This is a genomic window from Erysipelatoclostridium sp. AM42-17 (assembly GCF_003480255.1).
In the GTDB taxonomy this organism is placed as follows: Bacteria; Bacillota_I; Bacilli_A; order Erysipelotrichales; family Coprobacillaceae; genus Faecalibacillus.
In genome coordinates this window covers 1-57,671 of sequence record NZ_QUIN01000009.1, presented here as the reverse complement: position 1 = coordinate 57,671, position 57,671 = coordinate 1, and the positions used below count along the sequence as shown (strand labels likewise).

General features: G+C 29.3%; 64 protein-coding genes, 1 tRNA gene and 1 other annotated feature (1 of these 66 running past the window's edge). Of the genes, 46 read left to right on the top strand and 19 right to left on the bottom strand.

What is annotated here, in order from left to right; all coding sequences use genetic code 11:
* The 7 genes from DW911_RS05110 to hisC form a co-directional block, all read left to right on the top strand.
* Window positions 1–120: the final stretch of a hypothetical protein gene (locus tag DW911_RS05110; protein WP_118432812.1), read on the top strand. It extends 261 nt beyond the left edge of the window; 120 of the gene's 381 nt are visible here — the last part of the coding sequence; the start codon falls outside the window, past its left edge; the stop codon is at window positions 118–120.
* Between the two features lie 48 nt (window positions 121–168).
* The gene (locus tag DW911_RS05105) at window positions 169–357 is read left to right on the top strand and encodes a LiaI-LiaF-like domain-containing protein (protein ID WP_118432813.1); all 189 of its coding nucleotides are present in this window, start codon (window positions 169–171) and stop codon (window positions 355–357) included.
* An 81-nt stretch (window positions 358–438) separates the two neighbouring features.
* Window positions 439–1,959, top strand: coding sequence for a 2,3-bisphosphoglycerate-independent phosphoglycerate mutase (gene gpmI, locus DW911_RS05100; RefSeq protein ID WP_118607540.1), 1,521 nt, complete (start codon window positions 439–441; stop codon window positions 1,957–1,959).
* A complete protein-coding gene (locus tag DW911_RS05095) occupies window positions 1,959–2,474 on the top strand; it encodes a bacteriocin (RefSeq protein ID WP_118432815.1) in 516 nt (171 codons plus the stop codon). Before gpmI ends, DW911_RS05095 begins: the two co-directional genes overlap by 1 nt.
* Window positions 2,475–2,476: 2 nt before the next feature.
* On the top strand, window positions 2,477–3,289 hold the full coding sequence (locus DW911_RS05090) for a zinc ribbon domain-containing protein (protein WP_118432816.1): 813 nt from the start codon (window positions 2,477–2,479) through the stop codon (window positions 3,287–3,289).
* A gap of 65 nt (window positions 3,290–3,354) precedes the next feature.
* On the top strand, window positions 3,355–4,134 hold the full coding sequence (locus tag DW911_RS05085; RefSeq protein WP_158568193.1) for an HAD-IIB family hydrolase: 780 nt from the start codon (window positions 3,355–3,357) through the stop codon (window positions 4,132–4,134).
* An 11-nt stretch (window positions 4,135–4,145) separates the two neighbouring features.
* Window positions 4,146–5,201, top strand: coding sequence for a histidinol-phosphate transaminase (hisC, locus tag DW911_RS05080; RefSeq protein ID WP_118432818.1), 1,056 nt, complete (start codon window positions 4,146–4,148; stop codon window positions 5,199–5,201).
* 13 nt (window positions 5,202–5,214) lie between these two features.
* On the opposite strand, the gene DW911_RS05075 is transcribed toward hisC, so the two are convergent.
* The gene (locus DW911_RS05075; RefSeq protein WP_158568195.1) at window positions 5,215–5,940 is read right to left on the bottom strand and encodes a YaaA family protein; all 726 of its coding nucleotides are present in this window, start codon (window positions 5,938–5,940) and stop codon (window positions 5,215–5,217) included.
* A 65-nt stretch (window positions 5,941–6,005) separates the two neighbouring features.
* Between DW911_RS05075 and DW911_RS05070 the strand changes: the two genes are divergently transcribed.
* The gene (locus DW911_RS05070) at window positions 6,006–7,010 is read left to right on the top strand and encodes a nucleoid-associated protein (protein WP_118432820.1); all 1,005 of its coding nucleotides are present in this window, start codon (window positions 6,006–6,008) and stop codon (window positions 7,008–7,010) included.
* Window positions 7,011–7,027: 17 nt separating this feature from the next.
* Here the strand turns inward: DW911_RS05070 and DW911_RS05065 are convergent, their stop codons facing one another.
* The 3 genes from DW911_RS05065 to DW911_RS05055 all read right to left on the bottom strand — a co-directional run bounded on the left by DW911_RS05065 (window position 7,028) and on the right by DW911_RS05055 (window position 15,400).
* Complete coding sequence (locus DW911_RS05065; RefSeq protein ID WP_118607539.1) at window positions 7,028–10,618, bottom strand: UvrD-helicase domain-containing protein; 3,591 nt, start codon at window positions 10,616–10,618, stop codon at window positions 7,028–7,030.
* Window positions 10,605–13,388: a PD-(D/E)XK nuclease family protein gene (locus tag DW911_RS05060; protein ID WP_158575438.1), complete on the bottom strand. Its 2,784-nt coding sequence runs from the start codon at window positions 13,386–13,388 to the stop codon at window positions 10,605–10,607. The genes DW911_RS05065 and DW911_RS05060 overlap by 14 nt, the downstream gene beginning before the upstream one ends.
* 107 nt (window positions 13,389–13,495) lie before the next feature.
* A complete protein-coding gene (locus DW911_RS05055) occupies window positions 13,496–15,400 on the bottom strand; it encodes an NAD(+) synthase (RefSeq protein ID WP_118432823.1) in 1,905 nt (634 codons plus the stop codon).
* Between the two features lie 111 nt (window positions 15,401–15,511).
* On the opposite strand from DW911_RS05055, the gene DW911_RS05050 reads away from it, so the two are divergent.
* The 4 genes from DW911_RS05050 to DW911_RS05035 are packed head-to-tail and all read left to right on the top strand — an operon-like array spanning window position 15,512 to window position 18,240.
* On the top strand, window positions 15,512–16,039 hold the full coding sequence (locus DW911_RS05050) for a flavodoxin family protein (protein ID WP_118432824.1): 528 nt from the start codon (window positions 15,512–15,514) through the stop codon (window positions 16,037–16,039).
* Between the two features lie 33 nt (window positions 16,040–16,072).
* Window positions 16,073–16,573 carry a 2'-5' RNA ligase family protein gene (locus tag DW911_RS05045; RefSeq protein ID WP_118432825.1) on the top strand — a complete coding sequence of 167 codons (501 nt, stop codon included), beginning with the start codon at window positions 16,073–16,075 and terminating at the stop codon, window positions 16,571–16,573.
* Window positions 16,574–16,632: 59 nt separating this feature from the next.
* Entirely contained in the window at window positions 16,633–17,418 is a 786-nt protein-coding gene (locus tag DW911_RS05040) for a ZIP family metal transporter (protein WP_118432826.1), read from the top strand.
* 60 nt (window positions 17,419–17,478) lie between these two features.
* On the top strand, window positions 17,479–18,240 hold the full coding sequence (locus tag DW911_RS05035; protein WP_118607537.1) for a formate/nitrite transporter family protein: 762 nt from the start codon (window positions 17,479–17,481) through the stop codon (window positions 18,238–18,240).
* 34 nt (window positions 18,241–18,274) lie between these two features.
* On the opposite strand, the gene DW911_RS05030 is transcribed toward DW911_RS05035, so the two are convergent.
* The 3 genes from DW911_RS05030 to DW911_RS05020 are packed head-to-tail and all read right to left on the bottom strand — an operon-like array spanning window position 18,275 to window position 19,285.
* Window positions 18,275–18,622: a DUF6120 family protein gene (locus DW911_RS05030; protein WP_118607536.1), complete on the bottom strand. Its 348-nt coding sequence runs from the start codon at window positions 18,620–18,622 to the stop codon at window positions 18,275–18,277.
* A 17-nt stretch (window positions 18,623–18,639) separates the two neighbouring features.
* Entirely contained in the window at window positions 18,640–18,957 is a 318-nt protein-coding gene (locus DW911_RS05025) for a DUF6120 family protein (protein ID WP_118432829.1), read from the bottom strand.
* Complete coding sequence (locus DW911_RS05020) at window positions 18,947–19,285, bottom strand: PadR family transcriptional regulator (RefSeq protein ID WP_118432830.1); 339 nt, start codon at window positions 19,283–19,285, stop codon at window positions 18,947–18,949. Before DW911_RS05020 ends, DW911_RS05025 begins: the two co-directional genes overlap by 11 nt.
* 158 nt (window positions 19,286–19,443) lie before the next feature.
* Between DW911_RS05020 and DW911_RS05015 the strand changes: the two genes are divergently transcribed.
* From DW911_RS05015 to DW911_RS10985, 8 genes are all read left to right on the top strand, one after another.
* A complete protein-coding gene (locus DW911_RS05015) occupies window positions 19,444–19,845 on the top strand; it encodes a hypothetical protein (protein ID WP_118432831.1) in 402 nt (133 codons plus the stop codon).
* A gap of 17 nt (window positions 19,846–19,862) precedes the next feature.
* Window positions 19,863–20,255, top strand: a complete 393-nt coding sequence (locus DW911_RS05010) for a hypothetical protein (protein WP_118432832.1) — start codon at window positions 19,863–19,865, stop codon at window positions 20,253–20,255.
* 41 nt (window positions 20,256–20,296) lie between these two features.
* Entirely contained in the window at window positions 20,297–20,689 is a 393-nt protein-coding gene (locus DW911_RS05005; protein ID WP_118432833.1) for a hypothetical protein, read from the top strand.
* 60 nt (window positions 20,690–20,749) lie between these two features.
* Window positions 20,750–21,154 (top strand): hypothetical protein, encoded by a 405-nt coding sequence (locus tag DW911_RS05000; RefSeq protein WP_147358159.1) that lies wholly within the window; start codon window positions 20,750–20,752, stop codon window positions 21,152–21,154.
* 74 nt (window positions 21,155–21,228) lie between these two features.
* Complete coding sequence (locus tag DW911_RS04995; protein ID WP_118432835.1) at window positions 21,229–22,443, top strand: M20 metallopeptidase family protein; 1,215 nt, start codon at window positions 21,229–21,231, stop codon at window positions 22,441–22,443.
* Between the two features lie 108 nt (window positions 22,444–22,551).
* A complete protein-coding gene (locus DW911_RS04990; protein WP_118432836.1) occupies window positions 22,552–22,854 on the top strand; it encodes a metal-sensing transcriptional repressor in 303 nt (100 codons plus the stop codon).
* Window positions 22,855–22,864: 10 nt separating this feature from the next.
* Complete coding sequence (locus DW911_RS04985) at window positions 22,865–25,378, top strand: heavy metal translocating P-type ATPase (RefSeq protein WP_199669457.1); 2,514 nt, start codon at window positions 22,865–22,867, stop codon at window positions 25,376–25,378.
* Between the two features lie 3 nt (window positions 25,379–25,381).
* Window positions 25,382–25,636: a heavy-metal-associated domain-containing protein gene (locus DW911_RS10985; RefSeq protein WP_118432838.1), complete on the top strand. Its 255-nt coding sequence runs from the start codon at window positions 25,382–25,384 to the stop codon at window positions 25,634–25,636.
* A gap of 60 nt (window positions 25,637–25,696) precedes the next feature.
* Here the strand turns inward: DW911_RS10985 and chbG are convergent, their stop codons facing one another.
* Window positions 25,697–26,440 (bottom strand): chitin disaccharide deacetylase, encoded by a 744-nt coding sequence (chbG, locus tag DW911_RS04980; RefSeq protein WP_118432839.1) that lies wholly within the window; start codon window positions 26,438–26,440, stop codon window positions 25,697–25,699.
* 120 nt (window positions 26,441–26,560) lie between these two features.
* Here chbG and aroE point away from each other — a divergent pair, with 120 nt between their 5' ends.
* From aroE to DW911_RS04950, 6 genes are all read left to right on the top strand, one after another.
* On the top strand, window positions 26,561–27,424 hold the full coding sequence (aroE, locus tag DW911_RS04975) for a shikimate dehydrogenase (protein ID WP_233541852.1): 864 nt from the start codon (window positions 26,561–26,563) through the stop codon (window positions 27,422–27,424).
* Between the two features lies 1 nt (window position 27,425).
* Window positions 27,426–28,013, top strand: coding sequence for an RdgB/HAM1 family non-canonical purine NTP pyrophosphatase (gene rdgB, locus DW911_RS04970; protein WP_118432840.1), 588 nt, complete (start codon window positions 27,426–27,428; stop codon window positions 28,011–28,013).
* Window positions 28,013–28,522: a tRNA (cytidine(34)-2'-O)-methyltransferase gene (locus DW911_RS04965; protein WP_118607535.1), complete on the top strand. Its 510-nt coding sequence runs from the start codon at window positions 28,013–28,015 to the stop codon at window positions 28,520–28,522. Before rdgB ends, DW911_RS04965 begins: the two co-directional genes overlap by 1 nt.
* The gene (locus tag DW911_RS04960) at window positions 28,512–29,189 is read left to right on the top strand and encodes a TIGR01906 family membrane protein (RefSeq protein WP_118432842.1); all 678 of its coding nucleotides are present in this window, start codon (window positions 28,512–28,514) and stop codon (window positions 29,187–29,189) included. The genes DW911_RS04965 and DW911_RS04960 overlap by 11 nt, the downstream gene beginning before the upstream one ends.
* Window positions 29,174–29,734 carry a TetR/AcrR family transcriptional regulator C-terminal domain-containing protein gene (locus tag DW911_RS04955; RefSeq protein ID WP_118432843.1) on the top strand — a complete coding sequence of 187 codons (561 nt, stop codon included), beginning with the start codon at window positions 29,174–29,176 and terminating at the stop codon, window positions 29,732–29,734. Before DW911_RS04960 ends, DW911_RS04955 begins: the two co-directional genes overlap by 16 nt.
* 100 nt (window positions 29,735–29,834) lie before the next feature.
* The gene (locus DW911_RS04950; protein ID WP_118432844.1) at window positions 29,835–30,839 is read left to right on the top strand and encodes an aldo/keto reductase; all 1,005 of its coding nucleotides are present in this window, start codon (window positions 29,835–29,837) and stop codon (window positions 30,837–30,839) included.
* Between the two features lie 20 nt (window positions 30,840–30,859).
* Here the strand turns inward: DW911_RS04950 and DW911_RS04945 are convergent, their stop codons facing one another.
* The gene (locus tag DW911_RS04945; RefSeq protein WP_199589122.1) at window positions 30,860–31,198 is read right to left on the bottom strand and encodes a helix-turn-helix domain-containing protein; all 339 of its coding nucleotides are present in this window, start codon (window positions 31,196–31,198) and stop codon (window positions 30,860–30,862) included.
* 145 nt (window positions 31,199–31,343) lie between these two features.
* Here DW911_RS04945 and DW911_RS11240 point away from each other — a divergent pair, with 145 nt between their 5' ends.
* From DW911_RS11240 to DW911_RS04930, 4 genes are read left to right on the top strand one after another with little or no spacing between them, the layout of a single operon-like run.
* Window positions 31,344–31,475: a hypothetical protein gene (locus DW911_RS11240; protein ID WP_255415284.1), complete on the top strand. Its 132-nt coding sequence runs from the start codon at window positions 31,344–31,346 to the stop codon at window positions 31,473–31,475.
* A gap of 23 nt (window positions 31,476–31,498) precedes the next feature.
* Window positions 31,499–32,203, top strand: a complete 705-nt coding sequence (locus DW911_RS04940; RefSeq protein WP_118607534.1) for a LytR/AlgR family response regulator transcription factor — start codon at window positions 31,499–31,501, stop codon at window positions 32,201–32,203.
* Complete coding sequence (locus tag DW911_RS04935; protein ID WP_118607533.1) at window positions 32,190–33,386, top strand: hypothetical protein; 1,197 nt, start codon at window positions 32,190–32,192, stop codon at window positions 33,384–33,386. Before DW911_RS04940 ends, DW911_RS04935 begins: the two co-directional genes overlap by 14 nt.
* Window positions 33,379–33,873 (top strand): accessory gene regulator B family protein, encoded by a 495-nt coding sequence (locus DW911_RS04930; protein WP_118432848.1) that lies wholly within the window; start codon window positions 33,379–33,381, stop codon window positions 33,871–33,873. The genes DW911_RS04935 and DW911_RS04930 overlap by 8 nt, the downstream gene beginning before the upstream one ends.
* A gap of 12 nt (window positions 33,874–33,885) precedes the next feature.
* Here DW911_RS04930 and DW911_RS04925 read toward each other — a convergent pair whose 3' ends face one another.
* Both DW911_RS04925 and DW911_RS04920 read right to left on the bottom strand, forming a co-directional pair.
* Window positions 33,886–34,290: a Fur family transcriptional regulator gene (locus DW911_RS04925; RefSeq protein ID WP_118432849.1), complete on the bottom strand. Its 405-nt coding sequence runs from the start codon at window positions 34,288–34,290 to the stop codon at window positions 33,886–33,888.
* A 64-nt stretch (window positions 34,291–34,354) separates the two neighbouring features.
* A complete protein-coding gene (locus DW911_RS04920) occupies window positions 34,355–35,266 on the bottom strand; it encodes a hypothetical protein (protein ID WP_118432850.1) in 912 nt (303 codons plus the stop codon).
* Window positions 35,267–35,306: 40 nt separating this feature from the next.
* Here DW911_RS04920 and hflX point away from each other — a divergent pair, with 40 nt between their 5' ends.
* From hflX to cysK, 4 genes are all read left to right on the top strand, one after another.
* The gene (gene hflX, locus DW911_RS04915; RefSeq protein ID WP_118607532.1) at window positions 35,307–36,518 is read left to right on the top strand and encodes a GTPase HflX; all 1,212 of its coding nucleotides are present in this window, start codon (window positions 35,307–35,309) and stop codon (window positions 36,516–36,518) included.
* 11 nt (window positions 36,519–36,529) lie between these two features.
* A complete protein-coding gene (locus DW911_RS04910) occupies window positions 36,530–36,721 on the top strand; it encodes a hypothetical protein (protein ID WP_118432852.1) in 192 nt (63 codons plus the stop codon).
* Window positions 36,722–36,830: 109 nt separating this feature from the next.
* Window positions 36,831–37,265: an RrF2 family transcriptional regulator gene (locus DW911_RS04905; RefSeq protein WP_118434207.1), complete on the top strand. Its 435-nt coding sequence runs from the start codon at window positions 36,831–36,833 to the stop codon at window positions 37,263–37,265.
* A gap of 125 nt (window positions 37,266–37,390) precedes the next feature.
* A complete protein-coding gene (cysK, locus tag DW911_RS04900; RefSeq protein ID WP_118607531.1) occupies window positions 37,391–38,323 on the top strand; it encodes a cysteine synthase A in 933 nt (310 codons plus the stop codon).
* 25 nt (window positions 38,324–38,348) lie between these two features.
* On the opposite strand, the gene DW911_RS04895 is transcribed toward cysK, so the two are convergent.
* Complete coding sequence (locus DW911_RS04895) at window positions 38,349–39,833, bottom strand: DUF1846 domain-containing protein (RefSeq protein WP_118434090.1); 1,485 nt, start codon at window positions 39,831–39,833, stop codon at window positions 38,349–38,351.
* Between the two features lie 128 nt (window positions 39,834–39,961).
* On the opposite strand from DW911_RS04895, the gene argF reads away from it, so the two are divergent.
* From argF to DW911_RS04880, 3 genes are all read left to right on the top strand, one after another.
* Window positions 39,962–40,954 carry an ornithine carbamoyltransferase gene (gene argF, locus DW911_RS04890; RefSeq protein ID WP_118607530.1) on the top strand — a complete coding sequence of 331 codons (993 nt, stop codon included), beginning with the start codon at window positions 39,962–39,964 and terminating at the stop codon, window positions 40,952–40,954.
* Window positions 40,955–41,032: 78 nt separating this feature from the next.
* Entirely contained in the window at window positions 41,033–41,788 is a 756-nt protein-coding gene (locus DW911_RS04885) for a metallophosphoesterase (protein WP_118607529.1), read from the top strand.
* Complete coding sequence (locus DW911_RS04880) at window positions 41,785–42,600, top strand: MurR/RpiR family transcriptional regulator (RefSeq protein WP_118434087.1); 816 nt, start codon at window positions 41,785–41,787, stop codon at window positions 42,598–42,600. The genes DW911_RS04885 and DW911_RS04880 overlap by 4 nt, the downstream gene beginning before the upstream one ends.
* A gap of 133 nt (window positions 42,601–42,733) precedes the next feature.
* Here DW911_RS04880 and argH read toward each other — a convergent pair whose 3' ends face one another.
* Window positions 42,734–44,110, bottom strand: coding sequence for an argininosuccinate lyase (argH, locus tag DW911_RS04875; RefSeq protein WP_118434086.1), 1,377 nt, complete (start codon window positions 44,108–44,110; stop codon window positions 42,734–42,736).
* Window positions 44,111–44,150: 40 nt separating this feature from the next.
* Entirely contained in the window at window positions 44,151–45,362 is a 1,212-nt protein-coding gene (locus tag DW911_RS04870) for an argininosuccinate synthase (RefSeq protein ID WP_118434085.1), read from the bottom strand.
* A 216-nt stretch (window positions 45,363–45,578) separates the two neighbouring features.
* Window positions 45,579–45,788, top strand: a binding site (T-box leader).
* 41 nt (window positions 45,789–45,829) lie between these two features.
* On the opposite strand from DW911_RS04870, the gene argC reads away from it, so the two are divergent.
* The 3 genes from argC to argB are packed head-to-tail and all read left to right on the top strand — an operon-like array spanning window position 45,830 to window position 48,981.
* Window positions 45,830–46,867 carry an N-acetyl-gamma-glutamyl-phosphate reductase gene (gene argC / locus DW911_RS04865; protein WP_118434084.1) on the top strand — a complete coding sequence of 346 codons (1,038 nt, stop codon included), beginning with the start codon at window positions 45,830–45,832 and terminating at the stop codon, window positions 46,865–46,867.
* Window positions 46,868–46,878: 11 nt separating this feature from the next.
* On the top strand, window positions 46,879–48,102 hold the full coding sequence (argJ, locus tag DW911_RS04860) for a bifunctional ornithine acetyltransferase/N-acetylglutamate synthase (protein ID WP_118607528.1): 1,224 nt from the start codon (window positions 46,879–46,881) through the stop codon (window positions 48,100–48,102).
* Between the two features lie 9 nt (window positions 48,103–48,111).
* Window positions 48,112–48,981 carry an acetylglutamate kinase gene (gene argB, locus DW911_RS04855; protein WP_118434082.1) on the top strand — a complete coding sequence of 290 codons (870 nt, stop codon included), beginning with the start codon at window positions 48,112–48,114 and terminating at the stop codon, window positions 48,979–48,981.
* Window positions 48,982–49,000: 19 nt separating this feature from the next.
* Here the strand turns inward: argB and DW911_RS04850 are convergent, their stop codons facing one another.
* The 3 genes from DW911_RS04850 to DW911_RS04840 all read right to left on the bottom strand — a co-directional run bounded on the left by DW911_RS04850 (window position 49,001) and on the right by DW911_RS04840 (window position 52,583).
* Complete coding sequence (locus DW911_RS04850; RefSeq protein ID WP_233541886.1) at window positions 49,001–49,783, bottom strand: metallophosphoesterase; 783 nt, start codon at window positions 49,781–49,783, stop codon at window positions 49,001–49,003.
* Window positions 49,784–49,809: 26 nt separating this feature from the next.
* Window positions 49,810–51,567 carry a ribonuclease J1 gene (rnjA, locus tag DW911_RS04845; RefSeq protein WP_118434080.1) on the bottom strand — a complete coding sequence of 586 codons (1,758 nt, stop codon included), beginning with the start codon at window positions 51,565–51,567 and terminating at the stop codon, window positions 49,810–49,812.
* 158 nt (window positions 51,568–51,725) lie between these two features.
* Complete coding sequence (locus tag DW911_RS04840; RefSeq protein WP_118434079.1) at window positions 51,726–52,583, bottom strand: DegV family protein; 858 nt, start codon at window positions 52,581–52,583, stop codon at window positions 51,726–51,728.
* Between the two features lie 141 nt (window positions 52,584–52,724).
* Between DW911_RS04840 and trxA the strand changes: the two genes are divergently transcribed.
* Complete coding sequence (trxA, locus tag DW911_RS04835; RefSeq protein WP_118434078.1) at window positions 52,725–53,030, top strand: thioredoxin; 306 nt, start codon at window positions 52,725–52,727, stop codon at window positions 53,028–53,030.
* A 63-nt stretch (window positions 53,031–53,093) separates the two neighbouring features.
* A complete protein-coding gene (locus DW911_RS04830; protein ID WP_118434077.1) occupies window positions 53,094–53,699 on the top strand; it encodes a hypothetical protein in 606 nt (201 codons plus the stop codon).
* A 34-nt stretch (window positions 53,700–53,733) separates the two neighbouring features.
* On the opposite strand, the gene DW911_RS04825 is transcribed toward DW911_RS04830, so the two are convergent.
* On the bottom strand, window positions 53,734–54,069 hold the full coding sequence (locus DW911_RS04825; protein ID WP_118434076.1) for a hypothetical protein: 336 nt from the start codon (window positions 54,067–54,069) through the stop codon (window positions 53,734–53,736).
* Between the two features lie 98 nt (window positions 54,070–54,167).
* Between DW911_RS04825 and DW911_RS04820 the strand changes: the two genes are divergently transcribed.
* Both DW911_RS04820 and DW911_RS04815 read left to right on the top strand, forming a co-directional pair.
* Window positions 54,168–54,770, top strand: a complete 603-nt coding sequence (locus DW911_RS04820; RefSeq protein ID WP_158568248.1) for an HAD-IA family hydrolase — start codon at window positions 54,168–54,170, stop codon at window positions 54,768–54,770.
* A gap of 119 nt (window positions 54,771–54,889) precedes the next feature.
* Window positions 54,890–56,356, top strand: coding sequence for a L,D-transpeptidase family protein (locus tag DW911_RS04815; RefSeq protein WP_118434074.1), 1,467 nt, complete (start codon window positions 54,890–54,892; stop codon window positions 56,354–56,356).
* Between the two features lie 81 nt (window positions 56,357–56,437).
* On the opposite strand, the gene DW911_RS04810 is transcribed toward DW911_RS04815, so the two are convergent.
* On the bottom strand, window positions 56,438–56,641 hold the full coding sequence (locus DW911_RS04810; RefSeq protein ID WP_118434073.1) for a cold-shock protein: 204 nt from the start codon (window positions 56,639–56,641) through the stop codon (window positions 56,438–56,440).
* Window positions 56,642–56,973: 332 nt separating this feature from the next.
* Between DW911_RS04810 and DW911_RS04805 the strand changes: the two genes are divergently transcribed.
* Window positions 56,974–57,049: transfer RNA gene (locus tag DW911_RS04805), tRNA-His, on the top strand.
* A gap of 116 nt (window positions 57,050–57,165) precedes the next feature.
* Window positions 57,166–57,621, top strand: coding sequence for a GNAT family N-acetyltransferase (locus tag DW911_RS04800; RefSeq protein WP_118434072.1), 456 nt, complete (start codon window positions 57,166–57,168; stop codon window positions 57,619–57,621).
* Window positions 57,622–57,671: the final 50 nt, after the last annotated feature.

The following is a 57,671-nucleotide window of genomic DNA, read 5'->3' as shown; positions in this document are numbered from 1 at the left end:
ATTATTCACTCTAATCGTTTTGAATTTGATGATCAAGATATTATTTATGTTTATTCACAAAAGGGTAAAGAAGAAGTTTCGTTAAAAGGACTATTATTATTTGCTAGAAGTGTCTTATAATGACACTTTTTTTGTTGGGTTAAATTTAAAATAAAAGAGGTGATTGAAATGAATATAAAGAAGAATACAGGAATAGTTTTAATATTATTGGGTATTGTTTTAACGATGGATAGAACTAATGATTTCAAAGGAATTGTGTCGATGATTGCGTATTATATGAAAGAATACTGGCCTTTTATTTTAACTTTTATTGGTATTTATTTATTAAGTGCACCAAAAAAATCAAAAAGGAAATAATCTTATGATTAATACATCAAATAAATTGAAAATAAGTGATAAAAATGATAATATGATGAAGAAAAAATGGAGGAATAAATTATGAAAAAAAGACCAATTGTGTTATGTATCTTAGATGGTTATGGATTATCATCAAGAGTAGAAGGAAATGCAGTTAAACTTGCTAATACACCAAATATAGATGATTTAATGGCGTTATATCCAACAACAACAATCCATGCAAGTGGAATGCCAGTAGGACTTCCTGATGGACAAATGGGAAACAGTGAAGTAGGACATTTAAATATCGGTGCAGGTAGAGTTGTTTATCAATCTTTAACTTTAATTAATAAAGCAATTCAAGAAAAAACTTTCTTTGAAAATGAAAAATTCTTAAAAGCGATTCAACATGCTAAAGATAATAATTCTAAGTTACATATTTGGGGATTATTATCAAATGGTGGGGTTCACTCATCAAATGAACATATCTATGGTTTATTACAATTAGCTAAAGAACAAGGTTTACAAAAAGTATATGTTCATGCTTTTCTAGATGGTAGAGATGTTGCTCCTGATAGTGGTATTGATTTTGTAAAAGAATTACAAGCTAAAATGGAAGAAATTGGCGTAGGTGAAATTGCTTCTATTTCAGGTAGATATTATGCAATGGACCGTGATAAGAGATTTGAACGTGTTGCTTTAGCTTATGATGTAATCGTATCTCATAAAGGTGAATCTTTTGAATGTCCAGTTCAATATGTAAAAGATTCATATGCTAAAGATACTTTAGATGAATTTGTTATTCCTGGTTATAATAAAAACGTAGATGGTACAGTAGATGATAATGATGCTGTCATCTTTGCTAACTTTAGACCAGATAGAGCTATTCAATTAGCAACAGTTCTTACAAATCCATCATTCTATGAAGCTTATACTCCAGAAAAACAAGTTAAAAATATTGAATTTGTTTGTATGATGAAATATGCTGATAGTGTTAATGGTGAAGTTGCTTTTGTATCACCAGAATTAACAAATACATTAGGAGATTATTTAGCTGAAAAAGGATTAAAACAATTACGTATTGCTGAAACTGAAAAATATGCTCATGTTACTTTCTTCTTTGATGGTGGAGTTGATAAAGAAATCGAAGGAGCAACTCGTGTGTTAGTTAATTCACCTAAGGTGGCAACATATGATTTACAACCAGAAATGTCTGCTTATGAAGTAAAAGACAAATTAATTGCTGAATTAGATAAAGATATTCATGATGTTGTAATTGTTAACTTTGCTAACTGTGATATGGTTGGACATACTGGTATTATTCCAGCAGCTATCAATGCAGTAAGTGTTGTTGATGAATGTGTTGGTGAAGTATATGAAAAAGTTCTTGAATTAGGTGGAACAATGTTAATTACTGCTGATCATGGTAATGCAGAAGAAGAATTAGATGAAGAAGGAAATCCATATACAGCACATACTACAAATGATGTACCATTAATTGTAACTAATTCTCATTTAGAATTAAAAGATGGTGGTAAATTAGGTGACTTAGCACCAACAATGTTACAATTATTAGGATTACCTATTCCAAGTGAAATGGACGGAGAATCATTAATTAAATAATGAAAAAGTTCATATTCATTACATGTTTATTGCTTATAATAAGTGGGTGTAGTCATACTACATCCACTCATACTATTGTACAGGATTCTTCTTTAAGTGGAATTCATGATATTTCTTATCAAGAACTTAATAAAAAAATGAAAGAAAAAGATACGTTTGTTTTATATATTGGTCGTCCTGATTGTCAGGATTGTCAAGAATTTAGTCCTATCATTGAACAATACCTTCAAAAACATCCTGGTGTATATCTTTATTATTTCAATACTAAAGCATATCGAGATCAGGCTAATCAGTCAAAAGAAGGTAAACAGTTTTATAATCAGTTAAGAAAGAAACTTGATTTTAGTTGGACACCAACATTAAAGTTTATTGTTAATGGAAAAAATGAAACAACTTATACTTATTTAGATGAAGAGTATTACTCGCTAGATTCAAATAAACAAAAACAAGAAAAAGAGAAATACAAACAACAATTTTATAAGTGGATGAATAAGATATTTATAGAAGGAGATTAATAATGAAACAATGTCCAAATTGTCATAAAGATATACCTGATGATGCCAAAGTATGCCCTTATTGCGGGATGCCTCAAAGAGGATATCAACCAATGAAACGTAGAAAATATAATAAAAATAGATCAAGAATTGCTTTGATGTTACTTGCATTCTTCTTTATTTTTTCACCACTTATTGCTTTTTCTTTTTTTATCGATAATGATCTTATTTCGTCATCATCTGATAATCAAAACGTGACAGTAGGAACTTATGAAGAAAAATTAAGAGATCCTGTTACCCATCGTTATGAATCACTAGCGGCATTTAAAAAACATGTAACCAATAGTAGTCAGTATATAAGTGTATTAGAAGATAAAGAAAGTCAATTAAAAACTCTTTATCCTCAAAATGAAATAGATAAAGATTATTTGTTTGATATTACTAAAGGCAATAATGTTTATGTATCTGCTAGTTATGAAATAAAGGATGGTCAAAACAAAATTATGATTGATTATAATTATGATTTAACAAACCAAAATGAGTGTGAAATCACTTATCAAGTCGATCATCTTACTTTAGATCAAATCAAACAATTTGATTTAGATTCTGTAAAAAAATTAGTTTATATTTTTGATCAAAATAAAAATTCAAAATTAATGGACAGAAGCCAAAAAGAATTTATTTCTCTATTAGATAAAAGTGATCTAACAAAACAAATTTCTCATTATGGATTAGGAAATGTTAAAGAATCAGGGAAAAAGTCTTGTTCATTTAGAATATTTAATCAAAATGATCAGTATCGTTTAAAATTTGGATACAAAACACAAATAAAATAAGTCATAGTAATGACTTATTTTTTTGTTGTGATATAATTTTGATAAATCTAAATAAGGAGATGTTTATGAAAAAAATATTATTTTGTGATATGGATGGAACAATTATTGAAAATAACTTGCCAATCCATCATCTGGATATAGAAATGATTCATGAATTAAGAAAACAGGGTTATTATTTTGCTTTTTGTACAGGAAGAAACTTAGAAGAGGCGAAAATAGCCAGTCATCATTTTGAATATGATTTTATGGTATTAAATAATGGGGCGATGATAGTTGATCAAGATGATCATGTTCTTTATCATAAACAAATTAAAAATCAAGATGCTAAAGAAATTCTTGATTACTGCATGATGCATTATCCACATTTGCAGTATTCATTTTACAATGGACAACAAACATTTAATTATTATCAAGGTAAAACTTATGTTCATAATCTTCAAGGAACAGTTGAAACAAAAGAATATCAATTCATTAATGAGTTAAATAAAATGAAAGATGATTTCGATATTTTTTGTGCTTTTAATCCAGATGAAACAACAAATGATATTTTAGAAATTCAAGATTATATCAGTCGAAATTATCAAGATATTCAAGGAACACAAAATGTCATTTATTTAGATGTGACTGTTGCTCATTGCAGTAAAGGTACTGGAATACAGGCACTATGTCAAATTTTAAATGAGGAATTACAAACATATTGTATCGGGGACTCATTTAATGACCAAAGTATGTTTAAAGTAGCTGATTATGCTTATACTTTTAATCGAGTAACAGATGAGATAAAAAAAGAAACGGACAAACAAGTAGATTATGTTTATGAAGTTATTCAAGATATGTTGAAATAGGGGGATGAAATATGAGTTGGCAAGATAAATTAAGAGCAGTTGAGCCATATGTTGCAGGGGAGCAACCAAAAATTGTAAATATGATAAAGTTGAATACGAATGAAAATCCGTATGGACCAACACCAAAAATAAAAGAGGTATTAAACCAATTAGACATAGATAAATTAAAATTATATCCTAATAGTGATGCGGATGATTTAAAAAGTGCATTAGCAAAATATCATGGATTAAATGAAGATGAGGTTTTTTTAGGAAATGGATCAGATGAAGTATTAGCTTTGACTTTTTTAACTTTTTTTAATGGTAAAGATCCCATTTTATTTCCTAATATTACTTACTCATTTTATCCAGTATATTGTGATCTTTATCAAATGTCATATAAAGAATTAGCTTTGAATGAAGATTTCACAATGAACATTCAAGATTTTATGCAACCTAATTCAGGGATTATTTTTCCCAATCCAAATGCACCAACTGGTTTATTAGTAGATTTAGATTTTATTGAAACTATATTAAAGAATAATAAAGAGAGTATCGTTGTTGTAGATGAAGCCTATATTGATTTTGGTGGTGTAAGTTGTGTACCACTTATTCATCAATATGATAACTTAGTTGTTATTCAGACCTTTTCTAAATCTCGTTCACTGGCAGGAAGCCGTATAGGGGTGGCTTTAGGAAACAAAGAAGCAATTTCTCATTTATATGATGTGAAAAATTCATTTAATTCTTATCCAGTAGATTATGTAACACAGCAGGTTGCCTTAGCGAGTGTGTTAGATAGCCAAGATATGAAAGAAAAATGTAAAAAAGTAATAAATACACGTGAAAGAACAAAAGCTGCTTTGAAGGAACTAGGATTTATTGTTCCTGATAGTTATTCAAACTTTGTTTTTGTTAAACATCCAGAAGTCGATGGGAAAACATTGTTTTTAGCTTTAAGAAAAGAAGGAATCATTGTTCGTCATTGGGATAAAGAAAATATTAATCAGTATCTACGTATTACAATTGGAACAGATGAACAAATGGATCGTTTACTTGCATTTTTAAAAGATTACTTAAAAAGATAAATTCAGACTGAATTTATCTTTTTATATATTTCATTTGGAGTTGTCTTTGAAAAACAAAATGTTGAGAAGTAGATAACTGATCATTATATTGATAATCATCAATAATGATTGTTTTAATTTGTTCAACATCTCTAACTTGATGACGAATGAGATAATCAAGCATTTGACCTCTTGCTTTTTTTAAGTATGTTGCTCGTCTTTTGATTGTATCACCAGAAACTTCTTGAAAGTCGATAGTGATCATACGAGGATGTTCAATCATCTTTTCATATTCTTTGGTACTTAATGAAATAATCATATCTTCATCTTTAAGATAATGTTGGATATCTTGATGCCAATAGTCATATAAATTAATATGATGGGGATGATGAGAGATTTCTAAACGATGCTTTTCTATTTGATCTTGTGGTCTTAATAAGCCATAAACTGGAGAATTAATGAGAAGATGATGATTAAGATATTGGATTTGTTGATTATTATATTGATCAAGATGTAATTGTTTATATACTAAACCATCAAATAAATTTAATGCAGCATAAGACTTCTCTTCTTTTAAATCTTTGTATAATTGTTTGCTTTGTTGAAATGATATTTTTAATAAATCGTGTAATTGTGTTTCATTCATACTTTTTAAAATAGATAATAATTTTTGGCTTTTATCGTTAAAAATAGGAATTTGTTTATTTAACGGATGTTGTTGTACTTTTAATTTTTTTGCGTCTGCAATTATTATTTTCATTGAAATCACCATTTCCATTATATCTTATCTTTTTAAATTATGATATACTTAATCCGGTGATAAAAATGAGTACAACAATAATAGATAAAATTCTTATACATATGTTAGATATGGAACATAGTCAAGTCATTTATTCAGATACCTATATTGATTTAGTTGAAGGAACAACTGAATACTATGATAAAAAATTAGAAAAATGTTTAACAAATACAACAATTAAACAATTAGTAGTCGGAAATGAACATCATTTATTACAGGCTGCAAGAAACATGATTATTGATGATGAACAATTTATGGCAGAATCTAGAAAGATTGCTCAAGATTTGTTTATGGTATGTAAAAATGTGGAAGAAATGCCTAATTCAAATTTAATGTTTATTGAATGTAAAGTTGATGGTGAAAAAATGATTATTATCATTAAACTTAACTATAAAGTTACACCAGTGAGTGTTATTGAAGAGGTTGATGGTAAGCAAATGATCAAATTTGTTAATAGACAATTATTGCCACCCAAAACAACAAATGTGGATGAAGCAATTTTAATTAATGTTGATCAAAGCACTGTATCTATGATAGAAAAAAGATTTCAAATAGATGGCAAACCTGGTTATTATTTAAATGAACAGTATATTAAGGGAGAACCTTTATTATCTGATAAACAAAAATTAAGTATCGTTAATAAAGTTGTTAAAAAGGTAGATAGTGAATATAACGTATTTGAAGGTGATCCGGTTGCATTAGTAAAAAAAGAGATGATTGATTTAGTTATGGATCATCAACCTATTAAACCTTTAGCGTTAGCTAAAAAAGTTATGGGTGATGACTATAATGCTAGTGAAGAAGTAGAAACGATTATGAAAGATTTAGGTATTCAAGAAGAAGATGAAATCGTTAATGTTCCTATTTCTATGGATCGTATGTCTCGTTGTAAATTAGTATTAGATAATGATCGTGTCGTTGAACTTAATGTAGAAGATTATTTAAATCATGAAAATATTGTAACTGAAACTGATATGACAGGAACAACAACGATTACATTAAATAATATTCGTGATATTAAAATAAAATAGTAACCAGAAAATGGTTACTATAAGATAATATATCGATTAATTGCAAGATAGTAAACAATGGCTTGAATATTAGCTTGAGGGAAAACTCGAGCTAATATTTTTTTATAATAATTCATTTGTTGAACATGTAATGATTTTAAAGTTTGTTCATCGCAGTTTTGAATCACGCGATCAGTCTTATAATCAATAATATAGATATTGTTATTGTGAACACAAATAACATCAAATATACCATGAATAATTTGTCCATTTTCATCTTTCATTGAAAAAGCTTTTTCTTTATAAAGATGGTCACTTTGATTCATAAGTTGGTAAACATCACTACAAATAAAATCATGAATATGATCTTTATATTGTTCAATAAGTTGGCAAGCTTGTTCATCAAACTCATCTCGTTGATATATTTGGTTGAGTTCTTGATTAAGATTATTGATATTTAAAGGTAATAATTCTAAAACACGGTGAATAATTGTTCCTCGATCTGTTGCCTTGAAAGAAGAAGTTTCTTCATTTCTTTCAGGATAAATGCGATTGCCGTCATCAATAATTTGGGTAACAGCACAGGTTTTATCTAACTCATTTTGATTATGATAAACAAATTCACAGTTATTTTCATAAATCACTTGATGATGTGATAGAACTTGTTGATGAGGGTAAATATATTCATCAATTGTGCGACAATCAATGATTGAAGTATGAAATTTTGCGTGACGTGTATTCATCGCAACTTGTGTTTCTTGATAAAGATTCATTTTTGAAGCATTATGCATGACTTCATCTAAAGGATAAGCGTTTTTAATTTTATCATCAAAAAGAGAGAGGTCCATACATTGATGAATGAAATCAGGATGGCGCATAATGGCTAACATAACCCAATTTAGCATTTGATCTGACTTTCTAAGATGTGCTGGTAATAAATGCTTAGAAGCATCTAGAGCATAATCAATAATCTGATTTTGCCATTTTTCAATCATATGAATGTCTTTTAAACCACCAGTAAGAATCAATTTTTGGGAAGCACGAGTTAATGCTACATAAAGAATACGCATTTCCTCATTAATTGTTTCATTATCTAATGTTGTTTGAAAGATGCCTTTTAATGGATGACGATATTCTGTTAAAACATTTTCAAAGTCATGTAATTGTAATGTTTTGTGTGGTTTTAAAATAAGACCAAGACTTTTATCTTGAATTAAATTAGCTTTACTATCAGAAAAGTTAAATTGGTGATTAAGCTGATTGACAATGACAATAGGAAATTCTAATCCTTTTGATTGATGAATGGTCATAAAAGTTACAGCCTGATCATCCTGTGAAATTGTTGCTGGTTTGTAATCAATATTAAGAGTTATCGTTTGATTGATTTTTTGAACAATTTGATAAAGTGATAATTGCTGATCAGCTTTGAGCATTTCAACTAATAATTCAATGTTTGCTAATCGTTGTTTACCATTATATAAAGAACTAACAAAAATAGAATAGTTACTGTCATCTAAGAACTTTTGTAATACTTTATGCGTTGGTTGTTGTTTTGCATAATCTAATAAAGAGTGGAAATAGTTTAAAAACTGAATTACAGTTTCATCTTGTGATTCAAGAAGAGATTCATACATTGATTTTTTTTCTTGAATATGTTGATAAAGAAAATCTTCATCAAAATGACTAAAAGCATAATTTCCTTTAAGTAATGATATAAAAGCAATATCATCTAAAGGATTATCAAGGGCTTTTAAGAAATGAACACAATCAATGATTTCGTTACTTTCAAAGAACCCTTTGGTAAGGACAATTAAATTAGGAACCCCTTTAGCGTCAAATACTTTTTTATAAGTAATGAAGTTTGCGACATTTCTCATTAATACAACAATATCTTGATATTGAGCTGGTCTTTTTTCATTAAAGAAATCTAATTCAAGATGACCAACCATATCATGTATCTTTTTAGCAATCATCTTTGCTTCATATTCAATCATATCCACTTTTTCTTCAGGTTTTAATACTAACATAATATCTGTATCAAACCTTTTTTCATGATCAAGACGAGTAAGGGCTTGATTGAGTTTTTCATCACTATCACATTTTTCTTTTCTTAAAAAGTCATAATTTAATTTAGCGTGAGGATCATGATCATATTCTAATCCACCATAACGGGTATCCATAATTGCGTTAAAAATATAATTGATGCTATCTAAAACGATTTTGTTGGAACGATAATTGAATTTTAAATCTATTCTTTGATTGTTGTCACTTACACCATAATTCATGTATTTTTCATTAAAAATATCAAGATCTGCTTTTCTAAAACGATAGATAGACTGTTTCATATCCCCAACCATAAAACGATTAATTTCTGGCAAATGACAACGAGAAATTAAAAGAATCAGGTTTTCTTGAATTTCATTAGTATCTTGATATTCATCAATCATGATTTCATTAAATTGTTGGTAAAGAGTTTCACTTACACCATTATCTTCACTTAATAATTGAAGAGTGTATTGTTCAAGATCATTAAAATCTAAATAAGATAAAGACTTTTTATAATTTTGATAGGTTTCTTGGAATTGTTTTAAATAGTCCAGATAGATATCTAGATGTTTTAAAGTGAGACTTAATACTTCACTTAATTCTTCAATAGAAGCAGGCATACATTTTTCATAAGCACTTGAAAAAGTTGTTTTAGCTTTAGAAAGTAACGATTTATAAGTCTCTTTAATATGATCATCAACATCTTTAAATACAGCATTACGATGTCTATCCACTTTAACATTGATATTAAAGTAATCATCTTGTTCAAGTTTATTTTTAATTGAATCATAATATTGTTGTAATACATCATGAACAGATGGTAATTTATTTGTTGCTTCTTGATAAAAACCAAGACCATAGGTCTGACAAAAATCTTCTAGTTGTAAGTAGTATTGGTATCCTTCTTGATAAGCATTATTTAAGATATCATAGAGGGGCTGTTTAAAGGGAGTATCATCAATTGTTTGATGATGAATAACTTGATCATATAACTTATCTTTTACTTGGCTTAAATATTGGTCAAAGTGATAAATATTATGAGATAGATTATCAAGTTTAAAGATGATTTCTTTAAATTCATCAAAACGATATCCAGCAAAGTTTTCTTGATAAAATTGTTTAAATTGTGGCTCTTGGACCCATTGATCTAAACATTGATTAAGAATCTTTTCTTTAATAAGAGTAGGATTTTCAAGAATGTCAAACTGTACGTCAAGATGAATCGTATAGCCATATTGACTTAACAAATCACTACAAAATGAATGAAAGTTAGTAATATAAGCATCATTTAATAGCGTTTTTTGTTTTTCTAAGTGCTTTTTTAATTTTTCATCATCAACAACTTGAATTCTTTGATCTAAACTTTCTATTAATCTTTGTTTCATTTCTAAGGCAGCAGCCTTAGTAAAGGTTAAAACAAGTAAAGAATCAACATTGAAATGATCATCTTCGATTAAAGACATCATCCGATTGACTAATATTTTTGTTTTACCAGAACCAGCAGGTGCCGAAACAAGTATCGAACTGCCACGACTATAAACAGCTAAATTCTGTTCATCATTTAAACTTTTATCTTTCTTCATTGTTTTCTCCTTGTTCAATCATGTGGTTTTCATTATAAAATATATCATAATTACATAATGGGCGATAATGACAAAAACGACATGGATTAATATGTTGATCTATTGCGGGTTGGTCACTTCTTGTTGGATAAATGGAAATATCACCGGATATCATTTGATCATATAAATCTTGAATATGTTTTGCAATATCACGCAATATATCACTTAAATCTTCTTGAGATATGAGTTTTGCATTTTGATAAGGACTGCCATCTTTTTTTAGTTTAACTTTAATAATATCACTTTCATTATCCATATCACGATCAATATCTTGATAAATTTCATTTAAACAATAACCGTCCATTTGATAGAGTTTAAAGAAATTCTCTGGTTTTTCTTTCTCTAAAATAGAAAGTTCACTTTTTAGAATTCTTTTTTTAGTATTGAAATATAAAACAGCTCCCTTATCATATTGTTTATTTTTAGATAAAATATCTAAATAAATAAGCATTTGCATATTAAATCCTAATTTAGCCAATTCTAAGTTTAATTCTTTATTAGATGATTTATAATCAATAACTTTAATATAATTTTGATAAAAATCAACACGATCTATAAATCCCTTTAATTCAATATCATCTATTTTTTCATAAACTTTTTGTTCACAAGTTTGTAAAGAAAATAAACCTCTAGCCATTTGTTTATTCAAAACAATAATTGTATTATACAAATCATCTTCAATTAATTGTAAGATAAACTGATTTTGAGGAAGTTTATACTTTGGTAATTCGTGATCATGAAGATATTCATGAATAGTATGTGAGATATCTGTTTTTAGATTTGAAAAATCAACAGCTTGATTATCATTAAAGTAATGATGATTCTTTTCTAAAACGTAGTGTACAAGAGTTCCAATTTCATTACTTTGAATAGAAGAATCAACAAATGGATCAACCTTTAAAATATATTGAACATAATATTTGTAAGGACACTGATTGTAAACTTCTAGTTTACTGGCTGATAATGGATTAGGATTAATATGAGTCAGTAATGGGTTGACTTGATGATGATTTTGTTTATAGAAAAGTAACTGTTGGTTTAAGGTAACCATTTGCTTATCTTCTTCACCTAGTAAATAATAATCTTGTTTTAAAGCAGGATGAAGAAGTTGATGTTTTTTGAATGTTCTTACTGATAACAATTTTTTTACTTTTTTAATAAGTGATGAGACAACAAGCTCATTTCCTGTTAAATCACGTAAGGCATAACTTAAAATGATTCGTTGATGGTGATTTGAAAACAAGTGTTGTAAAGCACATTGTTGGTGATGAAGTTGATCATAAGTTGTAGGGTAATTTAAAGCTGAAGCTTCATGATTTAATAATAATTCAGTATTTTTAAATTCTTGAGGAACAATCGTTTCATTAAGACCAAGACAATAGATATATTGGACATTTAAGAGTTCACTATAAGGTTGTTGATAATTTAAAATATAAAGACTATCTATTTTTTCTTTATGATAAGCCGTTTGTAAAGAGAATAATTCTTTTAATAAATTTAAATATTCATTTAAAGTGATATCATCTTCATTAGTTAAATCTAATTTTGTGATTAAAGTGATGACATCTTCAGTATGAATAAAATGATTCTGAATAAATTCTATGAGTTGTTTAGAAAGCTTACAAACGGTATGAGCGTTTATACAAAGCAAATCTTGTTTTAAATGGATGTAGTTTTCATCATTGATAAAACCTTGGGTATACTGTATCTTTTTTATTCTGGCTATGTATTGGATATCTTGGAAAGAAGATAAATACATAGAACTGATGGCGTCAAGTAGATATTGCTCATCATGATTGATTAAATAATTTAAGAGCATTAAAACCACTTGAAAAGGACGATTTTCTACTTTTTCTTTTTGATTATAGGCAAAGTGAAAACGATCAAGAATGAGTGTTAAATGTTCGTAATAATCATCATTAGGAATATAAATTGCAAAGTCACTTAAATGATGATGAGAAAGTAATTGATTGATATCAAAGACGACTTGTTTAACTTCTTCTTGAATAGAAGAAGCACATAAAATTTCATAAGGATTCGCTAATTCTTTTTTTATTTGTAAAGAATCAAATAAGTGATTAACTAAATATGATGTATAATCTTCACCTTGATGACCTACAGTGTCATCATAGATAAAAACATGTCCATAATTATCTAGTTTATTGATGATTTGTAAAGCTTTAGGATAAGAAAAATTTCTAGTTAGAAAGTAGTAATAATGATGACATGATGAGTCAATCAATGATGTAATAAAATCATGTTCTAAAAAGTGAACTTGATCAAATTGATGATATAAATGAAATAATGTTTTAATTTTATTTTTTGATAAATCAGGTAGGTTTTCGTTTGTTTCTTGAATATTGTATAAATAAAAATTGGTAAAGACGTTAAGAATTTGTTTTGCAGTTAAAACTTGATTTTGACTATGATGAAATAAAGAAGAAGGATCTTCTTTATTAAGTTTCATGATTTCTAAAATATTATCAAGATTACTTTTTTTATGAAAAGTTTGATGATATTGTTCAAGAATGATATTGAAAAACTGTTGAATTGTTATAACTTCAATATTAAAAAGAGCATCCGTTTTCTTTAGAAATATTTCTTCTATGTATTTTTGATCATCAACAATGACATAGTGAAGTTCAAAAGGATGTTCTTGACTACTTGTGATGCAATCATCAATAATTTGATTGATCATACTTGAATAATGATTTGATTGATATGTATACATAAGGTCACCTCGATTATATTTTATCATAGATAGGGTTTAATAATGATAGAAAAGAGATAATGAAAGGATAAAAAGAGGCTTTCAAATAAAAAAGGCGTGAACACGCCTTAAATTTTTTCTATTTCATTAAGCCATATTTGAACACTTGCATCACTAGGCATACGCCAATCTCCACGAGGAGAAAGGGCAACAGATCCTACTTTAGGTCCATCAGGAATACAGCTACGTTTGAATTGTTGAGTGAAAAAGCGCCAATAGAATAAACGCAACCATTTTTTAATAGTCTCTTTATCATACTTATCTTTAAATGCAAGTTTTGTTTTACGGTAAAGTTTTTTAGGTTCATCACCAAAACGGACCATATGATAAATAAAGAAATCATGTAGTTCATAAGGACCCACTATATCTTCAGTTTTTTGTACAATCTTATCATCTTCTTGCGGTAATAATTCAGGCGATACGGGTGTATCTAAAACATCTTGAAGAATTTTTTCTAAAGGTTGTCCTTTATAAAGAGAAGAGACATAATCTACAAGATAACGAACTAAAGTCTTAGGAACGGAAACATTAACAGCATACATGGACATATGATCACCATTATAAGTAGACCAACCTAAAGCGACTTCGCTTAAATCCCCAGTTCCAATAACTAAGCCACCGATTTGATTGGCTTTGTTCATTAAAATTTCTGTTCTTTCTCTTGCTTGAACATTTTCATAAGTAACATCATGAACATTTTCATCTTGATGAATATTCTTGAATTGTAATTTGACAACTTCAGCAATATTCACAGTTTCACTTGTTACACCTAATTCTTCCATCAAGCCTAAAGCATTATTCTTGGTTCTTGAAGTTGTTCCAAAACAAGGCATGGTAATGGCATAAATATTCTTTTTATCATAACCTAATTTTTCAAAAGCCATAACACAAACAAGTAAAGCCAAAGTTGAATCTAAGCCACCAGAAATACCAATAACAACTTTACTAATATGAGTTGCTTTTAATCTTTGCATGAGACCTCGTGTTTGTATTTCAAAGACTTCTTTACATCTTTGTTCTCTCAATTTTAAATCATGAGGAACAAATGGATGAGGATCATAATATTTATTAAGTTGTAAATCGACAGGTTCTAAATCAAAATATAAATGATCATATTCATATGATGATTTAAAAGTATTCATTTTTCTTCTTTCGCTGCATAGTTTACCTAAATCAATATCACCATAAATGATAGATTCATCAAAACCTTGACTCTCATTTAAAATACTTCCGTTTTCAACAATCATATGATGACCACTAAAAACAACATCAGTTGTACTTTCACCAGAACCAGCATTAGTATAAACATAACCACAAATGAGTTTAGCTGATTGAACACTGACAAGCTGACGACGATAATCTTTTTTAGTTGTGAGTTCATTACTTGCAGAAGGATTTAAAATGAGGGTTGCCCCATTTAGCGCTAACTGTTGACTTGGTGCGTCAGGTAACCATAAATCTTCACATATTTCTATCCCTAAAGAAAGTTCAGAAATTTGATTACAATCTAAAACAACCTTACGACCAAATAAAACAGGTTGATTAAATAATTCAATTTCTAAATTATCTTCAAAACATGGTTCAAAACGTCTTCCTTCATAAAATTCTTGATAATTAGGAATGTGTGTTTTAGGAACTAATGCCAGTAATTGACCATTATTGATGATAGCCGCAACATTATATAAACTATTTTGATAAAAGAATGGTAAACCAACTACCACAATCTGTTGGTAACCTTGAGTATATTTAACGATTTCTTCTAACTGATTTAAACATTCATTTAATAAACGATTTTGTAAAAATAAATCTTCAATTGTATATCCTGATAAACATAATTCAGGGAAAACAACAATTTTAGCGTTTTCTTGACGTGTGATATCAATACGTTTTTTTATTTCTTGACTATTATAGATAACATCTGCAATTCTTGTTTCAAAAGAAGCACAGGCTACTCTTATATATCCATCTAACATAATAAACCTCCATTTTTCTCTATTATACCAATAATTACTTGATTTTAAAGATGAAATCAAAAAAATACATGCTAGAATAAGGAGGAAGGGAACGTGAAAAGGAGGTAAGTTATGAATATTGTTATGATTAATGGGAGTGCCAGAAAAGGAAATACTTTAACAGCCATCAATGTTTTTAAAAAAGGATTAGCCAACTGTCATGAAATAGATATAATCAATCCTGATCAATTAAATATTGCTCCATGTAAGGGATGTGGAGCATGTCAGTGCCATCAAGGATGTGTTGATCAAGATGATACAAATTCAACAATTAATAAAATTGTAGCAGCTGATATGATTGTATTTGCTTCACCAGTTTACTGGTGGGGGATATCAGCTCAGTTAAAACTTATTATTGATAAATGTTATTGTCGCGGTTTACAGCTTAAAGGAAAAAAAGTAGGTGTGATTATTGTAGGAGGTTCACCCACTGATAACATCCAATATCAACTCATTAAACAACAATTTCAATGTATGGCGCAATATTTATCATGGAATGTGTTGTTTCATCAATCATACTTTGCAAATAGTCGAGATGATTTATCAAATAATAAACAAGCACTTAGTGAATTAGAAAAATTAGGACAACAACTTGACTAACTATGCCAGTTAGTCTTTTTTAAGGAGATGTATATGTATCATTTATCTTTGTATTTTGATGAAAAAACAACCAAACAATTACAAACATATCAAATTCATTTATCACAATCATTAAAACCTACGGTTCATCTAACTTTAATACGTTTTGATAGTCATCATCTTGATTGGATAATCCAAGAATTAGATAATTTATTAAAGGAATATCGTATTTTTGAACTATATTTTGTTTCTTTGGGTTCTTTACAAGCAAAGCATCTTTTTATTCAACCAGTTTATCATGCTTCACTCCATGATTTAATGAAAAAAATAGATTTGATTATCAAATGTGACCCATCCGTTCATCTTTCTTCTTATTATCAATTTTTAAATTGGTTACCACATGTAACCATTGCCAGAAACCAAAATAGACAACAAATAACACAAAACTTTTCTTTATTAAACCAACAATTTAAACCATTCAAAGGAAAAGTAACCCAAATACGGTTGACGCATTTACAACCTTATCAAGAAATAAAAGTCTGGAATTTACGATAATGAGCATATGATTATACAAATCTTTGTAGATTTGTATAATAAATTCAAGGAGGAAGAAAATGAAACCTATTTTATATGCATTGTTAGGAACAATGTTTACATTTATGTGTACAACAATAGGAAGTGCTTTGGTTTATCTCTTTAAAGGAGAAGTCAAACTATCTTATCAACAACTATTTTTAGGCTTTGCAGCAGGAGTGATGATTGCGGCTTCGGTGTGGTCGTTGCTTATTCCTTCAAAAGACATGGCTCAATCTTTAGGTCAAATAGAATGGCTAGTTTTAAGTGGGGGCTTTATTACAGGAGCAATATTTTTATTATTGTTAGATCATATTATACCTCATCAACATTTAGGGGAAGATCAACCAGAAGGACTTCATGCGATGCTTGGTAAAAATACAATGCTTGTTTTAGCCGTCACGCTTCATAATATTCCTGAAGGAATGGCAGTAGGACTTACTTTTGCGATTGCTTGTCAAACTGGATCTATTTCACTGGCTTCGGCATTAGCGTTAGCTTTAGGAATAGGGTTGCAGAATTTACCAGAAGGGGCTGCTATTTCATTACCTTTAAAACAAGAAGGAATGTCTAATCATAAAGCATTTATAATGGGAAGTTTATCTGGAATTGTAGAACCGATTGCGGGAACTTTAACAGCCATGTCAATTCAACTGATGCAAACGGTTTTACCATTTTTATTATCATTTGCTGCAGGAGCAATGATGTATGTGGTAGTTGAAGAATTAATTCCTGAAGCTCAACTTGGAAAACATAGTCATATAGGGACTTTTGGTGTTTTAAGTGGTTTTGTTATTATGATGTTAATGGATATATTTTTATCATAAGGAAGATTGCAATTATTTTATGATTTGTTATAATAGGTCCGTTATGGATGGGAGGATATTATGACTGATTTTCAAAAGTTGCATACGGCGGCAATAGGTAAATATGAAATGTGTAAAAATGATCCATTTCGCTTTTTTATGAGAAGTATTGTAGCTGGATTATATTTGGGACTAGCAACAATTCTATCTTATACGTTAGCTGTTTTATTAATTGAGCATCATGTTATTGCAGCAAAGATTGCTTTTGCAGGTGCTTTTGGAATTGGGTTAGTTATTATTGTTTTATTAGGATCGGAATTATTTACAGGAAACTGTTTTACTTCGATGTTTTCTGTATATCATGGAGATTTAAAATTTGTTGATATTATTCCTATGTGGATTATTTGCTATGTGGGTAACTTTGTCGGTATTGCTTTAGTTTGTTTTTTATTTATTAAAAGTGGTGTCAATCATGATGCTATGAATCAATATCTTGCTAATGTGGTAAGTGGTAAATTAAATTTTGATTGGTTACAATTATTAATTAAAGGTATTCTTTGTAATTTTATTGTTTGTGCAGCAGCTTTTGTTGGAATGAAATTAAAAGAAGAAATCGCTAAAACAATTATTATGATGATTATTGTTATGACATTTGTTTTACCGGGATTTGAACATAGTATTGCAAATATGGGAACATTTTCAATGGCATTTACAGCACTAGGAACAAGTATTTCTTGGGCAGGTGTTTGGTTACATATGGTATTATCTACTTTAGGTAATATTATTGGGGGAAGTATCATGTTAGCTTTACCAATTTATTTAATGAATAGACCTGAAAAATAAAAATGACTGTTTACAGTTTGATGTAAACAGTCATTTATTTTATAATCATGGATTCAACGGTATGATTATATTGAGAGGATTGGTAATCTGTATAGAGATAATATCTTAAATAAACGGTTATTAAGAAAAATAAAGTTATCAAAATAAATGCTAAAAACTTTTTAATATTTACTTTTTTTATTATATAAGCACTATCAATTGACTCATAATAAGATATGACAATATCCAGAGGCTTTCCAAAATGAGAAACTAATTCTTGATAATTCAAATATTGATATTCTTGTATTTGTCTTTTCAGTGCTTTAAGGAAAAGGGCTTCTTTTCTTCCATATAAGGGAAATAATTTTTTTACTTCTCGGTAATATTTTTTACTATCTTTCATATAAATACCTTCTTCCTTTATAGAGGAGTAACTTTCAATAATAGATATATTTGATATAGAACAAGAATAATCATAAGGATAACTAAAACAAAAGAACCTATTTTTATATAATGTTGAATATTAATTTGTTGAAGAAGATAATCTGGGTCTACTGTTTTATAGTATGAAACAATAATGTCAACTGGGTTACCGAATTCACTTACCAATTCATTGTATGTATAATTATCATATTCGTTAATTTGTTCCTTAAGGTGATTTAAATAAATCATTTCTCTTTTACCGTTTAAAGGGAATGTTTTTTTAATATCACGAAAATATCTTTCATTATCTTTCATAATGTTTAGTACCATGAACTATTAAATCAATATTTTGAACTAAAGAATCATACTCTGCCGTAATTGATTTTAAATAGTCTTTTCCTTTTTCTTCAAGATGATAATATACACGTGCTTTATTTCCGACTAAAACAGTGTTGCTGGAAATATATTCTTCTTCTAACAATTTATAAATAATGGGATACATTGTTCCATGTTTAGGAACAATCGTTTCGTGGGTTCTAGAAGAAATTTCTTTTATAATTTCATAAGCATATTTATCTTTTTCCTTTAGCACACTTAATAATAGAAGATCTAATTTAAATAGAAAATTAGTATTTTTAGCCATTTTTGTTGCTCCTAATTAGTTTATTTCATTATTTATTATACTTAACACAGTTTAAATAAACAATAGGTCGAAAAAAATACTATATTTATTGACATATATAATGCTAATGGTACAATATAGATAAAGAAGGTACCTTTTTAAAATAGGGAGGATTGATTATGGGAAAATCAAAATTAATTAAAATTTCGGTTACATTTTTATGTTTGTTTTTATTTAATTGTTTTACAACAAATGAAGTTTACGCATTTGGAAATGAAAAGATAGACACGTATTCTGTAGAAACATATACTCGCAATGTAACCATTGGGTTAGGTATTTATGGAAGTGTTGATGCACAAGTAGATATTAGACATAATATTACTACAGGAAAAAGCTATGTTTTATCTGTTAAGCATGAAGATAAATATTCTTATAAATATAAACTTAATATTTCAACAATATCAGTAACAACTAACCCTAAAGTTGGTAGTTATTTTTCTGGATCTATCAGACTATCTGTGATATTGAAATATAAAGTATCAGGTAATGTACATACAGAGACAAGATATATTCAATTATAAAAGAGGAGATGATAACAATGTGTAAGACGAAAAAATTTTTAATTATTATAATAATGCTTATATTTTGTGTGAATAGTCAAAGTGTTTTTGCTTCAGATAAAAGTGATTTAAAAATTGAACCATTTGCTGTAGAAAAATATACAAAAAAAGTGAATTTGAGTTGCGGTAGATATGGGTATGTAACAGCAACAGTTGTTATCTCTCATAATTTAACGACTCAACAATTCCGTGTAGATAAAGCCACTTATACTGAACATTTTAACACAGGGTTTGTAGGCGCAATGACTCGAAATTTTAAAACAAATCCATCAGTGGGTTCAATAATTACAGGTAAGGCAATAAAAGTTCAAATTAATTATTTTGTTATAGGGGTTTGTAGTGAAACTGTCAGCGGATATATATATTTATAACTATGATATTACAATTTTATAGTAGAAGGTGGTTATTGTTTATGAAAAAACATTTAGATCAATCAATTATTATTATTTTTATTGTTTGTTATATTTTATATCGTGCATTATGCGTTATGGGTTCAAATTATGGTCCATATTGGTCATTTCCGTTAAGTTATGGTTCAATTTGTAACTTAGCAATGATCGTTTATGCAGTATTGTATGGATTAATGCTTCTTTATAGTATAATCATTATTATAAAAGTAAAGAAAAAAGAAGTTATTAAGATGAAGGCGAATACGATAATATTATTGGTATTATTTGTCATTGATGCTATTTTATATTTCTTTGATTTTTCATTAATGATTATTTCTTCACCTGCAATACACTTTTTGATTTTAGATGTGATTATATATGGGTTACTTACCTTGATGAATAAAAGTATTGAATAATATTTTAAAAAGAAAGAAGCGATACAAATGCAAAGATATAATGAGATTTATTTAATTTATATGAGTTACATATTAGAAATTCTAGTTGATTTTTTATCTTCGTTATATCAATTATACTTAAAAGCTAATCCTGCACCTCTTGATATAAATGGTAATGTCGTGTATGGCGGAGAGCAATTTTTAATGTATGCCTATTATCTTATTAATTTTTCATTTTTTATTTTAGCTGCTTACTATGTTTTTTTACTGATAAAAAAATATAAGTATCGTATCCACATCAATATTTTAAAGAATTTATTTTTATTAGCGGGTATATTTATATTAGATCTCATTTTGTATTTTGGTGATTTGAATCCATTGATAATGTGTTCCTATGCTTTTAAATTCATGATTATATGTTTTATTGCAGTTATCGTGATGGGAATTTTACAAATTATAAGAAATAAAACAACTGTTTCATTATAGAAGAAGTTAATCTTCTTCTTTTTGTTTTATATAAGAAATTAATGGATTATAATAATAAAGAAAGAAGGGTTTATATGAATGCAAAAACAATATTAGATGAAGTTAAACAATTAAAAGATGAAATAATACAAAATAGACGATATCTGCATTTACATCCAGGTATTGGCTTTGATATTAAAGAGACTATTCAATATGTTGAAAAGAAGTTAACTGAGATGAATTATGAAGTTCATCACTGTGGTAAAGCAGGATTATATGTCATGGTAGGAACAGGTAAACCTACATTTTTAATTAGAGGTGATATGGATGCTTTACCAATTAAAGAAGAAAGTGGATTAGATTTTGCTTCAACAAATGGATATATGCATGCCTGTGGTCATGATATGCATACAGCTATGATGTTGGGTGCTGCAAAAATATTAAAACAGCATGAAAGCGAATTAAAAGGTACTGTGAAGTTAATGTTTCAACCAGCCGAAGAAATATTTGAAGGATCAAAAGATATGATTGATCATGGTATTTTAGAAGATGTTGATCAAGCCATGATGATGCATGTTATGGCTAATTTTCCTTTACCAGAAGGAAGTGTCGTCGTTTCAGCACCGGGGGTATCAGCACCGGCAGCAGATTATTTTGAAATAGAGATTCAAGGTAAAGGGTGTCATGGTTCTATGCCTAATATGGGAGTGGATCCTATTAATATTGCTGCTCATGTTATTGTTGCTTTACAAGAAATTAATGCCAGAGAATTATCTTTATCAAATGATGCTGTTGTAACAATAGGTAGTATTCATGCTGGAAAGGCTCAAAATGCCATTGCTGATATGGCTAAACTTGGGGGAACAATTCGTACATACGATGAACAAACACGTACTTTTATTAAACAAAGGATGCAAGAAATTGTATCAGGCGTCGCTCAGACTTTTAGAGGAGAAGGAAAAGTAATTTTTGGAAGTGGTTGTCCGACATTGGTTAATGATGAACAATTATCTTTAGATACGACAAAATACGCAGAAGAATTACTTGGTAAAGAAAAGGCATGGAGTGTAGCTAAACTTCAAGAGATGACAAAAAGTCCAGCATCGAAAAGTACCGGATCTGAAGATTTTGCTTATGTAAGTCAAGAGGTACCTTCAATTATGGTTGCCCTTGCTGCTGGTATGCCAGATAAAGGATACGGTTATCCGCAACATCATCCACGAGTTAAATTTGATGAAGAGGCATTAGTCAATGGTTGTGCCCTTTATGCTTATACACCAATGCGTTGGTTAGAAGAACATTGTAAATAAGGAATTGACTTGTATTCATTTACAAGTCTTTTTATTTGACATATACCCTAATAGGGTATATATTGTTATTGTGAAATACCCTATAAGGGTATATAAGGAGAGGCTAAAATGGAAAAGAATGAATGTACATGTCACAAAAATACGAAAAGAGATGAAGAACAAATTAAGAAATTAATACATCGTTTAAATCGTATCGAAGGTCAAATTCGGGGAATAAAAGGAATGATTGAAGCAGATGCTTATTGTAAAGATATCCTTGTTCAATCATCAGCTGTATCTGCAGCAATGAATGCTTTTAACCGTGAATTATTGGCAAGTCATATTCATACATGTGTCGTAAGAGACATTAGGAAAGGTAATGATGAGGTTGTAGATGAACTGGTATCATTGCTTCAAAAATTAATGAAGTAGGAGGAATTTTATGGAACATTATGCTATAACGGGTATGTCATGTGCAGCCTGCAGTAATCGTGTTGAAAAAGCGGTAAGCAAAGTATCTGGTGTAACGTCATGTTCAGTAAGTTTGCTGACAAATGCGATGTCAGTTGAAGGAACGGCATCATCAAAAGAAATTATTAAGGCAGTGAAGGAAGCTGGATATGGTGCTAAACTACAAGGACAGAAAGATGAAAAAGAAGATGATTTATTAGAGGATCATGAAACACCGGCATTAAAGAAAAGATTGATAGCGTCATTGTTCTTTTTAATTATTTTAATGTATTTTTCAATGGGACATATGATGTGGGGATGGCCATTACCATCGTGGTTTAATGATAATCATATAGCTATGGGTATTGTTCAAATGTTACTGGCTGGAATTATTATGGTTATTAACCAAAAATTTTTTATTAGTGGTTTTAAAAGTTTATGGCATCGCTCACCTAATATGGATACATTAGTTGCTCTTGGATCAATGGCATCATTTGTTTGGAGTGTTTATGCACTTTTAATGATGACAAGAGCACAAGTCGATGGACAACATGCTGTTGTAATGAAATATATGATGGAGTTTTATTTTGAATCAGCAGCTATGATTTTAACCTTGATTACAGTTGGTAAAATGTTAGAAGCACGTTCAAAAGGAAAAACAACGAATGCATTAAAGGGATTAATGAATCTAGCTCCTAAAAAAGCGGTGATTCTAAAGGATAATCAAGAAGTAACGGTAGCTATTGATCAAGTGTTAGTAGGCGATATCTTTGTTGTTCGCCCAGGAGAAAGTATTCCTGTTGATGGTGTGATTATTGAAGGAAACAGTGCTTTAGATGCATCGGCATTGACAGGAGAAAGTATTCCGGTGGATAAGACTGTTGGTGATCAAGTTTCATCAGCTTCTATTAATCAATCAGGATTTTTAAAATGTCGTGCTACGAGAGTTGGTCAAGATACGACTTTATCGCAAATTATCAAAATGGTATCAGATGTAGCGACAAGTAAAGCACCGATTGCAAAAGTTGCTGATCAAGTTTCTGGTGTTTTTGTACCAGTTGTAATTGGAATAGCAGTTGTTACCTTTATTATATGGATTTTAGCAAAAGGTGATTTTTCATATGCTCTTGCACGCAGTATCTCAGTTCTTGTGATTAGTTGTCCTTGTGCTTTAGGACTTGCTACACCGGTTGCTATTATGGTAGGAAATGGTGTTGGCGCAAAACATGGTATTTTATTTAAGAGTGCTGAATCTTTAGAAGAAACAGGAAGAGTACAAATTGTGGCTTTAGATAAAACCGGAACGATTACAAAGGGTCAACCTAAAGTAGTGAAAATAGAAACAGTAGGTGAATATGATCAACAACGATTTATTAAAGAAGCTGTTTCTTTAGAAAGTAAAAGTGAACATCCTTTAGCTAGAGCGATTATTGAATATGCTAAAGAAAAAGGTATTCAAGATGAAGAGGTCAGTAATTTTGAAGCTTTACCAGGTCATGGATTAAAAGCTCAATATTATGGAAAAGAATTAGTAGGAGGAAGTCTTACATTTATTGAACAACTTGTCAGTATTCCTCAAGAATTTATAGATTTAGCAATGAAAGAAGCTGATTTAGGAAGAACGCCTTTATTATTTGCATTAGATCATCATTTTATTGGAATGATCAGTGTTGCAGATGTAATTAAAGAAGAGAGTCCTCAAGCAATTAAAGAATTACATCAAATGGGTATTCAAGTCATCATGATTACAGGTGATAATGAAAAAACAGCAAAAGCAATTGCTAAACAAGTCGGCGTTGATGAAGTCATTGCTGGTGTTTTACCAGATGGTAAAGTAGCAGCGATTCAAAAATTAAAATCACTAGGAAAAGTGGCAATGGTTGGAGACGGTTTAAACGATGCGCCAGCTTTAACTCAAGCGCATATCGGAATTGCGATTGGAGCAGGAAGTGATGTAGCTATTGATGCAGCAGAAGTTGTTTTAATGAATAGTCGTTTAAGTGATGTTTCAGCAGCGATTCGTTTAAGTAGGGCTACTTTAAGAAATATTCATGAAAACTTATTTTGGGCTTTTATCTACAATATTATAGGTATTCCTTTAGCGGCAGGAATTTGGATTCCAATTTTTGGTTGGACACTTAATCCTATGTTTGGTGCCCTTGCTATGAGTTTATCAAGCTTTTCTGTGGTTTCTAATGCTTTAAGATTAAATTTTGTTAAAGTATATGATACAAAACATGATAGAAAAATAAAACATGCAGTAAGTTTAGTTCAACAAGAAACATCTTTAGTTAAAGAAATTGAAATAAAAGGAATGATGTGTACTCATTGTCAAGGACGTGTTCAAAATGCGTTAGAAGCATTAAAAGAAGTTAAGCAGGCTGATGTTGATTATCAAACAGGTAAAGCTATTATTTATGTAAATGAAGATATTGAAAATCAAGTCTTGATAGATTGTATTAGTCAAGCTGGTTATAAAGTAAAAAAGATAAAGAAAAGAGGGTAAAAAATGATTAAAACAACAGTAGAAGTTAAAGGTATGATGTGTGGTATGTGCGAAAGTCATATTAATGATGCAATTAGAAAGGTATTTGATGTCAAGAAAGTTTCTTCTTCTCATCGTAAAGGGATAACAGAAATTATTTCTAATGAAGCATTAGATGAAGATAAATTAAAGGCAACAATTGATCAAACAGGTTATACGGCTTTATCAATTAAAAATGAGCCTTATGAAAAGAAAGGATTTTCCTTATTTAAAAGATAAAAATGGAGAAAATTTGAAGTGAACCGAAAAAGTTTGACAACTTAGGAGGTTCACTTCAAATTATTCTCCATTTTTTATTTGAGTATAGTTTATTAATTCAATATGATTTTTATGTAAATAGTCTTTAATTTCTGGAAGACAAAGTAATTCAAGTTCCTTTGTTCTTAAAATGTTATAACTAGATTGACTATAAATAGTCCAATCCATAAAGGCTGGATGACACATAATTTCAAATATTTCATCATCATAATTAAAAATTTGATAGAGCATATCTTTGGTTACACTCTCACCATAAAAATCTTCACTGAAACGAGCAAAAGGATAATCATTGATAAGCGGTTTGTCCTGACGCATTGGTAAATGATATTCATCAGCAAGTCTTTTGGTAACTTCTATGCATTGTGGTAACAAATGGACATGATGATGAGAATCAAGATGGGTTGGTAATTTTCCGGTCATTGAGATAAATTTTTCAATTTGTGCTTTCCATTCTTGATAAAGTTCATCTTGATCTGGATGAGGTTCGTAGTCATCGTAAGCACCTCTTTTTTTGAAATAGCCATTTTCATCGGTAAAACTTAAGCCCGTTTTTAAAACAGGTTTACCAATTGTGATGGTTAAATGAAGACCAATTCCCAGCTGAGGATATTGTTTAGCCATTTCTAATGACTGACTAGCAAAAGGCATATTAATAAGACAAGTTGTTGAAGTTAAAATGCCATCACGATGTGCTTTTAAAATACCGAGTGTTTGACCTTCACTTAGGCCAAAGTCGTCGCCATTAACAATTAATTTTTTTATCATACTTTCATCTCCTTGTAACTCTATTATACATAAAATAATACTAAACCGTTACTTTTTTATTGGTGGAATGAAAGGAATGCTATATAATAAACACAAGGTAATAACGAGGAGATGAATTGATTGGAAAAACTAGAAAATAAAATAACAGGATATACTGGTCTTTATGGGATTGTTGCTAATCCTATTAAGCATTCATTTTCACCTATGATGCATAATACAGCATTTCAAGCATTAGGGATTGATGATGTTTATTTAGCTTTTGAAGTAAGTGAAGACCACCTGGATGATTATATTACAAGTGTAAAGACATTAGGAATTAAAGGTTTTAATGTTTCAATGCCTTATAAACTTAAAATTATGAAGTATTTAGATGAGATAACGGACGAAGCCAAATTATGCCAAGCTGTTAATACAGTAAAAAATGAAAATGGTAAATTAATTGGTCATATTAGTGATGGTAAAGGCTTTGTCATGGCTTGTCATGAAAAAGGATGGCAGGTTGAAAATCAAAAAATTGTTGTTCTAGGAGCTGGGGGAGCAGCCTGTGCTATCATTGTTTCACTTGCTCTAGCAAAGGCAAAAGAAATTGTTGTTTATAATCGTAGTGATAAACCATTTATTAGAGAATTAAATGATAAATTGCCTTGTCCTGTAAAATTAAAATTATTAAGTGATGAACAAGGATTAAAAGAGGATTTAAAAGATGCCTATTTATTAGTACAAACAACAAATGTAGGTATGCATCCTTATGAAGAAGGATGTCTAATTAAAAATGAAAATGATTTACCTGAAGGATTAAAAGTAGCTGACATTATTTATAATCCTAAGGAAACAAAGTTATTACAAATGGCTAAACATCGTCATTTAGAATATATGAACGGAGAAGGAATGATTTTATATCAAGGAGCTGTTTCTTTTGAATTTTGGACACATCAAAAGATGCCCATTCTCCCAGTAAAAAAAGCATTAAAGATGGAGGAGTAAAATGAAAGAATTAATTGTATCTTCTACTAATGAAGGAAAAATTAAAGAAATAAGAGCAATGTTAAAAGATTTAGGAATAGAAGTGAAATCATTAAAGGATGTTTATGAAACAGTTCCTGAAATAGAAGAAAATGGAAAAACATTTAAAGAAAATGCTTTAATTAAAGCAAAATATGTTGCTGATGAATTAAATAAAGTCGTTTTAGCGGATGATAGTGGATTAGAAGTTGATGCTTTAGATAAAAAGCCAGGTATTTATTCTGCTCGATTTTTAGGACATGATACAAGTTATGATATTAAAAACCAGTATATTATTGATGCGGTTAAAGGTAAAGATCGTACAGCACGCTTTGTATGTGCAATGGCTTTAGTTATTCCTGGACGTGATCCCATTTTAATTGAAGAAACATTTGAAGGAGAAATCAATGATTGTATTGATGGTGAAAATGGTTTTGGTTATGATCCTATATTCTATTATCCACCATGTAAGAAAACAAGTGCAGCGATGTCACCAGAAGAAAAAAATAAATATTCACATCGTGGTAAAGCACTTAGAAAATTATATAAAATTTTAAAGGAGGAGTTATAATGAATCATATTGTTTTAGTTCATCCTGCTATCCCTCAAAATACCGGAAATATTATGCGTACATGTGTTGCAACCAATACTTCTCTTCATATCATTAAACCGATGTCATTTGACTTAGATGATAAGAAAATGAAAAGAGCAGGATTAGATTATATTAAAGATTTAGATTTACATGTTTATGAATCATATGAAGAATTTGAAAAACAAAATCCAGGTGAATATCATTTCTTTACACGTTATTCACATCTTTGTTATACTGATCAAGATTTTAGTGACGATCAAAAAGAACATTACTTATTTTTTGGTCATGAACATGACGGGATTCCTAAGGAAATCTTAACGAAGCATTTAGATCGTTGTTTAAGAATACCAATGAGTGATAAAGTAAGAAGTCTTAACTTATCTAATTGTGCAGCTATTTGTATTTATGAAGTATTAAGACAACAAAATTATCCTCAATTAAGTAAAGTAGAAGTTCAAAAGGGAGAAGATTTTTTATATGAGCTATAGTAAGAAAGACATCATAACCAGTCTTTCTTTATCTTTATTTATTATTAGTTTTGCTATTGTTGTTGCTGTTTTTATGCCAATTATCTATCATTTAGATATTCATTATTTAAAGATTGATCAAACTACGCATTTAACAAAGCAACAGTTACAGTTAAATTATCAACAGCTAATACATTACCAATCTATTTTTTATCAAGGACCTTTAAGAATGAATGATTTTATTATATCTCATCATTCTGTTATTCATTTTCAAGAAGTAAAAAAAATATTTGAAATCATTCAAATCATTTGTTTAGGTAGTGGAATAACATCTTTGATTTTAGTCATTTATCAATGTTATCATCATGAATATCGTTTTTTTAAATTAACTGCTATGATTTCAATTATCTTACCAGTATCTATTGGTGTTCTAGCAAGTATTGATTTTGATGATTTATTTATTCTATTTCATAAAATGGCTTTTAAAAATCAATACTGGATATTTGATCCTAAAATAGACCCGGTTATTAATATGTTACCAGAAGCATTTTTTTATCATGAATTTATTTTAATTGTTATCATTATTTTTGTACTAGCTGGTGTATGTTATGGTTTGTTTAGTTATAAAAGAAAACAAATCTTATGTTATAATACAAAAAAGGATGTGGGAGCATGGCCATCAATGTAAAAAAGATTTTAGCTGATGAATTACTAGAACTTATTAATAAACAAAACTTACAAACAATCACAATCAAACAGCTACTAGATGCAACGGGGATTAGTAGGCAAACATTTTATAATCATTTCATTGATAAAAATGATTTAATTCAATATATTTATAATACACGAATTGTTCCAGGTTTTGACATTTCTAAGCCAGAAATATCTTTTTATGATTCTTTATTAGAAACATTAGAAAATATGAAGACATACCATGTATTTATGAAACAAGCTTGTATGATGGAAGGACAAAATTGTTTAAAAGATTATATTTTTGAACATTGTGAACAATTTGATTTACAATATCATCGACATCTCTACGGTAAAGATTTACCTGAACCCCTTGTTTTTGCGACAATATATCATGCACATGCTTCAAGTAGTATGACTTTATCGTGGATTTTATCAGATATGCCTGTTTCAACAAAAGAGATAGCAAAATTAATTGTTAATATGCGTAGTTTAGGTATGGATCAATTGTTTGGTGAAAATAAAAATCCTTATAAAGATTGATGATTCAATCTTTTTTTATAACTAAAAAGCATAGGGAATGATAATGATTAGGTATTAGATATTTTATTTATATATTTTATAATGAAATAGAGGTGATAGTATGAAATATACAACATTAGGAAATACAGGAATTAAAGTATCTCAACTATGTTTGGGATGTATGAGTTTTGGTCAAGCAGGTACGATGCATGATTGGACTTTGGATGAAAAAGAGACTGAAAAAATGGTAAAGCATGCGCTTGATTTAGGTATTAATTTCTTTGATACGGCAAATACATACTCTAAAGGAACGAGCGAAGAGTATTTAGGGAAGGCTTTTAAAAATTTAGGAGTAAAAAGAGAAGATGTGGTCATTGCTTCAAAGGTTTATTTTAATGAAGGTCGATTATCAAAAGAGGCTATTAAAAGAGAAATTGAAGGAACATTAAAAAGATTACAAACCGACTACTTAGATTTATATATTATTCATCGTTTTGACTACGATACACCAATAGAAGAAACAATGGAAGCATTACATGAATTAGTAGAAGCAGGAAAAGTAAGAGCTATTGGGGCATCAGCTATGTATGGTTATCAATTTTATAATATGCAATTAGTAGCTAGAGACCATCACTGGACACCTTTTTCAACAATGGAAAATCACTACAATTTATTATATCGTGAGGATGAAAGAGAACTCATTCCTATTTGTGAACAAATGAATGTCTCTTTAATGCCCTATAGTCCATTAGCTGGTGGACATTTGGCAAGAAGTACATGGGAGTCCAGTACGCTAAGAGGACAAACTGATCGTGTTGTTCATGGAAAATATGATCGCTATGAAAAATATGATATTGAAATAGTGAAAAGAGTAAATGAATTAGCACAAAAATATCATTGTAAGATGTCGCAAATTGCATTAGCTTGGCAATGGGCAAAAGGGGTGGCTTCACCTATTATAGGTGCAACTCAATCTCATTATATAGATGATGCTGTTCATGCATTAGATATTCAACTTACCAATGAAGATATAAAATATTTAGAAGAAATGTATGTTCCTCACCATATTGTAGGAGCTATTAGTGAAAATCCACCTCAAGGTACCGTGTTATTAGATAAAAAGTGATAAGACATATTTTTGTCTTATCACTTTTTGTTTGTGTTATCTTGTGATGTTTTTTGTTCTTTCATTGCTTGATATACTTCTTCTTGATCTTTTATTTGTTGGATAATCATTTTATGAACTGGAGAATAGTCAGTAATATCAATGATTTCTCTATTTGATGAAGAACTATCATATGTTAATTTGATAGAGAAAAAATCAAGCAATCTTTTTACATTTTTATTAGACGTATTTAAATCATAATTATTTTCTATTCTAGAAATTGTTGATTTCGGAATATTGAGTGCTTGAGATAACTCAACAATACTTAATCCACGTTCTTTTCTCTTTTGTTTTAAAAGTTCATTCAACTTCTTATCCACAATTATCACCATTTATATGTTATCAATCATTTGTTCCAATAAATGGGAATTAAAATGCTTTCTAGGAACAATGATGGTTGTTGAAGAAAAATAATACGTTCTGTGTTGAAATTTGTATAAATTAGTTTTATAGGAGGTGGGGATTATGTTAAAATGTTTAGTGAGAAAATATTTTTCATTCATTAAAGGTGTAGCTTTTGTTAGTGCTTCATCTATGTCTTATTTAGGATATTATGAACATGAATGTCCAAAACAATTAGAACATTTAAAAAAATAAGTGATTTACGGGGAGGATAAATAATGAATGTCTTGATTTTAGAGGATTCATTAGAATTTATTGATAGATTAAAAGAAATTGTTTTAAAAGGACAACTGGGAACATTTTTAAAACTATCAATAGAAGCCTATAATGATAATTTTCAAAGTATTGATTTTTCTCGTAATTACGGGCTGATTTTTATCGATATTCATTTAAATGAATATGATGGAATGAAATTAGCTGATGAATTAAAGCAGCGCTATCCAGATACTGCTTTAGTTTTTGTTACTGCAGATGATAGTTTAGTATTTCAATCTCTTACCGTTCAACCTTTCTTCTTTATTAGAAAAGAATGTTTCGATGAGGATTATGAATTGTTTGAAAAAATGTTTGTTAAACATTATAACGATCATTATATGATTGCCTTTACTACACGTAGTAAAAAAGTAAATTTACGATTGAAGGATATTGTTTATATTGAAGTTGTTGGACATAAGCTTAATATTAAAACAATTATCGGGGAAACTTATACAATATCTAAATCAATGCAAGACATAAAAAAGGAAATCAAATCAAATAAGCTAGTTCAAATTCATCGCTCATTTTTAATTAATATGGATTATTTATATAGTGTTTCAAGTAATACTGTATCTTTAAGTAATGGCGATGTGCTTAATATTGGAAGAAACTATAAAAAAGATTTTCAAGAAATATTTCAGGAGTATTTAATGAATGGCGGCATCTAGATTATTATTTGATTTTATCGAAAGTTTAATTATTGTTTATTTTATCATCGCTTATTTTAGTTTACCCAAAATAAAAAAGAATATAATTTTATATTATTTAGCTATATTCTTGGTGGAAGTTTCTTTTGATATGTTTGGGTGGGATGGTTTTGAAATAACATTAACACATTTTATTATCAACAATATTGTTGTTTATTCTATAAAAAGACAATTAAAATTTAATGATGTTTTTGTTATTGGTTTATATGGTACATTGATTAATATGTCAGTATTAATCACACATATTATTCTTGTAAAAGTTTTGGCGTTTTTATCATTATCCTCTTTTCAAATATATTTCTGTATAGGTTTATTATCTAAAATACTATTATTTATAATTTCGTTTATTATTTTAAAATTGAAAAAGTCACAAATATCTTTAAATGATAAAAAGTATTTTTGTGTTATTGTTAGTGAAATGACTATTATGATCACATTTTCTTTAGGTAGTTATAGATTAGTGTCTGATGATTCTGATAAGTTGACACTTATTCATATGTTATGTGGATTAGCAATTGTCTTCTTATGTAATATAGTCTACATGGTCTATTTAAATAGTTTATATAAAGAAAAAATGGATTTTGAAAAGAAAACACAAAAAATTTATTATCTTGAACAAGGCGTAGAATTAATAAAAAATATTCATTTTGATACATATCAAACTAATCATCGTTTATTTTATGTTATGAAAAAGTTAAAGCAGTTAGCCGAAAATGATCATAATGAAGATGCATTAAAGATTATCGATCAGTTTGAACATGAAAGAGAAATGACAAGTAAACTTTTTAGTACAAACAATCCTTATTTTGATATGATTGTTTCAATAAAAATCAATGAATTAATTGAACGACATATTTTAATTAAACCACAAATTTCATTATTACCAGGGGATAAATATAAAGATATTGCTTTTATTAATCATATCGTTTCAATTTTAAATTATATTAAAGATAATAAAAGCATTACGCTACATATTAAAGATCAAGGGGTTTATTTTTTAGTAGAAATGTATAGTAAAGAAGATTTTTATAAATACGATCAATTTTTATTACAACACTTAAATTTGCTTATTAAAAGTCGCTATCAGCATGAAAACGATCTTTATATAGCTAGATTTTTATTAGGAGATTCAGATAATGAATAATCGATTATTAAGTAAACTTTATCGTACTTTTGGTGAAGATCAAGATGATCTAGAGGTATTATTATATGGACAATCTGTCTTTTTATTTAATGGATTTGTTTATTTATGTATTCTTATAGAAGGATTTATATTTAAAGAATCTGTTTATACATTACTTTGGATGTTTATGTTTACAATTTTAAGAAGTCAACTAGGTGGGTATCATTGTAAAAAAATGGTATCTTGTTTTTGTACAACAAATCTGGTTTATCTTTTTGGTTTGTTAATCAACTATTACAAACAATATACATTGTTTTATGTTGTTTTTATATTAGTATTATTAGTTGTCTATCTGTTTTTTAACAGACAAAAAGTAAAATTACAAAAAAGAGTAGGATTGATTATTATAATAGAATTGGTTTTAGGATATTTATTTAATATATGTTTATTTCCGGCCATGATAAGCATATGTCAAAATATCTTGTCTTTTTTGATACGATACAAATAAAGGAAATAAGTTTTAACTTATTTCCTTTTCTTTTTCCATACAATTTTTACAAGTTCCTAACATAGCAAGATCAATAAAATCTATATGATGCTCGACCATAGATTGTAAAGATGAGGATAAGGCATCATGATGATCATGGTGAATATCATAAATATGATGACACTTTTTACATATAAAATGATAATGGTCATTTGTATTACCATCATAGTGAACAACTTGTTCACCAAAATCTAATTTACGAATCATATGATGATCAACTAAATAACCTAAATTACGATATACCGTTCCCATGCTAAGGTGAGGGTAATCTTGCTTTAAATCCTGATATATCTGTTCTGCAGTAGGATGATCATGACGATTAAGTAAATTATGATAAATGATTTCTCGCTGTTTTGAATAACGTGTTTTTGCAGGCAAAGTTATCTCCTTATTAGTAATCGTTCCTAATTGCAGTATACCATATTTCCTCATTTTGTCAATTCTAACTTATAACCAGTATGCCATAACAAATTAAAAAACTGCAAATACCATGTAACAAACGAAATTTAAAATAAGATTGGTGATTATAGGGAATATCTTCTAACAAGTTATCACATTGCATCATAACACTAAGACTACTAAAGGAAAGGAAAAAACAAATACAAGAAATAAGAAATGGATTGAGGGGTTGGTGAACTAATCTTAAACAACCACTACTAAATTCCATCAATCCTTGTAATAATTCAATGGTTAAAGTTGAATGAATAAACGAACCTAAAAAATAACTTAGAAATTGAAAGACAAGCATATAACCTAAAATAAAGATAAATGCATACATACTTGAAATAATACTTTTTTTAAAGGCTAAAACAAAATTGAGATGAGGTTCTTTGATTGTTTTTAAAGCATGATGAAGTGAAAGAGTTTGTTTTGGATGACGATAAAATAAAGCAAATAATAAACTAGGAAGAATATGACTTAAATATATAATCAAAGAATATTTGTTTTTTAAGGAGACAAAGATAAATGAAAGGGATGCAAATGAACAAATGTGTAAAAGGTGTTGTAATTCATTAATATTGATATAATGAAGTAAATAGGCTTCTCTGATTAATTTGACATTTGTTGGATAACCACAAAAAAATGAAATAAAATAGAGTGAGGACATCATTGGTGTAAGATGAAATAAAGAATAAAAAGGTTTTTGAATGATGAAGCCTAAAATATCTAATAAACCGAGATTTAAACATAGGGATGTTAAAATCATAAATGGAAGTAGTGAAGGGAGTAGATTTGTATAAACAATGGTAATCACCTGTTTAGATAAATCTACAATAGTGAACATTTTAAAAAAAGCAAAAACTGTCATAAAGATGACAAGAATTAAAGTAAAATAATAATTGTATCTTTTCATGATGACTCCTAATTGATAGAATAGAACAAGAGGTGAGAGAATGAAGGCCATACTGGTACAAGTACAATTTCAAAATGAAGAGAAATCGTTAGTAGAACTTGAAGCGTTATGCCAAGCCTGCCATATTGATGTTGATCAAGAATTTATTCAAAAAAGAGAAAAAATAGATGTTTCAACTTATATTGGTAAAGGTAAAGTACAAGAAATAAAAAGAAACATAACAGATCAAGATATGATTATTTTTGATGATGAATTATCACCTTTACAAATTCGTAATTTAACAGATATTTTAGGTATAGAAGTGACAGATCGAACTGATTTAATATTGAGAATTTTTGATCAAAGAGCAAAAACAAAGGAAGCTAAGTTGCAAATAGAAATTGCTCGTTATCTTTATTTATTACCTCGTTTAATTGGAATGCAAGAACATTTATCACATCAACAAGGTGGTTCAGGATTTAGAGGACGTGGTGAAAAACAAATTGAACTAGATCGACGTCTTATTTCAAGAAAACTAACAAAAGCAAAAAAAGAGTTAGCAAATATCGTTAAGCAAAGACAAACTCAAAGACAAAGAAGAAAACAAAATGATATGCCAGTTATTGCCTTAGTAGGTTATACAAATAGTGGAAAATCTACTCTCATGAATGCTTTTTGTTTAGAAGATAAACAAAAAGTATTGCAACAAGATATGCTATTTGCTACCTTACAAACTGCAACAAGACATATTTCTATTCATCACCATCCTTGCTTGTTAACAGATACAGTAGGTTTTATTGATCGTTTACCACATCATTTGGTTCAAGCTTTTCGTTCTACATTAGAAGAAGTTAAAGAAGCAGATTTATTATTACATGTTATTGATATCTCGCAACCAAACTATATGCAACATATCAATACAACAAATGAGGTACTTCGCTCATTAGGAGTTGTTGATACACCGGTTATCTATGTTTATAATAAAATTGATTTAAATCGAGTTTGGTTTCCACCTCAAGAACCATGTGTTTATATTAGTGCAAAAGATAAAAAAGGTTTAGATGAATTAGAAAATGAAATCTCACATATCCTATTTAAAGATTATGAAGTTTATGAATTAAATATTCCTTATGAGGATGGAGAAGTATTTAACTATTTACATCATCATTGTTTGGTGGTAGAATTCAAGTATTTACAGGAGAGTATTTATATAAAAGTAGAAGCTAAAAGGAAAGAAATACAACCTTATAGACAATATATATCAAAACATTAAGGAGGTTAATGATGAATCCAGATAAAAAACTATTTCGTTTAGATTTATCTATTGCTGTTGAAGCATCAGATGAAGAAGAAGCCTATCAATTACTTACAACAGATGAAACATTAAAACAAATACAACTCATGATTTCTAAATCACAAGGACAAATTAAAGAAATGTTTCACTCTGATCATAGTAAAGATAATATTATTAACTAAGCACATATGTGCTTTTTTATTTTGTTTTTATTAATTCATATCGAATTACTATGAAATTATGGTGACAAGGAGAAAAAAACATGATATAGTAAAAAAAGAAGGTGATTAAATGAAGATTTCAACAAAAGGAAGATATGCTTTACGACTTATGATAGATCTTGCTTTACATCAAGAACAAGGACATGTTTCTTTAAAGGATGTATCTAAAAGACAAGATATTTCGATTAAATATCTTGAACAAATTGCTTCACCATTAGGGAAAGCAGGACTAATTAAAAGTACAAGAGGTCCTCAAGGAGGATATTCATTAGCTAAACCGGCTAATCAATATACACCAAAAGAAATATTAGAAGTCGTTGAAGGAAAGATTGCATGTGTAGCATGCTTGGAAGATGAAGAAAATACTTGTCCACGTTATGGAACTTGTCCGACAATATCTTTTTATGAAGGTTTAAATAAAGTGATTATTGATTATTTAGAATCTTATACATTAGAAGATTTGGTGGAAATGAGCAAAAATAAAGTTTGGGACTATGTCATTTAAAATGTGTTTATACACATTTTTTTTATTAAACATAATCATATGAGTTGACATCTAAGATAAAAAGTATTATAGTAATACCATAGTAATCCTATAGGAAATAAGGATAAAAATGAAAGGGGCTTATTATGGCAGATATTAAAAATGGTTTTGTAGATTTAGTAGGAAATACACCACTAGTTAGATTAAATAAAATTATTAAAAAAGATGATTTAAAAGCAGATGTTTTAGCAAAATTAGAATATTTTAATCCCGCTGGTTCAGTAAAGGATAGAATTGCTAAAGAAATGGTATTAGATGCTTTAGATAAAGGGTTAATTAAAGAAGGGGCTACATTAATTGAACCAACATCAGGAAATACTGGAATTGGGCTTTCTGCAGTAGCAACATCATTAGGTTTAAAAATTATTATTACAATGCCTGATACAATGAGTGTTGAAAGAAGAAACTTAATGAAAGCTTATGGTGCCAAGTTAGTATTAACACCAGGTAGTGAAGGAATGAAAGGGGCTATCGCCAAAGCTAAAGCTTTAGCTGAAAAAATTCCAAACAGTTTTATTCCAGGACAATTTGAAAATCCAGCTAATCCAATTGCACATTATAAAACAACTGGTCCAGAAATTTATGATCAAACTGATGGTAAAGTAGATATCTTTGTTGCCGGAGTAGGTACAGGAGGAACAATATCTGGTATTGGTAAATATTTAAAAGAAAAAAATCCAAATGTAAAAGTTGTTGCTGTTGAACCAGAAAGTTCACCAGTTTTATCAAAAGGTCAAGCTGGTCCTCATAAAATTCAAGGGATTGGTGCTGGATTTGTACCAGAAACATTAGATACTGCAATTTATGATGAAGTGATTACAATTTCTAATGAAGATGCTTTTGCTACAGGAAAAGAAATTGCTAAAACAGAAGGAATTTTAGTAGGTATTTCATCAGGAGCTGCATTAACAGCAGCAAAACAATTAGCTTTAAGAGAAGAAAATAAAGGTAAAACAATTATTGTCTTATTACCAGATGGTGGCGATCGTTATATGTCTACACCACTTATTCAAGAATAAAAAAATCCACGAAATGTGGATTTTTTTACTTATGATAAAGTTTACTAGCTTCAAATTTAGCTTCACATGTAAATTGAATTTTTAGTTTTCTTAATACTTCGTTATCAACATCAGATAAAATGACTGATGAATGAGCTTGAGCATATTCTAATTCGTGAATAACTGCTAGAGCTTTTTTTGCATTTTCACTGTGAGTTGCAGAAATAGAGAGGGCAAGTAAGACCTCATCAGTATGTAAACGAGGATTTTTATTCTTTAAAATATCAGTTTTTAATTTTGAAACAGGTTCAATGACTTCTGGAGCGATTAATAAAACATCATCATCAATACCCGCTAAATATTTCAATGAATTAAGTAAAGCTGCTGATGCACAACCTAATAAATCTGTTGTTTTACCAGTGATGATTTTACCATCGTTCAATTCAAAAGCAAATCCTGGTTCTTGGGTTTCTTGTTCAATTTGAAGTGCAGGGGCTACACAATGACGATCACTTGTTTTTAAATCAAGGGAAGTCATGATTGATTCGATTTTACTAATAGCACTTTGTTGAACACGTCCACGTTTATAATCTAACTTGGCTTGATAATAACGACGAATGATTTCATCACAACTTGCTTGTTTTGCTACTTCATCATCAATAATGCATTTTCCTGCCATATTAACACCCATGTCAGTAGGTGATTTGTAAGGGCAAGTTCCCATAATTTTTTTGAATGTCGCTTCTAATACCGGAAAGATTTCTACATCTCGGTTGTAGTTAACAGTTGTTTCTTGATAAGCTTCCAAATGGAATGGATCAATCATATTAATATCATTTAAGTCTGCAGTAGCTGCTTCATAAGCTAAATTTACAGGATGCTTTAAAGGAATATTCCAAATAGGGAAAGTTTCAAATTTAGCATACCCTGCTTTTACACCACGAACATACTCATGATAAAGTTGAGAAAGACATGTAGCCATTTTTCCACTACCTGGACCAGGAGCAGTAATGACGACTAATGGTTTAGTTGTTTCAATATAATCATTTTGACCAAATCCTTCTTTACTTACAATTTTTTCAATATCATGAGGATACCCATTAATAGGATAATGTTTAAAAACTTTAATATTAAGTTTTTCAAGTTTTTCTATAAATAATTTAGCTGATGGTTGGTTTTCATAACGCGTAATCGTTACACTTCCTACATATAAACCAACACTATGATAAGCATCAATTAATCTTAATACTTCTTCATCGTAAGTAATTCCTAAGTCACCACGCATTTTATTTTTTTCAATATCGTTGGCATTAATAACGATGACTATTTCTGCATCTTGTTTTAACTCTAATAACATCTTTAATTTGCTATCGGGTTGAAAACCTGGTAAAACTCTTGAAGCATGATGATCATCAAAAAGTTTACCACCAAACTCTAAATAAAGTTTGTTATCAAATTGTTTAATTCTTTCTTTAATGTGTTTTGATTGTAATTCTACATATTTTTCATTACTAAAAGCTAATTTTCTCATATTATTATTCTCCCAAACATTATTATAGTGAAATGTTCAAAAATGAAAACAAAATAATAATTATTTCTCATTATTGAATAAACTAGCTTAATTTGATAAAATAAATCCAATAATAAGGGGGATATATCATGAATTTAAAAAATAGAAGTTTTCTAACATTAAAGGACTTTTCTCAAGAAGAAATTCGTTATCTTTTAGATTTAGCCCATCAATTAAAAAAGGATAAAAAGGAAGGAACAATAAAAAAACATTTAGAAGGAAAGAATGTTGTTTTATTATTTGAAAAAACGTCAACAAGAACACGTTGTTCATTTGAAGTTGCTGCTTTAGATGAAGGTGGTCATGTGACTTATTTAAGTAATTCACAAATGGGGAAAAAAGAATCCATTGAAGATACTGCAAAAGTATTAGGCAGAATGTATGATGGTATTGAATTTAGAGGTTTTAAACAAGAAACAGTTGAAGATTTAGCTAAATATTCAGGTGTGCCAGTATGGAATGGTTTAACTGATGTTGATCATCCAACCCAAACATTAGCCGATTTCCTTACTATTGAAGAACATTTAAACAAACCATTAAATGAAATTAAATTTGTTTTTACTGGTGATATTCGTAATAATGTTTGTTATGGTTTAATGTATGGTGCTGTTAAAATGGGAATGCATTTTGTATGTTTAGGTCCTAAAGATTTACATATTGATGATGAAGTTCTTCAATATTGCCAAGAAGAAGCTAAAAAGTCTGGTGGAAAGATTGAAGTATTAGATAATGTAGATGAAGCAGTAAAAGATGCCGATGTCATCTATACTGATATTTGGGTAAGTATGGGTGAAGATGAAAGTTTATATAAACCTAGAGTAGAAATGTTATCACCATATAAAGTAACTCAAGAAATGATGAAAAAGACAGGAAATGAACATACTTTATTTATGCATTGTTTACCATCATTCCATGATTTTAATACAACATTAGCAAAAGAAAAATATGATCAAGGTATTGATATTCGTGAAGTTGAAGATGAAGTATTTAAATCTAAAAATTCTGTTGTTTTTGATGAAGCAGAAAATAGAATGCATACGATTAAAGCTGTTATGGTAGCAACAATTGGAAAAGACGCCTAGGCGTCTTTTTTGTTTTAAATAAAGGTGTTTAATTTATATTATTGGCTATTTATGGTATGATAATATGGGTGATGTAAAATGAGTGGCAAGACATATGTTTTATCAGATATTCATGGTCATTTCCAATTATTTAAAAAAATGTTAAAGAAAATTAATTTTAGTGAAAATGATCAATTATATATATTAGGTGACATTTGTGATCGTGGTCCTGAAAGTTTAGATATTTATTTTTATATTTCACATTTTGATAATATAACTTTACTTAAAGGAAATCATGAATATATGATGCAAGAAGCATTGAAATTAGCGATAGAAAATAATGATTTTGATTTTCCTAGTTGTCAGTTTAACTTATGGGAACAAAATGGTGGAGATACAACAATCAAGAATATTCGAGATTATTTACATAAAAAATGTTTATCACATTTAGATTATACAATTGTTAGAAATGTCTTTTTACGTCAAATATATGATTATATTAAAAGCTTGCCTTTACTTTTACAAATTCGTGTGAATCATAAAGATTATGTTTTAGTTCATGCTGGTGTAGATCCTGAAAAAGGATTAAATGAACAAGAAGAGGAAACTATATTATGGATTCGCGATTATTTTTATTTGAGTCCTTGTGATTTAAATAAGACATATATATTTGGACATACACCGGTATGTTTTATTAATCGTAATCAAAGTTATGATATCTGGTTTGATGATGAATATCATAATAAAATAGGTATTGATGGTGGTTTAGCATGTGGACAATTAGGACAATTAAATTGTTTGTGTTTAGACACAATGGAATCATATGTGATTAAAAAGAAAGGAAACGAAGTATGAGAGGGGCATTTTATAGTTTAATTAATTTTATCAATACTGCAGATATTAATGACGTATATGCCGATGCAGCAAGAAAAATATTAGAAAATATCATGCTTATTCCTGGATGTACTATTACCGATGTAGCTGAAATGTGCTATGTTTCTACTGCTACAATTAGCCGTTTGTGTCGTAAACTGAACTATCAAAGCTTTGCTGATTTTAAAATGGATGTAACAATGAATTTAAACTATTTTAATCGTGATGCACTAAGATTACAATTTGATCATCAATTACCAACTCAAGTGAAAGATGAATCCAAAACAATGAAAGAATTGTTTGAAGATCATTTTGAAAATATTATTGCAAATTTAAGATCAACTTATCAACAAGTCTCATTTGAACAACTTGAAGAAATCGTAGACCGTATGCATAAAGCTAATGAAATTTGCTTTGCCGGGAATTTTTTTACTCAATCCGTAGCGATGCAATTAGAAATAGAATTAACATATTCTGGGAAAAGATGTACCGGTATGTATCCTCTTGCCAGTCAAATAGAGATTGCAAAAAGATTAACTGAAAATGATGTCATTATTGTTTCTAGTATTGCTGGTGGATTTATGGTTGATCATCCTGATGTGATGCGTGAAATAGCAAAGAGTAAAGCCTATAAAATATGTATTACTCAACTAGAAGACTTTATTTATCGTGATTATGTGGATATGTTAGTCAAAGTAGGGACGGATCATTATTCACTTATTGGTAAGTTTTCTATTACTTATATTTTTGAAGTATTAGAGGCGATGTACCATTTAAAATACGGAGGAAAATAGAATGAAAATAATAAAAAAATTATCATTGTTTTTTATTCTTGGAGTCATTTTAATTCTTTTATTCTTCATTGTTGCGGTTTGGATGTATCCACCGGTACCCTCATAAAAAAAGACGATTCAAACGAATCGTCTTTTAATATTGTGATAAATACTGGTTATTTAATTCAATTACTTTTTTCATTGCTTCTTGACCACAGGCACCAATTGTATTACGTTTGTTGACACATGTGTTGACATCGATAGCTTGATAAATATCTTGATCAAAGACATCAGAAATATTTTTAAATTCTTCTAATGTTAAATCATCTAAAGCTTTATTTTGACTAATAGCGTATAAAACAAGTTGACCAATAATACCATGAGCATCTCTAAATGGAACACCTTTACCAACAAGATAATCAGCAGCATCTGTAGCATTAGTGAAGCCACCAGTAGCTGAAGCTTTCATCTTATCTTTATTAAATGAAGTTGTTTTTAACATATCACTTAATAATTGGAGACATCCCTTAGTTGTTGTTAAAGCATCAAAGAACATTTCTTTATCTTCTTGCATATCTTTATTATAAGCTAATGGTAAACCTTTCATTGTTGTGAGTAATCCCATTAAAGCACCATAAACACGACCAGTTTTACCTCTAATTAATTCACAAATATCTGGATTTTTCTTTTGTGGCATAATAGAAGAACCGGTAGAAAAAGTATCATCTAATTCAATGAATTGATATTCATTCGTATTCCAAATAATCATTTCTTCTGATAAACGAGACATATGCATCATCATTGTAGACATCGCACTTAATAATTCAATAAGATAATCACGATCACTTACACCATCTATACTATTTAAACAAGGTCCATCAAACCCTAGTAAAGAAGCAGTATATTCACGATCTAATGGATAAGTGGTACCAGCAAGGGCTCCTGAACCTAAAGGACAAATATTCATACGTTGATAAATATCATCTAGACGAGTTGCATCACGTTTAAACATTTCAAAATAGGCACCCATATGATGTGCTAAAGTAATAGGTTGTGCTTTTTGAAGATGTGTAAAACCTGGCATAATTGTATCAATATGTTCTTTCATGATATCATTAATCGTTTTTAGTAAATCAATGATAAGGGTATGCATCATTTGAATTTGATCACGAGTATAAAGACGCATATCTAAAGCTACTTGATCATTACGACTTCTTCCAGTATGTAATTTTTTTCCTGTATCGCCAATTCGTGAAATAAGTGTAGATTCAACAAAACTATGAATATCTTCACAACTTTCATCAATAGCAAGACGACCTTGTTCTATTTCTTGATAAATGCTTTGTAAAGCATTTTCAATATCTTTTCCTTCTTGTTCGGTTAATATTTGTTGTTTTGTTAGCATTTTAACATGGGCAATACTTCCTTTAATATCTTGTAAAGCAAAGGTTTGATCAAATTTAATAGAAGCATTGAAATCATAAACTAATTGGTTTGTTGGCTTTGTAAAACGACCACCCCATAAATTCATTGTTTTTCCTCCTTTAAAATAAAAGGGCTAAAGCCCTTTTTTATTTTTTACCATTTAATTTCATTGCACGAACTTTTGTAGAAAGACCATATAAAGTAATGAATCCTTCAGCATCATGATGATCATATAAATCACCAGTAGCAAATGAAGCAATATCTTCATCATATAATGAATAAGGAGATGTTGTACCTTCTTTGATAATATTACCTTTATATAATCTCATTTTTGTTGTACCTGAAACAACTTCTTGTGTTTTAGAAACAAAAGCAGATAATGCTTCTCTAAGTGGTGAGAACCATTTAGCAGCATAAACTAATTCAGCAAATTCTACAGAAACTAAACGTTTATATTTTAATGTTTCACGATCAAGAACAAGTTCTTCTAATTGACGGTGTGCTTCCATTAAAATAGTTCCCCCAGGTGTTTCATAAACACCACGTGATTTCATTCCTACAACACGGTTTTCTACGATATCGATAATACCAATACCATTTTTACCACCTAATTCATTTAATTCTTCAAGAATAGCAGTTTGTGACATTTTTTTACCATTTAATGCTACTGGAACACCTTTTTCCCATTCAATTTCAATATGAGTATCCTCATCAGGTGCTTTTTCAGGAGCATTTGATAATACTAATAAATGATCAAAATTAGGAGCTAAACTTGGTTTTTCAAGTTCTAACCCTTCATGAGAAATATGCCAAATGTTACGATCACGAGAATAGCTTGTATCAGCAGAGAATGGTAAATGAATACCATGTGCTTTACAATATTCGATTTCAGATTCACGAGAATCCATTGTCCATTTTGGATCACGCCAAGCAGCAATGATTTTTAAATCTGGAGCTAAAGCTTTAATACCAAGTTCAAAACGAATTTGGTCATTTCCTTTACCTGTTGCACCATGACAAATAGCTGTTGCGCCTTCTTTTCTAGCAACATCAACTAAGATCTTAGCAATTAATGGACGAGCAGTTGCTGTACCTAATAAATATTTATATTCAAAAACAGCATCAGCCTGAACAGTAGGCATAATATAGTTTTCTACATATTCATCAACAACGTTTTCAATATATAATTTAGAAGCACCACATGATTTAGCACGTTCTTCAAGACCTTCTAATTCTTCTTTTTGACCTACATCAATACAACAACAAATAACTTCATAATCATAGTTTTCTTTTAACCATGGGATGATAGCAGTTGTGTCTAATCCCCCAGAGTATGCAAGAATGACTTTTTCTTTCATATTAATCTCCCTTCAACTTGTTATTAAATTATAATTATCATAAACTAACATTTAAATTAATGCAATGATTTATCGAAATAATTAATAATTTATTATTATTCTAAATAAAATTGTATTATTTTGGGTAATGCTATTTTATTCATATAATTTAAAAATAAATTATACAAAATTCTATTATTTTAGTTTGACAAATAGAATTTAAGTAATATAATAATACCAAACTCAATGAATAAAAGAGTAGTCTTAATGATGATTTAAGCGAGCTAGTGTTGGTGGAAGATTAGTAATCTTAGTTAGGATGAAGCGCATTTAGGAGAGGAAAGTGGGAAATAAGTATCACTTTCGGGTAATCGCCCTTAACGATGAAAGAGATCATAAGGTCAACTTATGATAAATAGAGTGGTAACGCGGTCAATCGTCTCTTGTTAAGAGACGATTTTTTTATTTAGAAGAATGGGGGATAAAATATGATAAGAGTAGGTATTGTTGGATCAACAGGATATGGGGGATGTGAATTAGTTCGTTTTTTATTAACTCATCCAGAAGCAAAAATACAATGGGTATCTTCTAGAACATATAGTGATGAAGAATACAGTTCAGTTTATGCAAGTTATTTTCAATTAGTCGACCAAAAATGTATTGATGAAAATATTGAAGATTATTTAGATGATGTTGATGTTATCTTTTTTGCTACACCTCAAGGTGTTTGTGCAAAAATGGTTAATGAAACAGTTTTAAGCAAAGTGAAAGTTATTGATTTATCGGCAGATTTTAGAATTAAAGATGTTGATACATATGAAAAATGGTATGGAATTAAACATGCTTCACCACAATTTATTAAAGAAGCAGTTTATGGGTTATGTGAAATTAATCGTGAACAAATTAAAAATACACGTTTATTAGCTAATCCAGGATGTTATCCTACTTGTTCTATTTTATCAGTTTATCCTTTAGCTAAAGCAGGACTTATTGACATGGATACATTAATCATTGACGCTAAAAGTGGAGTCAGTGGAGCAGGTAGAGGAGCTAAGGTTGCTAATTTATACTGTGAAGTCAATGAAAGTATGAAAGCTTATGGTGTAGCAACACATCGTCATACACCTGAAATAGAAGAACAATTAGGTTATGCATCTCATCAAGATGTATTACTCAATTTTACACCTCATCTTATTCCAATGAATAGAGGTATTTGTATTACTGCTTATGCTAAGTTAAAAGAAGGAGTAACAAGTCAACAGGTAGCCAAGGCTTATCAAATTTATGATGATGAATATTTTGTAAGAGTACTAAAACCAGGAAAGGTACCTGAGGTAAGAAGTGTAAAAGCAAGTAATTTTGTTGATGTTAATTATAAAATTGATGAACGTACACATCGTGTTATTATGATGGGAACAATGGATAATTTAGTAAAAGGTGCAGCCGGACAAGCTATTCAAAATATGAATTTAATGTTTGGCTTAGATGAAAAAACAGGACTTATGCTTGCACCTGCTATTTTATAAGGAGGATAAAGATGAAAGTTATTGATAATGGAACGGTGACTTCTCCTAAAGGGTTTTTAGGGGCAGGACAACATGTAGGAATAAAGAAAAGAAAAAAAGATCTTGCTTTAATAGTCAGTGAAGTAGAAGCAGATGCAGTAGGGACATTTACTACAAATATGGTTAAAGCAGCACCTGTATTATGGGATAAAAAAATTGTAGAAGGAACTCAAAAAGTAAAAGCAATTGCGATTAATAGTGGTATTGCTAATGCATGTACTGGAAAATTAGGTGAAGAAAATAATGAAGCGTTTGCTAAAATTGTAGGTGATGCTTTTGGTGTGAGTCATGAAAAGATTTTAATTTGTTCTACTGGAGTTATTGGTCAACAACTTCCTTTAGAACCTATTAAAAAAGGAATAGATTCAACTAAAGCTTTACTTTCTTCATCTAATGAAGCAGGGATTGAAGTAGCAACTTCTATTATGACAACTGATACAAAACCTAAACATATTGCTGTTGAAATTGATATTGATGGAACTACAGTTACATTAGGGGCATGTTGTAAAGGTTCAGGAATGATTCATCCTAATATGGCTACAATGTTAGGATTTATTACAACTGATTTAAATATATCTAAAGAGTTATTAAATAAGGCTTTGAAAGAAGTAATCCCTGATACTTTTAATATGGTATCAGTAGATAGAGATACTTCAACAAACGATACAGTATTATTATTGGCTAATGGATTAGCAGGTAATGAAAAAATAGAAACTGAAGATCAAAACTATCAAACATTTAAAGAAGCACTTTATTATGTTAATGAGTATCTAGCAAAATGTATTGCTGGTGATGGTGAAGGTGCTACTAAATTGTTAGAAATCAATGTTAATCATGCTAAAGATATTAAACAAGCTAAAGTCATCGCTAAAAGTGTATGTACTTCACCTTTAGTAAAAACAGCAGTTTATGGTAATGATGCTAACTGGGGTAGACTTTTATGTGCAATGGGATATTCTGGGGAAGAATTTGATCCTTATCAAGTAGATTTATATATTGAAAGTGAATACGGTGAATTAAAGCTTGTTGAAAATGGAATGGCAACGGATTATAGTGAAGAAGTGGCTACAAAAATTCTATCAAGCGAATATGTTAAAGCTAATATTGATATGAAAATTGCTGATGGTAAAGCTACAGCATGGGGATGCGACTTAACATATGATTATGTTAAAATCAATGCTGATTATCGTTCATAGGGGGATTATATGCAAAGTTTTGAAAAAGAAATAAATAAGGCTCAAGTACTTGTAGATGCTTTAGGGTACATCCAAAAATTTACAGGACATGTTGTTGTTATTAAATATGGTGGTAGTGCCATGACTAATGAAGTGATTAAACAAAATGTTTTAAAAGATATCGCTGTTTTAAAATCAGTTGGTATTAAAGTTATTATCGTTCATGGTGGTGGTAAAGACATTAATAAAATGTTACAACGTGTTAATATTCAAAGTGAATTTAAAAATGGTTTAAGAGTTACTGATCAAGCAACATTAGAAGTTGCTGAAATGGTTTTATCGGGTAAAGTCAATAAGGGATTGGTTCAACATTTAGAAAGAATTGGAACTCATGCCGTTGGTTTATCTGGTAAAGATGGAAATATGATTATAGTAGAAAAATCAATGCCTCATGGTGATGATATTGGTTATGTTGGTCATATTACTCATGTCGATCCAACATTAATTAAATTATTATTAGATCAAGATTATACACCGGTTATTTCAACAGTAGGTCTTGATGAAAAATATCATGCTTACAATATTAATGCTGATGATGTGGCAACAGCGATTGCAAGAGCAATGCATGCTAGTAAACTTGTTTTCTTAACAGATATAGAAGGTGTTTTAAAAGATCCAAATAATCCTGAAACATTGATTTCACAAATTGATACCGAAAAAGCAGAACAATTATTTAAAGAGGGTGTCATCACTGGTGGTATGATTCCAAAATTGAAGAATTGTTTAGCGGCTGTACAAAATGATGTAAGTCGAGTACATATTTTAGATGGTCGTTTAGAACACAGTTTATTAATAGAAATATTTACTGCTAATGGGGTAGGAACAATGATAAAAAAATAACAGGTTCATATAGAACCTGTTATTTTTTTAGTGTAATCATGTTAATCTCATTATAAGTAAAAATACGATAATCATGATCTTTTTCAAAACTTAAACCATTTGAAATAATTAAAGTGGATTGTTTTGATTTATGAATCCCACTACGATATAGCGTACCTAAATCTTTATCTTCTAAACCACCAATAAGAGGAAGTTTAATATAACCACCTAAAGTATGTCCAGAAAGTTGAAGCTGGACAGATGATTTGAGTTGTTGAAAATAATCTGGTTGATGGACTAAAGCTAATTTAAAACTATTTTTATTATCATCATTTAATAATGTAGAAATATCACTACTGTTTTCTAAACCAAATAAACTGATGGATTGATCGTTATAATAGATTTTACGATACTCATTATGTAGTACTTCAAATCCTGATTCAGTTAAAATATTGGTACATGTTGTTTTATCAACTTGGTCTTTTTCTCCTAAAACAGCAAATTGACCATAACTACTTTTTATTTTCTTTAGTATTTTAATCACTTCGTCTTGTTTGAATACTTGTCCATCATATAAATCTCCACCAAACAAAACCATATCAGCATTTTTTGTATTTAAATCTTTTATAATTTTTTTTAATCTTTTTAAATCTTTTTCTTGATGAAGATTGATATCGCTTATATAAGCAATGGTAAAATCATTAAAGGTGTTAGGTAATTTTGTACTTTGATAAGTATCATTTTTAAAACGATATTCTGTTTTTGAACCGTGAAGTAGAGTATAAGAACCAAATCCTATTGATATAAATAATATACATATCAATAGGATTTTTCTTAGTTTCTTAAACATTATTTTTTATTCATAATAACTGGAATAATCATTGGATTACGTTTAGTTTTGCGATAAAAGTATGAAGATAAAACTTCACGAGTTGTATTTTTAATTTCCCCAAATGTTGTTTTTCCAGCTAATAACTTATTAAGGGCGTGCCCTACTAAATTTTCTGCTTCACGAATCATAGCAAAACTATCTTTCATATAAACAAAACCACGTGAGATAATAACCGGTCTTGTAAGAAGTTTACCACTATGAGAGTCCATACTAATTAAAATAGATACCATACCATCTTCTGATAATATTTGACGATCTCTTAATACAGCAGTTGATAAACCACTTATATCATTACCATCTACATAGATATCATCAACATGAATTCTTGGACCAAGTCTTGCTTCACCATGATTGAGAAGAATTGTATCACCGTTGCTTAAAACAAATGAGTTTTCAGGTGGTACACCGACTTCTTGTGATAATTGAGCATGTATTTTTAACATACGATATTCTCCATGGACTGGGAAGAAATACTTAGGTTTTGTAAGTAACATCATTAATTTTTGTTCTTCTTGACTAGCATGTCCTGATGTATGTAAGTTATTAAAAGCAGTGTTGACTAAAACTCTAGCACCGGCTCTAAACAAACGATTGACAACAACATTAATACTGTAATCATTACCCGGAATAGGACTTGAAGAGAAGAGAACAGTATCACCCGGTTTGATTTTTACATATTTATGGGTACCATTAGCGATACGGCTTAATGCTGCTAAAGCTTCACCTTGGCTTCCAGTGCATAAAATTAAAATCTCGTTATCTGGTAATTTTTTAGCTTGATCATTTTTGATAAAGAAACGATCAGGAGCTTTAATATAACCAAGTTGACGAGATACTTGGATATTATTTTCCATTGAACGTCCATATACAAGAATCTTACGATTAAACTTAACGGCAGCTTCTACAATTTGTTGTACACGATGTACATTGGAAGCAAATGTTGCAACAATTAAACGACCTTCAGTTTTTCTAAATTGTTCTTGAACGGCATTAGCCACTTTTTTTTCACTCTTACTAAATGTAGGAACTTCAGCATTAGTAGAATCACTTAAAAGTAAAGTCACACCTGTTTCTCCTAAAAAAGAAATCTTTTGATAATCAGCAGGATCTCCTACAGGAGATAAATCAAATTTAAAATCTCCAGTAGAAACAATACGACCATTAGGTGTATTTAAGATAATTCCCACACTTTCAGGAATAGAATGGTTTGTTTTAAAGAAACCAATGTTAAAATAACGTGATTTAATTTGATAATCACCATCTATTTGAATAAGATGAGTTGCTTGCGTTAAACGTTTTTCTTCAAGTTTTCTTCTGATCATAGCACACGCTAGAGGTGTAGCATAAATAAAAGGGATACTGACAACCTGTAGTAAGAAAGGAATACCCCCAATATGATCTTCATGACCATGAGTAATTAATAACCCTTTAATTTTCTTTTCATTACGTTTTAAGTATGTGTAGTCTGGGATAACATAGTCAATACCAGGTAATCCATCTTCTGCAAATTTAACTCCTGCATCAATAATGAACAATTCATTTTCATGTTCTACACAATACATATTTTTTCCGATTTCGTTTAATCCACCTAAAGCAAATATTTTAGTATCTGGTGATTTAGATGATTTATGATGTAATTTTTTTGGATTTTTATGATTATTTTGTTTTTTATGATAGTTGCCATTTTTTTTATTATGATTTGGCTTTTCTTGCATAGTTAACCTCCTTATTATTTCTTTTTCATTATTATAACATACAATGATTCTTATGAATTGATTAAACATCAAGTAACTGTTACATTATAGTCAAATTATTTTATATTAGTCAAATCTTTTTAACTTTTTTTAAAATAAAAAAGATTCCTAAGAATCTTTTAAATCACTTTACATATAGCAACAGCTAAAGCATGTGGTCCTATATGACAAGAAACACTTAATGACAAAGGATCACAAATAATATGCGCATCAGGATATGTTTGTTGAAGTTCTTCTTTAAATTCAAGAGCTGCTTCACGATCATATGTATAAGCTACACATATGTGAACATGATGATAATCATCACCAAAACGTTCTTTAATATCTTTATCGATAGCGTCACTCATAATCTTTTTACCTTTAATCATTGTTCTTGTTTTTGAAAAAGCATCAAGTTTTTCTCCCTGAATTTGTAATACAGGTTTAATTTTTAACATTCCCCCAAGTAGGGCAGCTGCTGGTGTAATACGACCACCTTTTTTTAAATATTCTAGTGTATTGACTGTAATATAGATAGAGGCTTGTAATTTATTGTTTTCTAAGATTGTTTTGATTTCTTTTGCGCTTTTACCTTCATCGGCTAGTCGTTTGGCATCTAAAACATCATATTTTTGTGTAACTGAAATTCTTTGACTGTTAACAACTTCTACTTTACCATCATATTCGCTGGCTAACATAAGTGCTGTTTGACATGAACCACTTAAGCCACTTGACATGGGGATATGCACAATTTCATCATAGTCTTTTAATATTTTGTTCCAAAGTTTACTTACATCACCGACTACTGGTTGAGAAGTAAAGACTTCAGCATTGTTCATCAATTTATCATAAAATTGTTCTTGGGTAAGATTAATATCTTCATAGTATGTCTCACCATCAATAGTAAAAGGCATGGGTAAAACAAAGACACCTAATTGTTTTCCTTCTGCTTGAGTAATTCCTGAATTGCTATCTGTAACAATTGCTACTTTTTTCATATAAAAACCTCCTAGATACATTACACATTAATCTACTGAATATCATAACAGTGTTAACTATAAAATTCAAATATTAAAATAAAAAAGCATTTAACTTGTAAAATAAAAAAGTATAGGCATAATAATAGTTGAGGTGAAAGTATGGAAATAATTAATGAAAGTCAATTTGCTACAACAATTGCAAATGGTGTTGTCTTAGTTGATTTCTTTGCTAATTGGTGTGGACCATGTAAAATGTTAAGTCCAGTTTTGGAAGAATTAGCTGGAGAAATGGAACAAGTGAAATTTGTAAAGGTAGATGTGGACGAATCAGAAAATCTTGCAAGAAAGTATGGAATTCAAGCCATTCCTAATCTTATTATCTTTAAAGATGGTCAAGCAGTAGATCAAATTACAGGTTTTACTGGAAAAGGTGATATTCAAAAGAGATTAGACGCAGTTTTATAATGATGCGTCTTTTTTCTTTGGAGTATTTTTGATAGAATAATATAAAGAAGGGGTGGTAAGCAAATGAAAAAAATGCAACTTACTAAAAATGCTATGTATTGCCTTTGTGTTATTGCATTAGTTGTTGTTATAGCTATTGTTTTTAAGTTTTCTACTAAGGAAACACCAAAACAAACAAAAGTAGTTTCTAAAGAAGTTGTAGATTCAGTAGTTGTAGAAGACGCAACATTAAAAGTTAAATTACTAGATTTTGTAAGTAGTCAAGAGTCTAATGAACATTATCAAGATGTGACTTTAACAGTTGATAAAAACGATAAGATACAAGGATATAAAATATCCAGCAAACAGATATTTCATAAAATTATGCAATTATTACCACCAGATCAAGAAGCACCGTTATTAAATCATAGTAGTGAAAAACCTAGTCATGAAGCTTATGTTCTTATATTAAAAGGAGATATTGTTAAGTATCGTGTAAATGGTAAGGTTAAATATCGAATTAGTAATGGTTATTTAACTTATCAAAAACAAGCACTTGTTGTAGAAAGTGATTATGATAGTGTTTATATTACTTCTATTGATGGCAAAAAGGAAAAAATGGTACGATTGGATGCTTATAAAAAAGCACTTAATGATATTGATAATTATATGACGATGTTACAATGGTAAAAAAGAGAGAAAATACGTTATGTATTTTCTCTCTTTATTCGTTATTAAGACCATCAACAAAGTTTAAATCAAAACCAAACATAATTCCTGTATTCGGTTTGTCGATACCACCAAGTGATTGATCAATTGTTTTTCTAGCTAAAGCAACTTGTTCTTTATTTAAAACGAAAAAGAGTACTTTACTTTCTTCTCTAGGATCTTCTAAGAAAATTCTAAGCGAATCTAAAATGAAGTTTTCATTTTTTTGAAGGGTATTTAACATCCCTTTACTATCAATAATTGTACCCCCTTTAATACCTGCTTTTTGTAAAGCAACGAGTAATTCGTCTAAGCATTCAACTTTATGTAAAACTAAAAATAAAGCTTGCATAATAAAGCATCCCCTTTCTATATAATAATTATAGACGATTTGAGATATCTTTGCATTAAAAAATAGATTATAATCTAGATAGTAGGGAGGGAATGATCATGAAATATATAGTGTTAGATATGGGAAATGTGTGTTGTCGTTGGGATCCAAGATATATTGCAAGTCAGTTAACGGATGATAAAGATGAACAGGATTTTTTAGTTCAATCATTGTTTGGTTCATTTCAATGGAAACAATTAGATAAAGGAGATATTTCTATAAATCAAGCTATTCAACAACTAACAAAACAATATCCACAATATGGATCATTGATAGAATATACTTTTAATCACTGGTATGATTTTTTTGATGTGATTGATGAAATGGAACAATTCATAATTGAATATAAAAATGATTATGATTTTTATTTGTTGTCTAACTGTTCCGTGCAATTTGATAATTATTATCAAAGTAAATCTATTTTCAAATATTTTAAAGACTACTATCTTTCAGCTAAACATCATATGGTAAAACCAGACAAAGCAATCTTTTTAGATTTTCTTAATTATTATCATTTAGAGGGTCATGAGTGTTTATTTGTAGATGATATAGAAGAAAATGTTCAAGGAGCAAAAGCAGCAGGAATGAAAGGATATTGCTTTGATGGTGATGTTAATAAATTAAAGAAATATATGAATATATTAAAAAATGAAAGCAAATGATTTAAATTATCATTTTTCTTTAAAAATACCATACTTTTTGTATTGTATTTATTGACAAATGTGGTTAAAATTTATATCATCTTAATAATTTTATTACAGATATTTTGGGGGATAAAACAATGAGTACAAAAGCTAAAAATAAAGTACAAAAAGAAAACAATTTTAAAGCGTGGTTTAATACTCATAAAAAGTGGTGTTTAACTGGCGGAATTGTTATTTTAGTTTTACTGATTGGGTACTTTGGAGGAAGTGTTTACTATAGTGGTAAATATTTACCAGGTACTTCTATCAATGGAATTGACGTAGGTGGTTTAAATCTTACTAAAGCTAAAGAAAAGGTATCTCAAGGAGTGAAAGATCATCAAATTGTATTAAAATTCAATGATGGGAAAAATGAATCAATTAATAGTAGTCAATTAGGGCTTGGCTATAATGAAAATAATACAATCAATAAAGTCCTTGATAAACAAAGTTCTTTTGGTTGGGTTGGGGCTTTAATGAATTCAAAGGATTATGCAGTTAAAGATGTGATTACAGTTGATGAACAAGCATTAACATCAGGGTTACAATCATTAGAACATATGAAAGCAGAAAATCAAGTTGCACCAACAGATGCTTATGTTCAATACAAAGATGGTAAATTTAGTATCGCTAAAGAAACAGAAGGATCTACTATTCAATTTGATCAATTATTAAATAGCGTAAAGACAGCATTAGCTAATGGTAAAACAACAATCAATGTTAGAAAAGAAAATTGTTATGTCCAACCAGCAGTTAAAGAAGATAATCAAGATTTAAAAAATAAGTTATCAGCAGCTAATGAATATTGTAAATCAGTTATTTCATATAAAACATCATCTGGAAAAGAATTTACATTAGATGGTTCTGTTATGTTAGACTGGTTAACAAAGAAAGATGATGGCACATATGTAAGAGATGACAGTGTTTTTAAAGAAAATGTATTAGCGTTTGTTAAAAAAATGGCTGTTTCTTACAATACAGTTAATCAATCTACTACATTCAAAGGTAGTGATGGTGCGATGCATACTGTTACCGGAGGAACTTATGGAATTCGTGTTATGCCAGCAACAGAAACTGCAGAAGTCATGGAACTCATTAAACAAAATAAAAGTGATGTAAATAGAACCCCAAGAACAACAGGAAAATCTTCATCAGATGAAAATGGTGGATTAGGTAATACTTATGTAGAAGTTAATATTACAAAACAACATATGTGGTTTTATAAAAATGGAAGTTGTATTTTACAATCTGATTTTGTAAGTGGTTTAGAATCTGATCCTAAACGTACAACACCTAATGGAGCATATTATATCTATTTTAAACAAAGAAACCGTGTATTAAGAGGTGAAAAAAATCCTGATGGTACTTGGCCTTATGAAGCACCTGTTAAATACTGGATGGCATTTAATGGTGGAATTGGATTCCATGATTTGCATCGTAGTGCTTATGGTGGAGAAATTTATAAAACAAATGGATCACACGGATGTATTAACTTATCAGAAAGTGTAGCTGCTTCTTTATACGCATCACTTGATGATAATACGCCAGTTATCGTTTATCGATAAAATAAAATAGGAATGATTGATGATCATTCCTATTTTTATGTTTTATACAAAAGAAAAACACCCTAAGGGGTGTTTTAAACATTATTTTACAACAACGTTTTGTGCTTGTGGTCCACGATCTGTATCAGTAATATCGAATTCAACAACTTGACCTTCTTCTAATGTTTTGAATCCATCAGCAACGATTGCTGAGAAATGAACAAAGATATCTTTGTTGTCTTCATCATTTGAAATAAATCCAAATCCTTTTTCTGAATTAAACCATTTTACTTTTCCTGTAGCCATGACTGGTACCTCCTTATTAAATTACAAAAGGAAATACTCTATGTAGAAATCACAAATATGAGATTATTTACATAAAGTAATACAACTTTCTCATATCTGTTATATTTTGAAAATCATATATGCTTTTGCAATCAATATTATATCATTCAAAAAAATGGTTTGTAAATGTTTTCTTTATGTTTTTGGTGGGAAATGATCAAAGAGTAATTTATAGATAAAATGTTATATTCAATACGTTGTTTTGATACAAATGAAATAATTAAACTATTTTTTTAATTTTCTCTTTACAAGTTATATTTTTTCATGTATAGTAATACATGCAGTTGGAACTGGCGGACGTGGCGAAGTGGTTAACGCACCGGATTGTGGCTCCGGCATTCGTGGGTTCGATTCCCATCGTCCGCCCCATTTTGTAAATAACTCTTGAAGATAATTCAAGAGTTTTTTTGTTTTCTTTTGTATAAAAATATTATAAAATAAGACTGCATTACAATTAATGTAAGTTAAAAATAGAAGGAGATTATATGCTTATATTAGTTAAACCGAGATTAGATGAATTGGCCTATCGGCAACATTTATTAGCTGATCCAGCAACGATGGCATTTAATCAAGATGGGATTATTTCTTTTGATTTATCTTTGTGGAATACTTGGTATCAGTTATGGATGAATCATCCTCAATATTATTACGCTTATATTAAAGATACGCAATCACAAAACTATGTTGGTGAAGTATCTTATTATTATGAGGATCAATATCAAGAGTATGTCTTGAATATAATTATTGAGGCTAAGTACCGAAGATTAGGATATGGGAAACAGGCACTTAAAATGTTATGTAAAAAAGCAAAGAAGAATGGTTTAACTTATTTATGTGACGATATTGCTTTAAACAGCCCATATACTCAATTGTTTATCAAACACGGATTTAAAGAAGTGTGGCGTAATCAAGAAGTCATAATGCTAAAGAAAAAATTATAAGGAGACCTACTATGAAAAATCAATAGAAAAAACATAATTTTCTTATTGAT

Excerpts from the sequence above, each read along its gene's own strand:
- DW911_RS05105 (WP_118432813.1), top strand. The coding sequence starts at position 169 with ATGAATATAAAGAAGAATACAGGAATAGTTTTAATATTATTGGGTATT.
- gpmI (WP_118607540.1), top strand. The coding sequence starts at position 439 with ATGAAAAAAAGACCAATTGTGTTATGTATCTTAGATGGTTATGGATTA.
- DW911_RS05095 (WP_118432815.1), top strand. The coding sequence starts at position 1,959 with ATGAAAAAGTTCATATTCATTACATGTTTATTGCTTATAATAAGTGGG.
- DW911_RS05090 (WP_118432816.1), top strand. The coding sequence starts at position 2,477 with ATGAAACAATGTCCAAATTGTCATAAAGATATACCTGATGATGCCAAA.
- DW911_RS05085 (WP_158568193.1), top strand. The coding sequence starts at position 3,355 with ATGAAAAAAATATTATTTTGTGATATGGATGGAACAATTATTGAAAAT.
- hisC (WP_118432818.1), top strand. The coding sequence starts at position 4,146 with ATGAGTTGGCAAGATAAATTAAGAGCAGTTGAGCCATATGTTGCAGGG.
- DW911_RS05075 (WP_158568195.1), bottom strand. The coding sequence starts at position 5,940 with ATGAAAATAATAATTGCAGACGCAAAAAAATTAAAAGTACAACAACAT.
- DW911_RS05070 (WP_118432820.1), top strand. The coding sequence starts at position 6,006 with ATGAGTACAACAATAATAGATAAAATTCTTATACATATGTTAGATATG.
- DW911_RS05065 (WP_118607539.1), bottom strand. The coding sequence starts at position 10,618 with ATGAAGAAAGATAAAAGTTTAAATGATGAACAGAATTTAGCTGTTTAT.
- DW911_RS05060 (WP_158575438.1), bottom strand. The coding sequence starts at position 13,388 with ATGTATACATATCAATCAAATCATTATTCAAGTATGATCAATCAAATT.
- DW911_RS05055 (WP_118432823.1), bottom strand. The coding sequence starts at position 15,400 with ATGTTAGATGGATATATAAGAGTAGCCTGTGCTTCTTTTGAAACAAGA.
- DW911_RS05050 (WP_118432824.1), top strand. The coding sequence starts at position 15,512 with ATGAATATTGTTATGATTAATGGGAGTGCCAGAAAAGGAAATACTTTA.
- DW911_RS05045 (WP_118432825.1), top strand. The coding sequence starts at position 16,073 with ATGTATCATTTATCTTTGTATTTTGATGAAAAAACAACCAAACAATTA.
- DW911_RS05040 (WP_118432826.1), top strand. The coding sequence starts at position 16,633 with ATGAAACCTATTTTATATGCATTGTTAGGAACAATGTTTACATTTATG.
- DW911_RS05035 (WP_118607537.1), top strand. The coding sequence starts at position 17,479 with ATGACTGATTTTCAAAAGTTGCATACGGCGGCAATAGGTAAATATGAA.
- DW911_RS05030 (WP_118607536.1), bottom strand. The coding sequence starts at position 18,622 with ATGAAAGATAGTAAAAAATATTACCGAGAAGTAAAAAAATTATTTCCC.
- DW911_RS05025 (WP_118432829.1), bottom strand. The coding sequence starts at position 18,957 with ATGAAAGATAATGAAAGATATTTTCGTGATATTAAAAAAACATTCCCT.
- DW911_RS05020 (WP_118432830.1), bottom strand. The coding sequence starts at position 19,285 with ATGGCTAAAAATACTAATTTTCTATTTAAATTAGATCTTCTATTATTA.
- DW911_RS05015 (WP_118432831.1), top strand. The coding sequence starts at position 19,444 with ATGGGAAAATCAAAATTAATTAAAATTTCGGTTACATTTTTATGTTTG.
- DW911_RS05010 (WP_118432832.1), top strand. The coding sequence starts at position 19,863 with ATGTGTAAGACGAAAAAATTTTTAATTATTATAATAATGCTTATATTT.
- DW911_RS05005 (WP_118432833.1), top strand. The coding sequence starts at position 20,297 with ATGAAAAAACATTTAGATCAATCAATTATTATTATTTTTATTGTTTGT.
- DW911_RS05000 (WP_147358159.1), top strand. The coding sequence starts at position 20,750 with ATGAGTTACATATTAGAAATTCTAGTTGATTTTTTATCTTCGTTATAT.
- DW911_RS04995 (WP_118432835.1), top strand. The coding sequence starts at position 21,229 with ATGAATGCAAAAACAATATTAGATGAAGTTAAACAATTAAAAGATGAA.
- DW911_RS04990 (WP_118432836.1), top strand. The coding sequence starts at position 22,552 with ATGGAAAAGAATGAATGTACATGTCACAAAAATACGAAAAGAGATGAA.
- DW911_RS04985 (WP_199669457.1), top strand. The coding sequence starts at position 22,865 with ATGGAACATTATGCTATAACGGGTATGTCATGTGCAGCCTGCAGTAAT.
- DW911_RS10985 (WP_118432838.1), top strand. The coding sequence starts at position 25,382 with ATGATTAAAACAACAGTAGAAGTTAAAGGTATGATGTGTGGTATGTGC.
- chbG (WP_118432839.1), bottom strand. The coding sequence starts at position 26,440 with ATGATAAAAAAATTAATTGTTAATGGCGACGACTTTGGCCTAAGTGAA.
- rdgB (WP_118432840.1), top strand. The coding sequence starts at position 27,426 with ATGAAAGAATTAATTGTATCTTCTACTAATGAAGGAAAAATTAAAGAA.
- DW911_RS04965 (WP_118607535.1), top strand. The coding sequence starts at position 28,013 with ATGAATCATATTGTTTTAGTTCATCCTGCTATCCCTCAAAATACCGGA.
- DW911_RS04960 (WP_118432842.1), top strand. The coding sequence starts at position 28,512 with ATGAGCTATAGTAAGAAAGACATCATAACCAGTCTTTCTTTATCTTTA.
- DW911_RS04955 (WP_118432843.1), top strand. The coding sequence starts at position 29,174 with ATGGCCATCAATGTAAAAAAGATTTTAGCTGATGAATTACTAGAACTT.
- DW911_RS04950 (WP_118432844.1), top strand. The coding sequence starts at position 29,835 with ATGAAATATACAACATTAGGAAATACAGGAATTAAAGTATCTCAACTA.
- DW911_RS11240 (WP_255415284.1), top strand. The coding sequence starts at position 31,344 with ATGTTAAAATGTTTAGTGAGAAAATATTTTTCATTCATTAAAGGTGTA.
- DW911_RS04940 (WP_118607534.1), top strand. The coding sequence starts at position 31,499 with ATGAATGTCTTGATTTTAGAGGATTCATTAGAATTTATTGATAGATTA.
- DW911_RS04935 (WP_118607533.1), top strand. The coding sequence starts at position 32,190 with ATGGCGGCATCTAGATTATTATTTGATTTTATCGAAAGTTTAATTATT.
- DW911_RS04930 (WP_118432848.1), top strand. The coding sequence starts at position 33,379 with ATGAATAATCGATTATTAAGTAAACTTTATCGTACTTTTGGTGAAGAT.
- DW911_RS04920 (WP_118432850.1), bottom strand. The coding sequence starts at position 35,266 with ATGAAAAGATACAATTATTATTTTACTTTAATTCTTGTCATCTTTATG.
- hflX (WP_118607532.1), top strand. The coding sequence starts at position 35,307 with ATGAAGGCCATACTGGTACAAGTACAATTTCAAAATGAAGAGAAATCG.
- DW911_RS04910 (WP_118432852.1), top strand. The coding sequence starts at position 36,530 with ATGAATCCAGATAAAAAACTATTTCGTTTAGATTTATCTATTGCTGTT.
- DW911_RS04905 (WP_118434207.1), top strand. The coding sequence starts at position 36,831 with ATGAAGATTTCAACAAAAGGAAGATATGCTTTACGACTTATGATAGAT.
- cysK (WP_118607531.1), top strand. The coding sequence starts at position 37,391 with ATGGCAGATATTAAAAATGGTTTTGTAGATTTAGTAGGAAATACACCA.
- DW911_RS04895 (WP_118434090.1), bottom strand. The coding sequence starts at position 39,833 with ATGAGAAAATTAGCTTTTAGTAATGAAAAATATGTAGAATTACAATCA.
- argF (WP_118607530.1), top strand. The coding sequence starts at position 39,962 with ATGAATTTAAAAAATAGAAGTTTTCTAACATTAAAGGACTTTTCTCAA.
- DW911_RS04885 (WP_118607529.1), top strand. The coding sequence starts at position 41,033 with ATGAGTGGCAAGACATATGTTTTATCAGATATTCATGGTCATTTCCAA.
- DW911_RS04880 (WP_118434087.1), top strand. The coding sequence starts at position 41,785 with ATGAGAGGGGCATTTTATAGTTTAATTAATTTTATCAATACTGCAGAT.
- argH (WP_118434086.1), bottom strand. The coding sequence starts at position 44,110 with ATGAATTTATGGGGTGGTCGTTTTACAAAGCCAACAAACCAATTAGTT.
- DW911_RS04870 (WP_118434085.1), bottom strand. The coding sequence starts at position 45,362 with ATGAAAGAAAAAGTCATTCTTGCATACTCTGGGGGATTAGACACAACT.
- argC (WP_118434084.1), top strand. The coding sequence starts at position 45,830 with ATGATAAGAGTAGGTATTGTTGGATCAACAGGATATGGGGGATGTGAA.
- argJ (WP_118607528.1), top strand. The coding sequence starts at position 46,879 with ATGAAAGTTATTGATAATGGAACGGTGACTTCTCCTAAAGGGTTTTTA.
- argB (WP_118434082.1), top strand. The coding sequence starts at position 48,112 with ATGCAAAGTTTTGAAAAAGAAATAAATAAGGCTCAAGTACTTGTAGAT.
- rnjA (WP_118434080.1), bottom strand. The coding sequence starts at position 51,567 with ATGCAAGAAAAGCCAAATCATAATAAAAAAAATGGCAACTATCATAAA.
- DW911_RS04840 (WP_118434079.1), bottom strand. The coding sequence starts at position 52,583 with ATGAAAAAAGTAGCAATTGTTACAGATAGCAATTCAGGAATTACTCAA.
- trxA (WP_118434078.1), top strand. The coding sequence starts at position 52,725 with ATGGAAATAATTAATGAAAGTCAATTTGCTACAACAATTGCAAATGGT.
- DW911_RS04830 (WP_118434077.1), top strand. The coding sequence starts at position 53,094 with ATGAAAAAAATGCAACTTACTAAAAATGCTATGTATTGCCTTTGTGTT.
- DW911_RS04825 (WP_118434076.1), bottom strand. The coding sequence starts at position 54,069 with ATGCAAGCTTTATTTTTAGTTTTACATAAAGTTGAATGCTTAGACGAA.
- DW911_RS04820 (WP_158568248.1), top strand. The coding sequence starts at position 54,168 with ATGAAATATATAGTGTTAGATATGGGAAATGTGTGTTGTCGTTGGGAT.
- DW911_RS04815 (WP_118434074.1), top strand. The coding sequence starts at position 54,890 with ATGAGTACAAAAGCTAAAAATAAAGTACAAAAAGAAAACAATTTTAAA.
- DW911_RS04810 (WP_118434073.1), bottom strand. The coding sequence starts at position 56,641 with ATGGCTACAGGAAAAGTAAAATGGTTTAATTCAGAAAAAGGATTTGGA.
- DW911_RS04800 (WP_118434072.1), top strand. The coding sequence starts at position 57,166 with ATGCTTATATTAGTTAAACCGAGATTAGATGAATTGGCCTATCGGCAA.